This is a genomic window from Rhizobium sp. Leaf262 (genome assembly GCF_001422245.1).
Taxonomy (GTDB): Bacteria; Pseudomonadota; Alphaproteobacteria; order Rhizobiales; family Rhizobiaceae; genus Agrobacterium.
In genome coordinates this window covers 114400-172070 of the sequence record NZ_LMMM01000006.1, presented here as the reverse complement: position 1 = coordinate 172070, position 57671 = coordinate 114400, and the positions used below count along the sequence as shown (strand labels likewise).

51 protein-coding genes, 2 tRNA genes and 1 pseudogene (2 of these 54 only partly in view) are annotated in these 57671 nt (G+C 55.2%); 36 read left to right on the top strand and 18 right to left on the bottom strand.

What is annotated here, in order from left to right:
* Positions 1–1177 carry the 3' portion of a methylmalonyl-CoA mutase gene (gene scpA / locus ASF29_RS08825; protein ID WP_062450309.1) on the top strand. Its footprint begins 965 nt before the window's first position, so only the last 1177 of its 2142 coding nucleotides appear in the window; its start codon lies beyond the left edge, outside the window; its stop codon occupies positions 1175–1177.
* A 19-nt stretch (positions 1178–1196) separates the two neighbouring features.
* Here scpA and ASF29_RS08820 read toward each other — a convergent pair whose 3' ends face one another.
* Genes ASF29_RS08820 through ASF29_RS08810 form a run of 3 tightly spaced genes read right to left on the bottom strand, consistent with a single transcriptional unit; the run spans position 1197 to position 4941 of the window.
* Positions 1197–2243, bottom strand: a complete 1047-nt coding sequence (locus ASF29_RS08820) for a glutathione synthase (protein WP_062450308.1) — start codon at positions 2241–2243, stop codon at positions 1197–1199.
* Between the two features lie 11 nt (positions 2244–2254).
* The gene (locus tag ASF29_RS08815; RefSeq protein ID WP_062450307.1) at positions 2255–4126 is read right to left on the bottom strand and encodes a flavohemoglobin expression-modulating QEGLA motif protein; all 1872 of its coding nucleotides are present in this window, start codon (positions 4124–4126) and stop codon (positions 2255–2257) included.
* Positions 4123–4941: an N-formylglutamate amidohydrolase gene (locus ASF29_RS08810; protein ID WP_062450306.1), complete on the bottom strand. Its 819-nt coding sequence runs from the start codon at positions 4939–4941 to the stop codon at positions 4123–4125. The genes ASF29_RS08815 and ASF29_RS08810 overlap by 4 nt, the downstream gene beginning before the upstream one ends.
* A 206-nt stretch (positions 4942–5147) precedes the next feature.
* Here ASF29_RS08810 and ASF29_RS08805 point away from each other — a divergent pair.
* Both ASF29_RS08805 and ASF29_RS08800 read left to right on the top strand, forming a co-directional pair.
* Positions 5148–5237, top strand: a tRNA-Ser gene (locus tag ASF29_RS08805).
* A 171-nt stretch (positions 5238–5408) separates the two neighbouring features.
* On the top strand, positions 5409–6536 hold the full coding sequence (locus ASF29_RS08800; RefSeq protein WP_062450305.1) for a hypothetical protein: 1128 nt from the start codon (positions 5409–5411) through the stop codon (positions 6534–6536).
* A 531-nt stretch (positions 6537–7067) separates the two neighbouring features.
* Here the strand turns inward: ASF29_RS08800 and ASF29_RS08795 are convergent.
* Positions 7068–7583: a hypothetical protein gene (locus tag ASF29_RS08795; RefSeq protein ID WP_062450304.1), complete on the bottom strand. Its 516-nt coding sequence runs from the start codon at positions 7581–7583 to the stop codon at positions 7068–7070.
* Complete coding sequence (locus ASF29_RS08790) at positions 7580–7951, bottom strand: hypothetical protein (RefSeq protein WP_162237886.1); 372 nt, start codon at positions 7949–7951, stop codon at positions 7580–7582. The genes ASF29_RS08795 and ASF29_RS08790 overlap by 4 nt, the downstream gene beginning before the upstream one ends.
* A 186-nt stretch (positions 7952–8137) precedes the next feature.
* On the opposite strand from ASF29_RS08790, the pseudogene ASF29_RS08785 reads away from it, so the two are divergent.
* Together ASF29_RS08785 and ASF29_RS08780 are read left to right on the top strand one after the other, a co-directional pair.
* Positions 8138–9130, top strand: a pseudogene (locus ASF29_RS08785) (site-specific integrase).
* A gap of 534 nt (positions 9131–9664) precedes the next feature.
* Positions 9665–10717, top strand: coding sequence for a hypothetical protein (locus ASF29_RS08780; protein ID WP_062450302.1), 1053 nt, complete (start codon positions 9665–9667; stop codon positions 10715–10717).
* Positions 10718–10989: 272 nt separating this feature from the next.
* Here ASF29_RS08780 and ASF29_RS08775 read toward each other — a convergent pair whose 3' ends face one another.
* Positions 10990–11571: a recombinase family protein gene (locus ASF29_RS08775; RefSeq protein WP_062450301.1), complete on the bottom strand. Its 582-nt coding sequence runs from the start codon at positions 11569–11571 to the stop codon at positions 10990–10992.
* 224 nt (positions 11572–11795) lie between these two features.
* Here ASF29_RS08775 and ASF29_RS08770 point away from each other — a divergent pair, with 224 nt between their 5' ends.
* Positions 11796–12209: a hypothetical protein gene (locus ASF29_RS08770; protein WP_062450300.1), complete on the top strand. Its 414-nt coding sequence runs from the start codon at positions 11796–11798 to the stop codon at positions 12207–12209.
* 195 nt (positions 12210–12404) lie between these two features.
* On the opposite strand, the gene ASF29_RS08765 is transcribed toward ASF29_RS08770, so the two are convergent.
* A complete protein-coding gene (locus tag ASF29_RS08765) occupies positions 12405–13172 on the bottom strand; it encodes a DUF429 domain-containing protein (RefSeq protein WP_062450299.1) in 768 nt (255 codons plus the stop codon).
* Between the two features lie 296 nt (positions 13173–13468).
* Here ASF29_RS08765 and ASF29_RS08760 point away from each other — a divergent pair, with 296 nt between their 5' ends.
* The 10 genes from ASF29_RS08760 (at position 13469) to ASF29_RS08715 (ending at position 28384) form a co-directional block, all read left to right on the top strand.
* Entirely contained in the window at positions 13469–16318 is a 2850-nt protein-coding gene (locus tag ASF29_RS08760; RefSeq protein WP_156462579.1) for an SNF2-related protein, read from the top strand.
* Positions 16319–16321: 3 nt separating this feature from the next.
* Positions 16322–18076, top strand: a complete 1755-nt coding sequence (locus ASF29_RS08755) for a hypothetical protein (RefSeq protein WP_062450298.1) — start codon at positions 16322–16324, stop codon at positions 18074–18076.
* A 339-nt stretch (positions 18077–18415) separates the two neighbouring features.
* Complete coding sequence (locus tag ASF29_RS08750; protein WP_062450297.1) at positions 18416–20167, top strand: site-specific DNA-methyltransferase; 1752 nt, start codon at positions 18416–18418, stop codon at positions 20165–20167.
* Positions 20168–20170: 3 nt separating this feature from the next.
* Positions 20171–22852 (top strand): DEAD/DEAH box helicase family protein, encoded by a 2682-nt coding sequence (locus ASF29_RS08745; protein WP_062450296.1) that lies wholly within the window; start codon positions 20171–20173, stop codon positions 22850–22852.
* A 124-nt stretch (positions 22853–22976) separates the two neighbouring features.
* Positions 22977–23066 (top strand) — tRNA-Ser (locus tag ASF29_RS08740).
* 768 nt (positions 23067–23834) lie between these two features.
* Positions 23835–25004: an ABC transporter substrate-binding protein gene (locus ASF29_RS08735; protein WP_062450295.1), complete on the top strand. Its 1170-nt coding sequence runs from the start codon at positions 23835–23837 to the stop codon at positions 25002–25004.
* 50 nt (positions 25005–25054) lie between these two features.
* Complete coding sequence (locus ASF29_RS08730) at positions 25055–25912, top strand: branched-chain amino acid ABC transporter permease (RefSeq protein WP_062450294.1); 858 nt, start codon at positions 25055–25057, stop codon at positions 25910–25912.
* Positions 25909–26943 carry a branched-chain amino acid ABC transporter permease gene (locus ASF29_RS08725; protein WP_062450293.1) on the top strand — a complete coding sequence of 345 codons (1035 nt, stop codon included), beginning with the start codon at positions 25909–25911 and terminating at the stop codon, positions 26941–26943. The genes ASF29_RS08730 and ASF29_RS08725 overlap by 4 nt, the downstream gene beginning before the upstream one ends.
* Positions 26940–27686, top strand: a complete 747-nt coding sequence (locus ASF29_RS08720; protein ID WP_062450292.1) for an ABC transporter ATP-binding protein — start codon at positions 26940–26942, stop codon at positions 27684–27686. The genes ASF29_RS08725 and ASF29_RS08720 overlap by 4 nt, the downstream gene beginning before the upstream one ends.
* On the top strand, positions 27686–28384 hold the full coding sequence (locus ASF29_RS08715) for an ABC transporter ATP-binding protein (protein ID WP_062450291.1): 699 nt from the start codon (positions 27686–27688) through the stop codon (positions 28382–28384). Before ASF29_RS08720 ends, ASF29_RS08715 begins: the two co-directional genes overlap by 1 nt.
* A 186-nt stretch (positions 28385–28570) precedes the next feature.
* Here ASF29_RS08715 and ASF29_RS08710 read toward each other — a convergent pair whose 3' ends face one another.
* Together ASF29_RS08710 and ASF29_RS08705 are read right to left on the bottom strand one after the other, a co-directional pair.
* Positions 28571–29986 carry an aminomethyltransferase family protein gene (locus ASF29_RS08710; RefSeq protein ID WP_062450290.1) on the bottom strand — a complete coding sequence of 472 codons (1416 nt, stop codon included), beginning with the start codon at positions 29984–29986 and terminating at the stop codon, positions 28571–28573.
* Between the two features lie 153 nt (positions 29987–30139).
* Positions 30140–30874, bottom strand: coding sequence for a GntR family transcriptional regulator (locus ASF29_RS08705; RefSeq protein ID WP_062450289.1), 735 nt, complete (start codon positions 30872–30874; stop codon positions 30140–30142).
* A 225-nt stretch (positions 30875–31099) separates the two neighbouring features.
* Between ASF29_RS08705 and ASF29_RS08700 the strand changes: the two genes are divergently transcribed.
* The 4 genes from ASF29_RS08700 to ASF29_RS08685 are packed head-to-tail and all read left to right on the top strand — an operon-like array spanning position 31100 to position 33314.
* Positions 31100–31810 (top strand): alpha/beta hydrolase, encoded by a 711-nt coding sequence (locus tag ASF29_RS08700; protein ID WP_062450288.1) that lies wholly within the window; start codon positions 31100–31102, stop codon positions 31808–31810.
* Entirely contained in the window at positions 31803–32153 is a 351-nt protein-coding gene (locus tag ASF29_RS08695; RefSeq protein WP_062450287.1) for an extradiol ring-cleavage dioxygenase, read from the top strand. The genes ASF29_RS08700 and ASF29_RS08695 overlap by 8 nt, the downstream gene beginning before the upstream one ends.
* On the top strand, positions 32146–32988 hold the full coding sequence (locus ASF29_RS08690; RefSeq protein WP_062450286.1) for a class III extradiol dioxygenase family protein: 843 nt from the start codon (positions 32146–32148) through the stop codon (positions 32986–32988). The genes ASF29_RS08695 and ASF29_RS08690 overlap by 8 nt, the downstream gene beginning before the upstream one ends.
* Positions 32988–33314 carry a YciI family protein gene (locus ASF29_RS08685; protein ID WP_062450285.1) on the top strand — a complete coding sequence of 109 codons (327 nt, stop codon included), beginning with the start codon at positions 32988–32990 and terminating at the stop codon, positions 33312–33314. Before ASF29_RS08690 ends, ASF29_RS08685 begins: the two co-directional genes overlap by 1 nt.
* Positions 33315–33321: 7 nt before the next feature.
* On the opposite strand, the gene ASF29_RS08680 is transcribed toward ASF29_RS08685, so the two are convergent.
* Genes ASF29_RS08680 through ASF29_RS08650 form a run of 7 tightly spaced genes read right to left on the bottom strand, consistent with a single transcriptional unit; the run spans position 33322 to position 38732 of the window.
* Positions 33322–34185 carry an NAD(P)-dependent oxidoreductase gene (locus tag ASF29_RS08680; RefSeq protein ID WP_062450284.1) on the bottom strand — a complete coding sequence of 288 codons (864 nt, stop codon included), beginning with the start codon at positions 34183–34185 and terminating at the stop codon, positions 33322–33324.
* A gap of 11 nt (positions 34186–34196) precedes the next feature.
* A complete protein-coding gene (purU, locus tag ASF29_RS08675) occupies positions 34197–35042 on the bottom strand; it encodes a formyltetrahydrofolate deformylase (RefSeq protein ID WP_062450283.1) in 846 nt (281 codons plus the stop codon).
* Between the two features lie 34 nt (positions 35043–35076).
* A complete protein-coding gene (locus ASF29_RS08670; protein WP_156462578.1) occupies positions 35077–36150 on the bottom strand; it encodes a 4-oxalomesaconate tautomerase in 1074 nt (357 codons plus the stop codon).
* On the bottom strand, positions 36143–36814 hold the full coding sequence (locus ASF29_RS08665; protein WP_200925525.1) for a 4-carboxy-4-hydroxy-2-oxoadipate aldolase/oxaloacetate decarboxylase: 672 nt from the start codon (positions 36812–36814) through the stop codon (positions 36143–36145). Before ASF29_RS08665 ends, ASF29_RS08670 begins: the two co-directional genes overlap by 8 nt.
* Entirely contained in the window at positions 36814–37542 is a 729-nt protein-coding gene (locus ASF29_RS08660; RefSeq protein ID WP_062450281.1) for a PIG-L deacetylase family protein, read from the bottom strand. Before ASF29_RS08660 ends, ASF29_RS08665 begins: the two co-directional genes overlap by 1 nt.
* A gap of 3 nt (positions 37543–37545) precedes the next feature.
* Complete coding sequence (locus tag ASF29_RS08655) at positions 37546–38502, bottom strand: VOC family protein (RefSeq protein WP_062450280.1); 957 nt, start codon at positions 38500–38502, stop codon at positions 37546–37548.
* Between the two features lie 35 nt (positions 38503–38537).
* Positions 38538–38732, bottom strand: a complete 195-nt coding sequence (locus ASF29_RS08650) for a hypothetical protein (RefSeq protein ID WP_062450279.1) — start codon at positions 38730–38732, stop codon at positions 38538–38540.
* Positions 38733–38848: 116 nt separating this feature from the next.
* Between ASF29_RS08650 and ASF29_RS08645 the strand changes: the two genes are divergently transcribed.
* Positions 38849–39835, top strand: a complete 987-nt coding sequence (locus tag ASF29_RS08645) for a methylenetetrahydrofolate reductase (protein WP_244473522.1) — start codon at positions 38849–38851, stop codon at positions 39833–39835.
* A gap of 301 nt (positions 39836–40136) precedes the next feature.
* Here ASF29_RS08645 and ASF29_RS08640 read toward each other — a convergent pair whose 3' ends face one another.
* Both ASF29_RS08640 and ASF29_RS08635 read right to left on the bottom strand, forming a co-directional pair.
* Positions 40137–40511: a VOC family protein gene (locus ASF29_RS08640; RefSeq protein ID WP_062450277.1), complete on the bottom strand. Its 375-nt coding sequence runs from the start codon at positions 40509–40511 to the stop codon at positions 40137–40139.
* 212 nt (positions 40512–40723) lie between these two features.
* Positions 40724–41581, bottom strand: a complete 858-nt coding sequence (locus tag ASF29_RS08635; protein WP_062450276.1) for an enoyl-CoA hydratase/isomerase family protein — start codon at positions 41579–41581, stop codon at positions 40724–40726.
* Positions 41582–41643: 62 nt separating this feature from the next.
* Here ASF29_RS08635 and ASF29_RS08630 point away from each other — a divergent pair, with 62 nt between their 5' ends.
* From ASF29_RS08630 to ASF29_RS08560, 15 genes are all read left to right on the top strand, one after another.
* The gene (locus ASF29_RS08630) at positions 41644–42075 is read left to right on the top strand and encodes a helix-turn-helix domain-containing protein (protein WP_082453432.1); all 432 of its coding nucleotides are present in this window, start codon (positions 41644–41646) and stop codon (positions 42073–42075) included.
* Positions 42076–42230: 155 nt separating this feature from the next.
* Positions 42231–43145 carry a LysR family transcriptional regulator gene (locus tag ASF29_RS08625; RefSeq protein ID WP_062450275.1) on the top strand — a complete coding sequence of 305 codons (915 nt, stop codon included), beginning with the start codon at positions 42231–42233 and terminating at the stop codon, positions 43143–43145.
* Positions 43146–43434: 289 nt separating this feature from the next.
* Entirely contained in the window at positions 43435–45648 is a 2214-nt protein-coding gene (locus tag ASF29_RS08620) for a xanthine dehydrogenase family protein molybdopterin-binding subunit (protein WP_082453427.1), read from the top strand.
* 5 nt (positions 45649–45653) lie between these two features.
* Positions 45654–45962 (top strand): YciI-like protein, encoded by a 309-nt coding sequence (locus ASF29_RS08615; protein ID WP_062450333.1) that lies wholly within the window; start codon positions 45654–45656, stop codon positions 45960–45962.
* A gap of 8 nt (positions 45963–45970) precedes the next feature.
* Entirely contained in the window at positions 45971–46507 is a 537-nt protein-coding gene (locus tag ASF29_RS08610) for a 2Fe-2S iron-sulfur cluster-binding protein (RefSeq protein ID WP_062450273.1), read from the top strand.
* On the top strand, positions 46504–47490 hold the full coding sequence (locus ASF29_RS08605; RefSeq protein WP_062450272.1) for a xanthine dehydrogenase family protein subunit M: 987 nt from the start codon (positions 46504–46506) through the stop codon (positions 47488–47490). The genes ASF29_RS08610 and ASF29_RS08605 overlap by 4 nt, the downstream gene beginning before the upstream one ends.
* A gap of 184 nt (positions 47491–47674) precedes the next feature.
* Positions 47675–48445, top strand: a complete 771-nt coding sequence (locus tag ASF29_RS08600; protein WP_062450271.1) for an alpha/beta hydrolase — start codon at positions 47675–47677, stop codon at positions 48443–48445.
* A 101-nt stretch (positions 48446–48546) separates the two neighbouring features.
* Complete coding sequence (locus tag ASF29_RS08595) at positions 48547–49239, top strand: DJ-1/PfpI family protein (protein WP_062450270.1); 693 nt, start codon at positions 48547–48549, stop codon at positions 49237–49239.
* A gap of 87 nt (positions 49240–49326) precedes the next feature.
* Positions 49327–50250, top strand: a complete 924-nt coding sequence (locus ASF29_RS08590) for a helix-turn-helix domain-containing protein (protein ID WP_062450269.1) — start codon at positions 49327–49329, stop codon at positions 50248–50250.
* Positions 50251–50460: 210 nt separating this feature from the next.
* A complete protein-coding gene (locus ASF29_RS24885) occupies positions 50461–51405 on the top strand; it encodes a hypothetical protein (protein WP_062450268.1) in 945 nt (314 codons plus the stop codon).
* 118 nt (positions 51406–51523) lie between these two features.
* Entirely contained in the window at positions 51524–52153 is a 630-nt protein-coding gene (locus ASF29_RS08580; RefSeq protein ID WP_244473521.1) for a (2Fe-2S)-binding protein, read from the top strand.
* A gap of 2 nt (positions 52154–52155) precedes the next feature.
* Entirely contained in the window at positions 52156–53139 is a 984-nt protein-coding gene (locus ASF29_RS08575) for a xanthine dehydrogenase family protein subunit M (protein WP_062450267.1), read from the top strand.
* Between the two features lie 3 nt (positions 53140–53142).
* Complete coding sequence (locus ASF29_RS08570) at positions 53143–55320, top strand: xanthine dehydrogenase family protein molybdopterin-binding subunit (RefSeq protein WP_062450266.1); 2178 nt, start codon at positions 53143–53145, stop codon at positions 55318–55320.
* A gap of 197 nt (positions 55321–55517) precedes the next feature.
* Positions 55518–57173 (top strand): thiamine pyrophosphate-dependent enzyme, encoded by a 1656-nt coding sequence (locus tag ASF29_RS08565; RefSeq protein WP_200925524.1) that lies wholly within the window; start codon positions 55518–55520, stop codon positions 57171–57173.
* Between the two features lie 64 nt (positions 57174–57237).
* On the top strand, positions 57238–57671 hold the 5' portion of the coding sequence (locus ASF29_RS08560) for an FAD-dependent monooxygenase (RefSeq protein ID WP_062450265.1). It continues 706 nt past the right edge of the window; only the first 434 of its 1140 coding nucleotides appear in the window; the start codon lies at positions 57238–57240; its stop codon lies beyond the right edge, outside the window.

Here is a 57671-nt window from a genome sequence, read left to right as displayed (position 1 = left end):
CGTGTCATTGCAGGAGCAAGACCCTTACAACAATGTCATCCGCACGGCCTATGAGGCTTTGTCTGCCGCGCTGGGCGGCACGCAATCCCTGCACACCAATGCACTGGACGAGGCCATGGCGCTGCCAACCGACTTCTCTGCCCGCATTGCCCGCAACACCCAGTTGATCCTTCAGCACGAAACCGGCGTGACGAAAGTGGTAGACCCCCTCGCCGGGTCCTACTACGTGGAAAGCCTGACCAATGAGCTTGCTGAAAGAGCCTGGGCATTGATTGAGGACGTAGAAGCGCTGGGCGGCATGACCAAAGCCGTCGATGACGGGTTGCCCAAGCGGTTAATCGAGGAAGCGGCCACTAAGCGGCAGGCAGCGGTGGATCGCGGCGAGGAAATCATTGTTGGCGTCAACAAGTTCCGCCTCGAGAACGAAGATCCCATCGACATTCTCGATATCGACAACAGTGCGGTTCGGTTATCCCAGATCAAGCGGCTGGAAACCGTGCGCCGCCAGCGTGACCCAAGGGCCGTCGAGGCTGCCTTGACAGCATTGACGCACGTTGCACAAAAGGGTGGCGGCAATCTTCTGGAAGCCGCTATCGAGGCCGCCCGCGCCCGCGCCACCGTCGGAGAAATCTCGGATGCAATGCGCAGCGTCTTTGGAGATCACGCCGCCGTGCCGGAGGTTGTCCATGACGTCTATGGTGCCGCTTACGAGGACGACCCAGAGTATGCGACTTTGTGCACACGGCTGGGAGAGCTGTCTACCACAGTCGGCAGTCGACCAAGGATGCTGATCGCCAAGCTTGGGCAGGACGGACATGATCGTGGTGCCAAGATCATCGCATCTGCCTTCGGAGATATCGGTTTCGACGTGATTGCGGGCCCTTTGTTTCAAACCCCTGGGGAAGCAGCTGATCTTGCCGTGGAAAACAACGTCCATGTCGTTGGAATGTCATCGCTCGCGGCAGGCCACAAAACCCTCGCCCCGCAGCTGGTTGAAGCACTGAAGGCGAAGGGTGCAGAGAACATCATTGTCATTGTCGGCGGTGTCGTGCCCCGACAGGACTATCAATATCTTCTCGATCATGGGGTTGCCGCCGTATTCGGCCCTGGGACCAACGTGCTGGAAGCCGCCCGTGCAGTCATCGATTTGATGCAGGGGCGGCTTCGCAACGCATGAACCTCGGCTCTGGCGGCCCTTAAAGGGTCGCCAACAACCGGTTACTGAGCATACCGGCGGATGCCTGCTGCATGGAGACCTTCTTTTCGATTGCCTCGATCACGGTATCGGTAAAATCGACTTTCGCAAGATCACGTATGTGCGCCAGACCGCCCGGCGAAAAGACGTTCACCTCCAGTATCTTGTCACCGACGATATCCAGGCCCACGAGGAACATCCCGTCTTCAACCAGTTTGGGGCGCATCATTTCCGCAAGCGCTATGACCTCGTCGGTCACCTCCACCGCCTCAGCCGTTCCGCTGGCATGAATGTTGGAGCGCAGATCTCCCTTGGCGGGAACCCGGCGCAGCGCGGCATAGTGACCGTCCCGCATCAACGGCTCTCCATTCATCATGAAAAACCGAATATCCCCGTCCTTTGCGGCTGGCAGATACGCCTGTGCAATCAGGTAGCCTTCGACGCTAACGGCCTCGAAAATCTGGTTCAGGTTCGTTTCCTTGCTTGACCCGATTTTGAAGACGTTCTTCCCGCCAGATCCCTGCAATGGTTTGACGATCACACCCTTTGGATGAGAGTCTGCAAAAGCTCGGATTTCTTCCACGTTGCGGGAAATCAGCGTGGTGGGCCGGACGATTTCAGGGAAGCTCTGAAAGTAAAGCTTGTTTTGAGCAAGCGCCAAACCTTCCGGATCGTTCAGCACCACAACTCCCCGCTGCTCCGCCAGACGTCCGAACAGAATGCCCGAATGCACGGCCCAAGGTCGTACCGTTTGATCGAGCGATGGATCGTTGCGCAGCATAAGGGCATCGATATCCTCGATATCGATGGTTTGCCGCTCCAGTTTCTTCTCCTGAAGAACCGCGTGAAAGTTTTCGACCTTTTTGTATTTCTGACGCGGCATGACCAAGCCGTGGACGACGAGAGAATCGTCCGGCCGAAGTGTGAAATCCCCTGGCGTCAGATAGATCACCTCATGGCCACGGTTCAGCGCAGCCATTGCCAGCAGCCCCGTTGCAAAGGTCGGTTGCTCGCCTTCGATTGAATTGACGAAAAATGCAAGGCGCATATGTCCCTCCCTTATAATGTTGCCATTTCTGCTATGGATAAACCGGATCGTATTTTTTCGAGACGTTCGCTTGCTATGGCTGACGTCAGGAAAGCGGGGCGTATGCCCGGCGGATGTAGGAGCCCGCGAAGCGCAAGTTCCTGCATGACGGGGAAATGAGCCGCGGAAATCTTGCCCATCCAGAATGGATCTAGTGCACCGCCTTTTCTCAGGTGGTCAAGAATTTCGTTGAGCCCACGAAGATAGATCGCGTCCTTGGACAGCCCACCACCGCGGTAGATTCTCAGCACCATGTTGAATGCACTGGCCTCTTCAAACGCATGGTCCTGGGTCATGATGCGAAATGTCTCGACAAAGCTCGCACCATCGAGCATGGCCGCACAACCCACCACGCGCGCTGCGATGAGACGCAGACGTTCTCGTGTCATCCCACCGGCAAGATGCTCGGCCATGACTGCCAGCCCTTCCTGAACGCCTTCATAGCCAGAGAGGCCGGTGCGGAAGAGCCGCAAGCCCTGCGCTGAACCATTGAAGTAGGTCAGGAGGTGCACGCCGATTTCGTGGTGAAGAAGCGCGTCGAGGCGACGGCGTTCCATGACCGTGTGGCGCGAAACCAGAAGCTTTTCTCCAGTAACCATCAAACCCGGCGGCAGATCATCGCGAATTTCCACCCTCGCCTTGAAGCCTGAATTTTCACTGTGATAGGCATCCACCATCTCGCGCGCATTCTTTGTGACCTCATAGCAATCCACCATCGCGATCTCGCCAGTATCGCCCGGCGGTGGACAGCGCTTGAGAACATCCAGCGCGAGCTTAAGCAGCGTAGACTCTACAGAGCCGTAAAGTGCCCTGCTGAAATCGGTGAACTGTCGCCGGTGAAGATGCGCCAGCATGGTAAGTTGCAGATCGATTTCCTGCTGCTTCTCACGATACAGGTGGTAGAGCACCGGATCTTCAAGGTGATCGAATGCCACGGAATAAAGTTTTCGCTTCTGCTCTTCGACATCCACGCCCAAGGGCCGATACAGAAAATGCGGCGGATATTCGAAGCCGCTCTTCTTGAAATCCGCAAACGTCTGCCGCGCGTTGATTGGCGTGACGGAAAGAAGAAAATCAAACGAGGAAGCGATATCATCTATCGAGCGATCCGCCCTTCGCACGGCGTCAACGAACGCCTTGCGACCAAGCGCCCGATGAGACGTGACACTCAAAGCCTCGGTCTTCTTTGCAAATGACGAAAAGGCTCGCAGGCCTGCATCGAAGAGATCGGCGATCATCGTCTCGCGCAGTCCTGGATAATCCGCGCCTGATTCCGGTTGACGATAAATGGGTGCAAACCGAACGCTGATGGCTGGAAAGCCGAGTCCTCCGAACTCCAGCCTGCGAACCGGATCCGCTTCGGCAGCCGGCTTGGTGATGTGTGGTGTTCGAAAACGAATTTCCGCATCGCAAATGGCTTTGATAAAAACGCGCTTGGCGTCCAGAGTGGCTGGCTCCAGCGTCGATGAAACGGCAACCTCGTAATGCGGCAGAAACGGGGAGTCATCGGCTAGAAGAATATCGTGCTCCAGTTCTCCGACATCGAGAACCACAAAGGTCCCGAAGCGCTTTTTCATTTCTGTACCGACCGCCTGCAGGATCGGCATCGCTTCAGTCACATTGGAGGCGATGAGATAAGAGGCATGTGCCGCCGCGATGTCCCGTGCGGCAAGGTCTTTGGTGCCATTCGTCAAATGCAGGCATATGAAGGGTAGCGGTCGATCGATATGCAGACGACCGTCAGCTCCAATTTCCTGTCGAACAGCTTTTCCGCTTTTGAGGCACTCGACTACTGTCTCGAGACGGTCATGAGGCGGAGCAAGGACCGCATTGGATGCGTTCATCCCCGCACCCTCAATCTTTCCTCCAGCAACGGCTCAAGGCTCGTCACAGCGGCTCGGATATCCCGAATTATTCTATCATCCGGCTTACCCGTCCATTCATCCATGAAAATCTTCTTGAACTCGATGGCGATCGCGCAGCCCGTGTTCGGAAAATGCTCATGGATGAAACGCGTCTGCTCTCCCTTACCTTGGAAAGCGACATTCTCCCGAACGTCGAGCTTCCGTCCGCCGATCTCTGCTTGACGAAAATGATCGACAACGAGATCGACGACATCCGCCCAGAGTGACCTCTCCATCGAGAATGTCCCGATATTGATGTCCGGCGCTTCGGCCTGAAGCGACGGCTCGGCATTCGCTCCATCGCGCCTGTGATTATAGCTATGGACATCGAGCACGACGAACGCACCGTGCCGCGCCTGGATTGCACCAAGCATCTGTTTTAACATCGCGTAGTAGTCGTCATGAAAAGATAGCGACTGGCCAAGAACGGTTTCATCAGGCGTCTCTTTCCACACACGAAGCCCCCAGGCCTGTTCGGGTGCCAGATAAACCGCATTTTCTCTTTCGCGGTTGAGATCGATCTCAAATCGGGAACGGTGAACGACGATGCGGTTGGTGAGGCCAGAGATCATATCCGCCGTAAAGGGGTCTTCTTCTCGCAGACGCTCGTCATCCGAAAGCGCCATCAGCGGCAGCACGTTGTCACGCGTTTCATGTCCCTCATGGATGGCTGTGCCCACAACGGAAGAAAACCCACAATCCAAAGACCAAAACCGCCGCCCTAATGCGACACCCGTCTCTCCACTCACACCCATCTTGCCCTCACATTCGATGTCAGGGAAACAGCGTGACGCGAAATTTTGTTCCTTGCTGATTCACACCCCTAGATAAGCGCCTGGCAAAGATTTCACAAAACCATCAAAAACTTGCTCACCGGCCACCACAACACACATTTAACCCTTGCACAGATTCACATTGCTAGCTAAGAGAACGCCCGCACGACCCTAAAAATCGTGCCCGCGGAGAGGTGGCAGAGTGGTCGAATGCACCGCACTCGAAATGCGGCATACCTGCAAGGGTATCGTGGGTTCGAATCCCACCCTCTCCGCCATAGCGAGCCCTTGGGTAGTAAGGGTTTTTCTTTAGTCTGAGCCACTTTTCATTCGATCGTAGTTTCGCTGATATTAGCTTGCGGCACAGTTCCGGCACATGTTTGCTGCGTGCAGCTTGCAGACTATCGCTAAAGTCGCGATAAAGGGTGGACTCAGCTGAAGTATTGAAGATGTATGATTCTGATTTAACTCTTCCCAGCCTAGCCCTGTGGTATCAAAGAGGCGTGACCCATCCGGTCAAATCCAAGCCTCCAATCGTTGAGCTTCACGTTAACCTTTGGCGACGTGTCGGGCGGAATGATGAGGAAATCAACTATCTGGACATAGGTGTCAGGGTTGTTGAGCAGCGTGATATTGGTGCGCTGAACTTATATGTTCCATTTCGACCAGACCAATGCACATTTGAAGATCTCGCACATCTACTGCGGCGAAACGAAATAGCAAGCGCTGTGTTCAATGAGCTTTTGGAGGTTGAGCCGGCTGAGGATGGAGCCGAAACCTTCTTTATAACCCAGCGGGGCTCTCATATGTTGAGCGTTCATGAAATCGACAGCGGTCGCGATATCGAATTTGTTACGGAATTCCCAGATCAAGCGCCACCAGGGTTCGTTATAAAGATTCTCCCTGAGTTCTGTGCGAAGTTTCAATCTCCCGGGGAGCATTACATCCGATTTAGATTATCCCTAAAAAGAGGGGCCGCAGAAATATTCAGCTCTGATGTTAGTAATGAAGATGGTTGGATACTAAGCTCGACAGCAACTAGCGAGATTACCGAAATAAGAGTTAATGAAGTTAGGAGCATACCGGAATCCGTCCTTCGTCTGGCCAAGATGCACAATTGGCTTGCTCCTCAATTGTGCGCCATTCATTACTTCTTGGTTCGAGACATAAGCTTCGATCTTATAGCGTCGCATTCGAACTTCCGAAAAATTAGAAGAATGGAGCCCGTTTGGGACACTTACTTAGGGCCAAAATTCCCGCCTGGCTCTGCTCGAAACATGCTAATCTATCACTGGCGCAAGGTGGCCGAGTCCGGGGATCTCGGTGACTTTGTAACCCTGGCTAAATTCCGGCGATCAAAAACCAATCTGGCATTTTACATCGTCCTCGTCATCGCATTGGGCAGTTTGGGAAGCGGCCTTCATGCTACGGCATCTCAAGTTTTAAAGCGTGATAATTGGAAGGGCAGTTGGGTTGAGTGGCTTTTGCTGCCCTCTGGGTGGGAGGTGTTCGTTGCCACTGTTCTCCTGGGCTTGTTGGCCTGGTGGCTTTCACATGTCGCAAAAAAGCGCCCATAACCATTTATAATCCATTTCATGCGTCTATGTCAGATTGACGATCAGTGTATAGTCGCGACTCGTATCTTGGGAGACTTTATGCAATTAGCTCATTTCACATCCGCGCGCACGACCGCAGCCCAGGTGGATTCTGAGTGGATCCGTGACTTCGTTTCAAACTTTGCCGTCTACTATCCAGATATCGATAGATGGTTCACGTCAAAGGTTCAGCCGGGCCTCACGAGCGGATCGCGCAAGATCCTTATAGATGTTGCCAACGGGAAACTGAACGCCCTTTCCATCCTTAAGAAGAGCGATTCTGAAAGGAAGATTTGCACATTTTGGGTAGCCCCTGCCGCACGAGGATGTGGTGTTGGTCGACGCCTGCTGACGAACTCTATAGCCTGGCTCGAATGTGCTACTCCTCTTCTGACGGTTCCAGAAGAAGAGATTCAGGGCTTCAGTGCACTGCTTTCGAATGCAAGGTTCCGACTTACCCAGAGTATACCTGGTGCTTATCGACCCGGGTCAATTGAGTATGTATTCAATGGGTCAATTGCTGCTCGGGATAATTCCGTATTGCAGTAAAGCCTCTTCCAACAAAATTGGATTTGACGAGGGGATTATCGCAAATTGGCACTTGAGAGACTCCGCAACTTCTCTCATGTGCACCAATTCAATATCCTGGAGCTCAGCTAACTGAGCCGTGCAACTATCGTTGAGCCCTGCCCTGGTAGCTAACACAGACGGATCGGTCTGGAGGAATATGAGTGCGTGGATAGGCAGACCGGCGAAGAATTTTAGCGGAAGATAAAATAGTCCTTCTGAGCACGGGATTACCGTGTGGCCGTCCCAGATTGTTGCTGATCCAAACGACCCTCGATTCAGCCATTTGCGCAACACTACTTGATTTTCATCAAGCTCTTCAAAAGTCAGGTTGTGCGTCGGCCGACCGCAAACCTTGAGGATTGAGCTCGCTCTCAAAAGAGTAAACCCGGAATTTCTCTCAATAAATCGTTGGAGAGCTGTAGTTTTACCAGTTCCCGACGGGCCGCTCACGAAGATCATCGCTTTTCCAAAATTTTTGACAGATCGTGACACCATCGCCAAGACTGCGGTGGGGTAAATCTATATTCTGTCTTGAGTTCGATGCGCGAAAGCGCTGGTAAGTTAACTTCCAAGACCTTCAGCTTTATGGCGTTAGCGAAACTGCACCCCGCGAAATAGCTATCGAATTCCGCTTTAGTGCATCCAGTTTGCTCGCCTATGCAGTTCCAAAGCGCTTTACTTTCCATCGTGATGATTTCTTCAATTTGGCACGCGCAGACAAGCCTACAAACAGGTGAGGTAGCATAAATCAAAGCCACGTCCCCCGCAGCATGTTGGGGAGGAGGTCTACGACGCAGCTCGTAGAGCTTTTGCTTCTCAGCGATCATAGTGGCCCACCTAGGCTTAATGCTGAACATCAACATACGCGAATTTACCCTGTCCGAACCTTCTGGCATCAAATTACCCTTAGAGTGAAGGGCGCGAAAAAACCACTTGTTTTGTATTCACCAATAACCCTTGGCTCCTTCTTCCGGGCATCCTACGCATGACCTTCAACACCGTTTGGAGACAACATGGCAACGATCCGGAAACTCAGAGGACGCTGGCAAGCACAGGTTCGTCGTCGTGGCATGAAGCCCCGGTGCAAATCCTTCGATACGAAGATCGAAGCCGAAAAGTGGGCGCGTGATCTAGAAGCGCAGGTCGACCGGTTCGGTGCTGCGCCGGACACCAAGATACTGGAGAGCACAACGCTCGGCGCACTACTCGAGCGATACCAACAAGAAGTCTCGCCTCTCAAACGCGGCTCCGTCCAAGAGATGCAGCGGATCGATGTGCTTCGCCGCCATGATCTCGCTTACCGGACGATGATAGGTCTGAGCCAGCAGGATATCGCGTCATTTCGTGACGAGCGCCTTCAGACCGTAGCTCCATCTACCACTGTCCGGGAGCTCGCGATCCTAAGCCATGTGCTTGAAGTCGCGATGCGTGACTGGGGCCTGCCTCTGTAAAAGAACGTCGTGAAGCTGGTGCGTCGTCCGGTAATACGCAATGAGCGCAGCAGACGGCTAACGGGCACCGAAGAGCAACGTCTGTTAGACGCATGCGACGCTGGAAAAACACCATTTCTTCGCACGCTGCTGATTTTGGCAATCGAGACCGGGATGCGCCGTGGAGAGCTTCTTGGATTGAAGTGGACGGATTTCTCACACAATCGTCGGGTGCTGTCGCTTGCTCTCACCAAGAATGGTTCTGGTCGTGACGTGCCGCTTTCACAACGCGCATTCGAAGCGCTGATAGCTTGGGGACAGCATCCTGACATAGATCCATCTACCATCTTTCCAATGCGTGCCGGGACGCTAGAACAGGCGTGGAGAAGGATTCTGGCACGCTCGGGCGTGACTGCTTTGCGCTTTCACGATCTGCGCCACGAGGGCGTTAGCCGGCTATTCGAACGTGGTCTGAACGTGATTGAGGTCAGCGCCGTCTCCGGTCACAAAGAGCTGCGTATGTTGAAACGCTACACGCATCTCGCTGCTGATGATCTGGTCGCCCGCCTAGGATAGATCAATCTACTGTTTAATGTTGCATTGTATGTCCGGGCGCATGTCACCCGGACAGCAAGCGAAGTCCTAGAGAAAGTCGTTTCGCGTGAAGGGGATGCCTTGGGTTGCCACCACGGTTTTTATTCTCAAGCCACCTCTCCTTTTATGTGGCTGAAGTTTACGTTATGACAACTTAGAGGCCTTCTGCAAGGGGAGAACCGTCACGGGCTGGCACCAATGGTGGCGACAATAACTGTCGTTCTTCTTATGCAAAATAAGATGATCGTTAGCGCTATCTTTCCACTAAGTTGACGCGGAAATCCGGATTTCTTAGTTTTCCAGCCGATTGTGATGCTTTTACTCGTCAAAACTATTGGGCTTTGCACAGGAACGGTTTTTTCATGATCGCTGGCGCGAGGAAAAGTTTTCGCTGACCACCTGTAACTTTTTTCAATTGCCGCCGACGATTTCGCTATATGGGTTTTCAGAGCAGCCGGCCGCTCATCCTCACATCAAAATCTAAACAGCCGCCATCATTGGCGGAAAGGATGACCCATGCCTGAAACATCAAAATCCCCAGAACAGATCCGAGTCGAATCTCTCATCAAAACTATCCAGGAGCACCCCACTGAAGTCCTCGAAGCCGAGCGACCTCTGACTGCCATCAAGTGGTTTGATTACCGGTTCATGTCACCAAAGGAAGCCAACCGGCTTTTCATGAAAACCTATCAGAACATCTACCGTAGGAAATTTGCGAAGGAGGTTGATGTCGAGCGCGCTAAAAAAGTGAGCGGCGTCCACGTTCTCACTATGAAAGATGATGCCCGCGAAAGAAGCCAACTGGTCGCGGCTCGCCAACGCGCAGATGAACTTGGCATTTCTTATCCTGTCTACATTGAGGCGGCTTTCGATTTCGCACTCAAACGAAGTGACAAGCGGAAGACCTTCCCGCGTCCGAACCAGTTGCATGGTAATGATAAATCCACTCCATGGCTGACAGCGTTTATCGTTGCACGATGGAAGGAACAGTTGCCCAGCACTCTCGCTTCCGTCGACCATCCATCCTACCTTCTCGAAAACTATCGGGAAATTCCTGCACAAGACGACTTCAGGCGCTTCGTTCTGAACTATGTGAAGGAGGTGAATATGCCGCTTCACAGTGCAATTCGGACATTCACGTATGAAAGACAGCAGGTGCCTGCCGAGTTGTTTAAATCTATAACCACTGAAAGAACATTCAAGCGGGCGATGGAGATTGTCGAAAGCGACCTGAATCATATTCCCGTCGATGCGACTGTTCCTGTTCACCCGATTTCAACGCACCGCTGGCCAACATGTTTCGGGATGCACTACACACTCGATCCATCTTCATCAGAGTGTGCGTCATGCCCGCAGATGGAAGGATGTAAAATGTTGGGCGAGCTGATTCTGGAAAAAGCTTCTGCACAAGCTGGAGTGGCTGATCCCGCCGGGGATTACAAACGACGCAATGATCGGGAGCGGCAGCAGCGGTGCAGAGCCAACAAACGAAATAAAAACGATAAGCCCGGGTTCTCTACGCTCCCTCACCCTCCGGAACAGATTTTCCCGAACCGGGAATGTTTGTAAGAAAACAGAGCTGTCACGCTGCCAAATATTATTATTATTCTTTTTAAGATAATAAGTAAGAGAACTGGCAGCGTGACATTCGAAAACTGAAAACACATTCCGGGATGGAAAAACGAAATTCAAGCGAAGTGAAATCAAACCGCCTCCGGAAATCAGAGCCAATGTTTTCAATAATTTGCCCGCATCTTATACAGACTCCCCTGTGAGCGTTTATCCGACAAGACACAATTGATCATTCGGAGCGACCAAGCCAGCCAGCGACCATCTCTGAGTCAAAGAGAGCCGTCCAGACACTGAGCGTCGACTTTGAGCGTTCGAAGCAATGTGCGGGGATGGATGCCGTGCTTTTTAGCGATGGCTTCGACGGTAGCGGAGCCGCTGGCAAGAGCCTGTCGTGCATCCTGGCGCTGAGCACCGGTCATTGCAGGACGGCGACCAATCTGGCTACCGCGTGACCGAGCGGCAGCCATTCCGGCCTTCGTTCTTTCGCTGATCAGCGATCTCTCAAATTCCGCCATGCTCGCAAGAACATGCAGGAGAAGCCGACCCCCGGGTGTGCTCGTGTCCAAGCTCTCGCTCAACGACCGGAACTCGACACCGCGTTCATTGAGATTGCGGATGAGTTTCAACAGTTCGAAGAGCGACCGCCCTAAACGGTCGAGGCGCCAGACGACGATGGTATCTCCGCGACGGAGCTTTCGAAGCAAGCGTGTCAGACCGGGTCTCGTGAAATCAGCGCCGGAATATCCTTCGCCGGTAAGGACATCGGTGCATCCCGCCGCAGTCAGCGCCGACATTTGCAAATCGAGGCTCTGCTCTAAAGTGCTGACGCGGGCATATCCAAAAGTGCTCATCTCGATCTGTCGCCTGAATTTACTGGTGCATTAATCCACGCATCTTACGCACCAAGCCATTGATTAAAAGGAACCTTTTTGTGCAGCGTGGCTTTTCTGTTGACCGAATAAGCGGCTCCGAAGGATTCCAGCACGTTAACTTAGCACGCCACATCGTCGGTTCGTTATGACGGAACCCTTCCCTTTCGTGCGGTTCTTCAAGACGAAATTCACCGGGGGGCTCTATGCGGCTTTGGATACATTTTTACACCATCAAGAAGGACAAAAGCCTATTGCGACCGGTAATGATCGCTAGCCTCATGATGAGCAGCGCGCAAGCAATTGCCGGTCCATTGGACACGGCTTATGCTAACGCGATGGTGCCATACGTTGTCTTGAAGCGTGGGACGGTAGAGTGCGGGAAACCCGCCGGTGAGCATCTTGCCTATAAGGCTCGCCTTCTCAACATTCTTGGTCGCATCCCCAACATCGATCTTTTTGCTGCTGACCGAGAGATTGAGCGCGCTTTCGAACGTGAGGCGCCGAGATCAGGTTACTCAGAGTGTTCAGAAGCGCTTTTGGAACTATACAAAAATATGTCGGGCAAAAGTGCAGAAATGGCGCTTCAACACCTCTCCGAAACAGTGCGGGATCTCTGATGGAAATCAACAACGATCTGGCAGCCTTCAGACGGGCGTTTCCGTCAAGATTGGAATGCTAAGCAGTTGTCTATTGGCCAAATCACCTATGACCTTTCAGTGATAGAGACTCACTGGCGCGCGGCATATCCAGAGCGACAAGGCGACGTCCAGCTGCACCAAGCCAGCCAGCAAGCTTCCCTGAGTCAAAGAGCGCTACGCCAAAGCCAACTTGTTCTTCTCAAGCGCTTCCCGCGCCCATCCTGCCCATTGATCGTGGGGTGGCAGCCAAAACCAACCGCCTATATCGTCGCCCACGACATCAGCTTCTCCAGTTGCGGCGCATCCCGCAGTGAGTAAGCAGATCCATGCAGCCCGCTTTTCGTGGTCGCGCTCGCCAAGAACTGCGGTCACCAGCTGAGGATTATGCCAGCCTATCTTTTGAAACAGGTCTAAAAGAACGCCGCTATCGACGGCATGATCATACAGCCAATCGAATTTCTTGCGTCTACCTGCCTTCGGCAGGGCAAACCGTGCCTCTGGCAGCAGAACCCCCAAAAAGGCGTTTGGAAATGCTTCAATCATGAGGGTGTCCTGCCGGATCGCCCTCGATGCGCCTGCAATGTGTTCTGCCAGATGGAGCACTTGATTTGCAGTTTCCGCAGCAGCTCGACGCAGATCCTTGCCGTAACCATGATTGCTCAGGCCCGGCTTACATCGAGTCTGGAATGCGCCGCGAATGAACAGGCGTTCGCACAATCGGTCTAAGCTGTCATCGGAACCGACAGGGACGAGCGGCCCGTCGATGGCTATCACCGAGAATTTCGTAGACGTTGGGATGTGCTGACTACGACGTTCCCAGTCCGCGTGGGTCTTGGCTGCTCCAAACTCGCCGTTCTTGCTCCAAGCGATACCAGTGGTCGGCCTGGATTTCGAGAAGCCCACATCGATGCCGAGAAGCGCTGTATTGTTCGGGTCGATCATATGTCGTGGCCTTTTCTGAGCAAGTTCCGCCGGGTCGAACGAGTTCGCGGACCTTTCTATGTGAAGACGCGAAATGCACTGGCAGATCTCTTTAGGACCTTATAGCCCAGCCGACAGCTTCACTGAAACGTTTCTTCATGGCTGCATAGTCGTCAGCAACTAGAAACTCTTTAGTGCTTGAAACAGTGCCAAGCCCAGATAAAGTGCTTGTATAGGCTCATCGATTTAATCCTAATAGGCGAATGTATAGCGAGAATCGATCTGGAGTTACTCACCGTATGACAAGTGACGCGCCCATGTATCAACCCATTCAAGGGCACTTTTTCGCTCACTCTCTCCTGCTGGAGAGCCTGGACGAGGATTCATTCACTCGTTCCTTGAGCGCTGCCCGGGTGGATATGAACCCCCACCAGGTTGAAGCGTCGCTGTTCGCCCTCAAGTCTCCGCTCAACAAAGGCGTGCTGCTCGCCGACGAAGTCGGATTGGGAAAGACCATCGAAGCCGGCCTTGTCATGGCGCAGAAGTGGGCCGAGCAGAAACGCAAGATTCTGCTGATCGTGCCAGCGTCCCTCCGCAAGCAGTGGGAGCAGGAGCTCATTGAGAAGTTCGGCCTGAAAAGCACGATCATGGAAGCGGGCAAACACCGCGAGATGAAAAAAGCTGGTATTCGTGATCCCTTCGACAAGGCCAGCGGCGTGGTCATTTCGTCCTACGAGTTCGCTGCCCGACAGAAGGATGAGCTGCAACGGACGAAGTGGGATCTGGTTGTCTTCGATGAGGCTCATCGCCTCCGGAACGTTTACAAGAAGAACGGGTCGCAAAGAGCGAAGGATCTAAGACGTGCTCTCGCCGACCCGATCAAGGTGCTCCTCACGGCGACTCCACTACAGAACTCGCTGCTCGAGCTATTCGGGATCGTCTCGATAATCGACGAAACCCATTTTGGCGGAGAGGCCGCGTTCAAACGGCAATACATGGGTGCAGGCGCGAGCCGTGCGTCCGCGGAAGCCTTAAAAGACAGACTTAAGCCGATTTGCCATCGCACCCTCCGTCGCCAAGTCCAGGAAGCGGGCCATATTAACTTCACCAAGCGTAATGCGACCGTCTTTAACTTCGATCCACCAGACATCGAAGTGAAACTCTACGATTCAATTTCGAGCTTTCTGCAACGCAAAGGGACCGTTTCCTATGGTGACAGGGCGAACCAGCTTGTCATCCTTCAGATCCGCAAGATTCTCGGTTCTTCGACCTATGCCGTCATCAAGTATCTTGAGACTCTGATAGATCGCCTGGAGACGAAGCAAACGACCATCGACACGTCCATCACTGATGATATTGAGCTAATTGATGAGCTTGCCGAGGAAATGGCTGATCAAATAGATGAGGAAGCGCTCTCTGGCGAACCCGTCGATCCCAAGAAGCTGGCAGCTGAGATCCAAGAGTTGCGCGGTTTTCTGGCCCTGGCGCGATCGATTGGCGCAAATGCGAAGGGGGAGAAACTGGTTGACCGCCTACCGGACGTGCTGGATGCTATCGAAAGTAAGGGCGGTGCGCGTAAAGCAGTGATCTTCACAGAAAGCGTGCGGACACAGACCTATCTCTCAGAGCTCCTCTCCAGTCGAGGCTATGCCGGCGAGATCGTTCTGCTAAATGGTTCCAACAACGATCCCTCGAGTCAGCATATCTACAAGGAATGGAAAGAGCGACACGCTGGCAGTGACCGTGTCTCCGGCTCCAAGACGGCCGATATGAAGGCGGCGGTCGTCGAAGCATTTAAGAGGGACGACAAAACAATCCTGATAGCGACAGAAAGCGGTGCAGAGGGTATCAACCTTCAGTTCTGCTCCCTCGTAATCAATTTCGATCTTCCCTGGAACCCGCAGCGTGTTGAACAACGCATCGGTCGTTGTCACCGATATGGTCAAAAGATCGACGTGACAGTCGTCAATATGTTGAACCTTAAGAACCACGCCGAGAAGCGCATTCACGAATTACTGGCACTGAAGTTCAAGCTTTTCGAAGGGGTGTTCGGCTCAAGCGACGAGGTTCTCGGCTCGATCGAGCGTGGTGTCGACTTCGAGAAGCGCGTTTTAGACATCATTCAGAGGTCTCGCTCACCCGAAGAAATAGAGGCGAGCTTTGATGCCCTCAAGGAAGAGTTGCAGGACACGATCTCCGCTGAAGTTGAGGCTGCCCGGGCCAAGGTTCTGGAGCAGTTCGACACCGACGTCGTCTCCCGCCTGAACACCCGTAAAGCTAACCTTGCACATGCCCTAAACGACTTCTCTCGTCGTCTCCTGATACTGGCCCGCGCCGAGTTTCCGGATGCAGAGTTTGACGTTGAAGGATCCCATGCCTTCCGGCAGGGAGAACATGTCTACACGCCTCATTGGCAGGAGGCCGCAGAGAAGGACTGGCAATTCTTTCGGCTCACCGATGAGAACCTTGCCCTGGAGACAGCCAAACGGGCCTCGGAGCGCGATTACGGCACCGAGGCAAGCTCCTTGCGTTTCACCCCAGCGGCATTTCCATTTGATGGACAGCTCGCGGATGTCGCTGCTTTGCGGGGCAAGAGCGGCTTCCTGCGCGTTGCAAAGGCCGCCGTCCGGACCGAGCACAAGGTCAGAGAAGATCTACTTATATCCTGCATTACCAATGACGGATTGCAAGTTTCGACCGAGACCGCAAAGCGGTTGCTGATGGCTCCTGCGATCAACGATGGCGTCGTGGGGATGCCGAGTAGCCTCGATCTACTGGACAAGATCGAGGAGCAGCTCTTCTCCAGTTTCGCCGATACGGTGAAGAAGCAGAACTTCCAGTGGCTCGAGGAGGAAGAACAGCGCTTGGACAACTATGCACGAGATATAGAAGTCGAAATCGATGCCCAGATTGACGAGCTTGAGGACAACGCCAAGCAGCTTCGTCGCGATCGCCGGTCACCTGACATTTCGATGGAGGAAAAGCTGTCGCTCGGTCGCAAGATCAAGACCCTCGAGGGCGAGATTGACGATCTAAAGTTCTCTAAACATGAACGTCGCAAGCAAATCCGTAAGCAGGTCAATGACATGCTGGACGAGTTCGCAGCGGCCCTCGACCGAAGGCCGGAGTTAAAGCCTTTATTCTTAATACGCTGGTCCGTCGAGTAAGCGATGGGCAGCTGGGCGGGGTTACGATCACGAGAATTTGGGGTCTATCCAGTCGAATTGCACTTCTCGCTCGATAGCCATATCGGTCCCGCTTGGGTAGTGCCGGCGATGTTCAATCGCTCTGGCTGGCTGTCGGTTGCGGAAGTCGAGATGGAAACCGAGTTTGATCGGAGTCGCGCGGTGATCGCTGTCTGCATCAATGACGAAGGCGAGGTCCTGGGCCAGTGGGTCGTCGAAGCGTTGTTTTCGATGCAGTCCTCTTTGCCGCAGGAGGTGGTCGTCGAGCCGCCGGACGACCTAGCCGACGCATTGGATGCGCTCTACTGGGACTTTCTCGGTCGCTGCGATATCGCTCATCTCAAAACACTGGAAGAGGAAGAGCGCCGGATCAGCACAGCGATCGTGCGCTTGGAGCTGCGTCGCCGGCAGGTCTACGAGAAAGTGGAGACTTTCTTGTCCAGCCTCTACGCCCGGCGCCGGCGCGAGCGTGGCAATGATAACCTCTGCAAGTTGATCGACGCAAAGATCGCAGAAGTGGAAACAAAGCAGGCCCAGACCGAGATCTGGTATCGGGGCCGGCTGCAAGAACTTCAAGCTGGACTAGCAACGTTCGAGAGCCAAGTCCTCACAGCCCTTCAGAACCATGGTGAGATGCGTCCCCTCTACACCGTCTACTGGCAGACGCGGCATAGCAAGGTGCGGACCCTTGCCAATGCCGGATTTGATTTACGCTACGGTCTGCCGGCACCACACACTTTGAACGAGCACCTCACAGCCATTCAGGTTGACGTGGCCGCGCAACGGAAGCAGCGGGAGGAACAAAAGAGAGAGGAATTCAACGACTATTACGCTGCTCTGGAAGAGAAGACGCAAATGCATGTCTCACAGGGCGATACTGTGCGCAAAATCGCTGAGGAAATGAGCGCGCTAATTTCTAATACCACCAAACCACGGATCAAGCCGCTGGACATATTGTCAAAAGTCGACATGGCACTCGTTCGGGCAAGGCCTGGGAAACAGGCGGAGGTCGCCGAGATGTCACGACGGTGGCAGATGCTCAACGGCTCTGCTGACGGCGTCACAAAGGGATCGGGTAAGCCTCAACCGACGAGAAAGCCGAAGCCGCAGCTTATTGAGGAGGAAACTGATCCAGACTTGGCGGCAGCTATCCTCCGGCTCGCAGACAACGATTCCTCGACTATAATCAAAAAGGATGGCGCACCTGTCGAGTTGCGCGCCGCCTCTTCTGAGCAAGACGCGGTGGAAGAGCTTTTTCTTCAGGAGTTGCAGCGCGCTTTGGAAGATGACGCAAAGAAGGGACTGAAGCAAGTCGAGGCGACAGGTGGCACGGATGAAGTATGCGATGCTCCGATTGCTGTGTGGCCAGAGGAGACTGTCGCCGTGGCCGAACCTCCATCTCGGTCGGAGAGGAAGACGCTGACCCTGAGCTTGGCTGCTAACAAGCGTTCGCCCAATGTTTCTGACCCCGTGGCACTCGTCGATAGAGGGACGGCGATTATCCAGAATGGGCAGCGACAGGTGGTCGAGGGTGACACAATCCTGCTATGCTTTACAGATGGTGGCGCTGGTCGCTTTGTCCGCTACACGATTCGTGGGCTCGAAAACGATCCGACCAAGGGCGTCATTGGGACGACTGACCCACGCGCCGTATGCCTCATCGGAAAAAACATCGGTGACGCCATTGAGCTGGAGTTGCCGACGGCATGTCGCCAGGCGATCATTGTGAAAATCTGGTAGGACGATAATCGGCAACCTCTTGCCCCGGCGAAGCCAAAAGCTGCACAAGCCATGCAAGTCATCGACGCGAGGAATCGACCGGTCGAAGCAGATCATGTCTCGCTCCTATATTATTCGGAAAGGTGGATGGCGGCAGTTTCGCTATATCGCATGCCGACCGAGCGGTAGATCACGCTGTTGCCATCACAAGCGCGTGGAAAACTTGCTCCGCAAGCGAGTGAGGGGCCAGTTTGTTATGCGCGCGGGTTCCGTCTACAGGCATATACCGATAGACCGGATATGAAGCCATGGCCGGGGCCCAACCGTGCCGGCGCCATCACGCGGAAGACGGAAAGACTGATGTCTAAGAAGATCAAGCTTGAATTGACCTGGATCGGCAAGGACGAGCGGCCGAAGCTCGAGCCGCGGATCGTCATCGAGGACCCGGCCAGAAGCTATCATGCTGCCTTCCGCCGATCAGAGACGGACATCTTCGACAACATGCTGATCAAGGGTGACAACCTGCTCGCTCTTAAGGCACTCGAGAGGCAGTATGAGGGACAGGTCAAATGCATTTATATCGATCCGCCCTATAACACGGGTAGTGCTTTCACGCATTATGACGATGGGCTCGAACACTCCGTCTGGCTTAGCTTGCTGCGTGACAGGCTTGAAATCCTGCAATCGATTTTGGCGAATGACGGCTCAATCTGGATTTCAGCTGATGACAATGAGGCCCATTACCTTAAGGTGTTGTGTGACGAAGTGTTTGGTAGAAGAAATTTCGTTTCCAACGTGGTTTGGCAGAAGAAATATGCGCCATCGAACGACGCTCTGTGGCTAAGTGAAAACCATGATCACATCCTAGTCTACGCCAAAGAAAAAGAAGCCTGGAGGCCTAGGCCTCTCGCCAGAACTGTCGCCCAGGACACACTCTACAAAAATCCGGATAATGACCCTCGCGGGCCGTGGATGAGTGACAACTATACGTGTGCGAAAACAGCCGACGAGCGTCCAAACCTCTACTACGAGATTACAAACCCAAATTCAGGAGAAAAAATCTGGCCGAATCGCTCTCGTGTTTGGGCATTCGAACGATCGAAACATGAAAAAAATGTAGCAGAAAATCGCATATATTGGGGAAAATCTGGAAATAACAGCACTCCTCGACTTAAGAAATATTTGAGCGAACTTAAGAGGAGTGGAACGGTTCCACAGACGATATGGCTATATGACGAGGTTGGACATACCCAGGACGCCAAGCGTGAAGCCAAAGCTTTGATTGCAGCGGATCCGTTTCCAACGCCTAAACCCGAGAAGCTAATATCTCGTATTCTGGAGATCGCGACCAGCGCAGGCGACCTCGTGCTCGACTCCTTCGCCGGTTCCGGCACTACCGGCGCCGTCGCGCACAAAATGGGCCGTCGATGGATCATGGTCGAGCTCGGTGAGCATTGTTACACACATATTCTGCCACGCATGAAGAAAGTCATCGACGGTGATGATAATGGCGGGGTCACTGAGGCTTGCGGCTGGAAGGGCGGCGGAGGCTTCCGTTACTTCAATCTCGCGCCTTCTCTCCTGGAGCAGGACAAATACGGCAACTGGGTGATCAGCAAGGCCTACAATCCCGCCATGCTGGCAGAGGCCATGTGCAAGCACATGGGTTATACGTATGCGCCGAGTCTGCTCGCGGAGGAATACTGGAACCATGGTCTCGCGACTGAAAAATCCTTCATCTACGTCACCACGCAGCAGCTAACCCATGAGGCTTGCCGCAAGATTTCCGAGGATGTCGGGCCAGAGCGGTCGCTCGTCGTCTGCTGCAAGGCCTTTAGTGCCAATCCGGACAGTTTCGAGAACCTGATCCTGGTCAAGATCCCGTCGGCCATCCTCACGCAATGCGAATGGGGGCGTGACGATTATTCCCTGAACATCGCCAAGCTACCGCTGGCGGACGATGACGGCCACGAGGAGCTCGAGTCGGCATCGAAGGAGTTGGCAGCGCCGAAACGCAGGAAGAAGATTGCTGCCAAGGATCGGTTCGCTGATCTGAGCGGACTCGATCTCTTCGATGACCTAGGCACTGATGCTGACAAGAGCGAGGGCTGAGACATGATCCATCCGGAACGCATCCGCCGGCAGATCGCCCAGCGCCTCTCGCTCAGAAAACCGCAAGAGCAGGCCCTGAACATTCTGGCCGAGCTGCTAGAGGTTGTCCCTCTCGGCAAGGAGGAAGATCTAGCCGAAACCCTCCAGACCGTGCAGAAACAATGGCCGAGCGTCGAGGAGTTTGAGCGAGACTTCCCGTCACTCTGCTTCGCGCTCGCCACTGGCGTGGGCAAGACGCGCCTGATGGGCGCCTTCATCAGCTACCTCTACCTGACTGGCCGGTCGAAGAACTTCTTCGTGCTCGCGCCGAACACCACTATTTATGACAAGCTGGTGGCCGACTTCTCACGGCAGTCATCGCCGAAATACGTGTTTCGTGGCATTGCCGAATTTGCTCAGCGTCCGCCCATCATCGTCACCGGCGATACCTGGGAGGAAGGACGCGGCATTCGGGGCTCCGACCTTTTCGGCAATGAAGTCATTATCAACATCTTCAATGTCGATAAGATCAACAAGGATAAGGGCCGTATCCGCACGATGCGGGAATACCTTGGACAAACTTATTTTGACTATCTGGCGGAATTGCCCGACCTCGTGATGTTGATGGACGAAGCGCACCGTTATCGCGCTAATGCAGGCATGAAGGCCATCAGCGAACTGAAGCCAGTTCTCGGTCTCGAGCTAACGGCAACGCCAAAATCCGTGGGGACAAAGTCCAAGGCGTTCAGCAATGTAATCTATCAATACGGTCTGGGCGACGCCATGGCCGACGGCTACGTCAAGGAGCCAGCCGTTGCCACCCGCGTTGACTTCCGCCCCCAGGATTATTCCCAAGACGATCTGGAGATGATCATGCTCGAGGACGGAATTCACTACCACGAGGAAGTGAAGACGCAGCTCGACCTCTACGCCCGTAAAACAAGCCGTAAGCGTGTTCACCCGTTCATCCTTGTCGTGGCCCAGGACACAAGACATGCAAGCCAGATCCGGATGCGGGTCGAAGATGATAAGTTCCTGAAAGGTGCCTACAAGGGCCGCGTGATCGAGATACATTCTAACCTCAAGGGAGAAGAAAGCGACGAGGCCGTGTCACGCCTAGTGAGCCTCGAGAGTGACGACAGGACCGAGATCGTCATTCATGTCAACAAGCTCAAAGAAGGCTGGGACGTAACCAATCTGTATACGATCGTGCCGTTGCGGGCATCAGCGTCCGACATCCTGACAGAACAGACGCTCGGTCGCGGACTACGTCTTCCCTATGGCGAGCGGACGGGCAACGATTTCGTCGACACCTTGACCGTCATTGCGCATGACCGCTTCGATGAAGTTATCCGCAAGGCAAAGGAGTCGGACTCGCTGGTTCAGATGCGTGCCATCACCATCGGGCCGTCTGGCGATGTGAAGCCGGAGACCTCTTATGTCGTCGAGATACCGACCGCGATCGAAGCAATGCTGACCGGCCAACGCAAAGGTATGGATGACGACGGGCAGCCCCTCGTGTTCGACCATCCGGATGATCGTGAGGTCGCGGCAACGGCGATCGATTTCATTACCAAGAAGTATGAGCGCACGCTTGCTGGGGGCGTCCAAGATCTGACCAAGCCGGAGGTGCAGGCGGAACTCGTCGCCGACATCCGCCGAGTGCACCGCGAGCAGGTGCAGGGTCATTTGGAAGGTGTGCTCGTCGAACCAGACTTTCAAAAGATCGTCGGCATTGTCACCGCCAGCATCGCCGAGAACACGATCGAAATTCCGGAAATTGTGGTGATCCCGAGCCGCGAAGTGAACTTCTGGTTTGAGGATTTCGACCTCAGCAATTTGTCGAGCGTGCGGCATCAGCCAATTTCGGATCGTATCCGTATCCGCAATTTGCGAGACCAATCCCAAAGAGAGTTAGCCCGGTCCGTCAGCGCGCCGAAAGAGGCGCGGATCGAGAATTACATCGTCAAACATCTCATCGACATGGATCAGGTCGACTACGACAGCCAAGCGGATCTTCTATACAAGCTTGCTGGCCAGATGGTCTCACATCTGCGGAGTTATCTAGAAACAGAGGACGATGTCGAGAACGTTGCCCTCGCCCATGGCAGAACCCTGGCGCAGGTCATTTTTGAACATATGAAGGCTCACTACCGCGAGACTCCGACGGACTATCGGGCGAAGATAGTCCGCTCGTTCCGAATGCTCCGCTCCCAATCCTATGCCGTCTATTCGACTGCAAAGCGTCTGCCGATCGACCAGGCGGCCAAGCCGCTCTCAGACACCGGCAGCTACGTTTTCTATGGGACCAAAAAGAGCCCCTACCTGCAACACAAGTTCGACTCTGATGCAGAGCGCCGTTTTGCTGCTCTGATAGATCACGAGGCCGAGAAAGACGTTGAGCGGTGGTTGAAACCGGCTGCTGGCCAGTTCCAGATCGAGTATCGCGCCGGCAAGGCATACGAGCCGGACTTCGTCGTGGAAACGCTGACGGAGAAACTGATAGTCGAGGTGAAGTCTGACCGTGATATGCAGGATCCCATCGTGGTCGAGAAGGCACGCGCTGCGGTGAAATGGGTGCAATATGCGACTGACCTCGCCAAGGAGACCGACGGAAAGCCTTGGGGTTACGCCTTGGTGGCGGATAGCGACATCCGAGAGAATGCGAGCTTTGCCGGCTTGATGGCCCGGTCGAGGATGGGTTGAAGAGGCACACAGCGGCCACATTCGGCGTGCCAGCTTGACGAATACTCGCCTGTAGTGATCCCTGTCCCGCAACCCTGATTGCTAGCTAAGAGAACGCCCGCACGACCCCAAAAATCGTGCCCGCGGAGAGGTGGCAGAGTGGTCGAATGCACCGCACTCGAAATGCGGCATACCTGCAAGGGTATCGTGGGTTCAAATCCCACCCTCTCCGCCATCGACGTCTGAGACAGACAAGGCTCCTTAAGGGTTTTGTCCCTGTTTGCTTCCTATAATCAATAACTTGCTCCGATATCAGACGCACGGGCGGCACTCTGTCGACGTCCAGAGCCTATTCGACGCATACACTCTTCTGATCTTCGAGTATTGATCTTGATGATCGATTATTTGATGGACCTAGTGGTAGGTTTTTCGATTAAAAAAGACGTGACTGACAGTCGCGCATTCTCCACGGACATTCGCTGATTTATAGAAGATGACGGTTGCAGCGATGTCGGTGGCAGACATAAAGGTGCGGACGCTACTATCTTGACGGACATGAATGTGTCGCCAGTTTTCGGGACATGATTTCGATCTTGCTGCACTGACGATAAAGGGTGCCGTCTTGCGTTAACATGTGCGGCTCACCTTTAATTGTATGCACGGAAAGATTTTAAGCTTCGCCAGAACATACGGCTCTACCTCGCACTTTTGTGCTTTCGCTAACCAAGTCCAATCGCTCACCATCGTTGATCATCGTCATTGAGACGGGCCTTAGTTACGTCGCGATCCGTTGGACGAGGTATGACGGCTAAACGTGGCGGCGGCCTTTACGCATACTCGCGGACTGAGCGAGAAGCACTTGTGTCAATTATCAAAAAATGTATACATAATTGTGGGGCCTTATATGGCTGGGGTCGTTTTCACCTTGAGGAGTGGTGAAAGCTTGCTCTCCCTAGCGCCCTCCGGATGACGGAGGTTTTATTGACCAAACGGGAGGATTCTAATGATTACCAAGCGCTTATTCATTGTATCGACGATCGTTTCCATGGTTTTAGCCGTGCCGGCCCTGGCTGAAGATACGGTGAAGATCGGCCTTATCCTGCCAATGACGGGCCCATTTGCCTCGACGGGACGGCAGGTTGAAGCGGGCGCTCGTGCATACATGGCACTTCATGGCGATAAGGCAGGCGGCAAGAAGATCGAACTTGTTCTGCGCGATGACGCCGGAACGGCTGATCAGACACGTCGCATCGCGCAGGAACTCGTCGTGAACGACGGTGTCAATATCCTTGCTGGGTTTGGCCTGACGCCGCTTGCCATGTCCGTTGCGCCAGTCCTCAATCAAGCAAAAATCCCTGCGATCATCACGTCGGCAACGACCTCGGCGATCATGAAACAGTCGCCATACTTCGTGCGCACCAGCATGGCTGGCCCGCAGTCGGCGGTTCCTGTTGCAACATGGGCAGTCCAAAACAACTTGAAACGCGTCGTGACGTTGGTTTCCGACTATGGCCCCGGTATCGATATCGAAAAAGGCTTCACGGATCAGTTCAAGAAGGAAGGCGGCGAGATTGTCGAGGCGGTGCGCGTGCCATTGGCCAATCCTGACTTCGCCCCGTTCCTGCAGCGTGTGCGGGATGCAAAGCCCGACGCCGTTTTCGCCTTCGTTCCTTCGGGTGTAGGCTCATCGTTCATGAAGCAATTTGCCGATCGCGGTTTGACTGATGCAGGCATCAAGTTGATCGCAACCGGTGACGTCACGGATGACGATCTCCTTAATGGAATGGGAAAGCCCGCGCTTGGCGTCATCACAGGGCATTTTTACTCTGCCAGCCACGACAGCCCGGAAAATGCGGCCTATGTCGCGCAAGTTCGCAAGGCGAACAAAAACATGCGTCCGAACTTCATGTCTGTCGGCGGCTATGATGCCATGCATCTCGCTTACGCAGCCATAGATAAAACCGGTGGCGATACCGATGGTACCAAGCTGATCGAGGCCATGAAGGGTATGCAATGGATGAGCCCTCGCGGACCCATTACGATCGACCCGGTTACGCACGACATCGTCCAAGATATATATATGCGCGAAGTCAAAGACGTCGGCGGTGAACTCTACAACGTTGAATTTGCTACTTTCCCGAAGGTCCGTGACCCGAATACGCCAGCCCAATAAGCGTCAACGGAAGCCGTAAAAGTAATGCGGCTCGGAAATCGTGAGGGACCATGCTGACAATCCTGTTTGACGGCATTGCTTACGGCATGCTGCTGTTCGTTCTGGCCTGCGGGTTATCGATTACTCTGGGATTGATGAATTTCATCAATCTGGCTCACGGCGCATTTGCCATGGCGGGTGGCTATGTCACAGTTGTGATGATGAACCGCTATGGCATATCCTTCTACTGGTGCCTGCCCGCTGCTTTTCTCGTCACCGCTCTCATAGGGGTTGTGCTGGAACGAACCCTATATCAGCGTCTCTATGCGTCCCCACATCTGGACCAGGTCCTGTTTTCGATCGGGCTGGTCTTCATGTCGATCGCGGCAGTGGATTATCTGATGGGCGGGCAGCAGCAGTTGATCAATCTGCCGCCGGAGCTCAACGGGCGTTTTGAGTTTCTCGGCATCGGCATCGGGCGATACCGGTTGTTCATCATCGCCATTTGCGCTGTGCTTGTTGTAGCCCTGCAACTGGCGCTTACACGTACGCGCATTGGCAGCCAGTTGCGAGCCGCCGTGGACGATGGGCGCGTCGCGCGCGGCCTCGGCATCAATGTTTCCGTCATTTTTGCTTTGACCTTCGCACTTGGTTCAGGCCTCGCAGGACTTGGGGGTGCCTTAGGCACGGAACTTCTCGGGCTCGACCCGAACTTTCCTTTGCAATTCCTGATCTATTTCATGATCGTCGTCACCGTCGGCGGCACCTCATCGATCACGGGCCCCTTCCTTGCAGCAATTCTGCTGGGCGTTGCCGATGTGGCGGGCAAATATTACGTCCCGCAACTCGGTGCCTTCATCATCTACGGCGTCATGATCCTGGTTCTGATCATTAGGCCGCACGGATTGTTTTCGCGAGGAAGTCGATGAGTGGTGACGACAACACGATAACTGCGCGCGCAACCGCACAGATCAAGCGATCGAGCCGATGGCAAATTTGGGAAATTGCCCTTTGGGCTCTGGCGGTGGCGGCAATTTTTGTTCTGCCCTCAAAAATGTTGATCCTGACGGAAATTGCAATCCTTGCACTGTTTGCCATCTCGCTCGATCTGATCCTTGGTTACGCTGGGATCGTTTCACTCGGCCATGCCGCTTTCTTCGGCTTGGGCGCTTACACCGCGGGCCTCTTCGCCAAACATTACATTACGGAGCCGGTTACGGGGCTCGTTGTCGCTGGCATCGTCAGTGGTGCATTCGGACTTGCAACCAGTTTTCTGGTGTTGCGAGGCTCCGACCTGACGCGGCTGATGACCACCTTCGGCGTCGCGATGCTGCTGGGAGAAGTTGTGAACCAGGCCGCCTGGTTGACAGGCGGCGCTGACGGCTTGAGCGGGGTCACGTTCACACCAATCCTCGGTTTTTTCGAGTTCGATCTGTGGGGGCGTACGGGCTACATCTATTGTCTGGTCGTGATTATCGTCTTGACGTATGTGGCTCGCCGGATTGTGAATTCGCCGTTCGGCCTCTCGCTGAAGGCCATCAAACGCAATCCCGTCCGCGCCTCGATGCTGGGCATCTCGCCCACGCGGCGGATCGTCGTCATCTACACGATTGCGGCTGCTTATGCGGGTGTGGCAGGCGCACTTCTGACGCAGACCACGAGCTTCGTTTCTCCGGACGTTCTCGCCTTTCACCGCTCCGCCGACGTGCTTCTGGTTCTCGTTATCGGTGGCGTTGGATATCTCTATGGGGGCATTTTTGGCGCGGTGATCTTTTCGATACTTCGCGACTGGTTATCGATGATCACGCCGCAATACTGGATGTTCTGGGTTGGTCTAATCCTTATTCTGATTGTTCTCATCGGGCGCGAGCGCATCACCCGCTGGCAGATACTCCTACCCGGCTCAAGAGCCCGGATGCGGCGAACCAAGGTCGGCGATGCCACGGAGGATAGCAAATGACTCCAGCCCTCGAAACGCGCAAGCTTTTCAAACGATTCGGCGGCTTTGTCGCAACCAACGACGTATCGCTCCGCGTGTCCCAGGGCGCTCGCCATGCACTGATCGGACCAAACGGAGCCGGCAAGACCACACTGATCAATCTTTTGACGGGGGTATACGTCCCCAATAGCGGTCAAGTTCTCTTGGCTGGAGAGGACATTACCGCCCTTTCCTCGCATTCACGCGTTGGCCGCGGCATGTCGCGGACCTTCCAGATCAATCAGCTGTTTGGTGACCTCACGCCGCTTGACTCGGTCATGCTCGCGATTGCCCAGAGACAAGGCAAAGGACCATCAGCATGGCGCCCGCTGTGGGCAGAGCGGGAAATCGCTGACGAGGCGGCGGTTCTTCTTGAGCGCTTCCGGCTGATCAACGTGATGGCAATTCCCACCAACTTGCTTCCCTATGGCAAGCAACGCCTTTTGGAGATTGCGCTTGCCATTGCAACGCGACCCAAGGTTTTGCTTCTCGACGAGCCCGCCGCCGGTGTTCCCGAGGAAGAGCGGCATGAAGTCCTGGGTATTGTGCGGGAGCTTCCGGGCGATGTGACGGTTATCCTGATCGAACACGATATGGACTTGGTCTTTTCCTTTGCTGATCGCATATCCGTCCTCGCCGCCGGCGCTCTTTTCGCAGAAGGCACAGTCTCGGAGATTTCGAGGGATCCGCACGTCAAATCCATATACCTTGGGGAGGATGCCTGATGTCCCAGTTGCTGAGGATAGAGAACTTGGCTGCTGGCTATAGCGAAGCACGTGTTCTTTCCCGCGTTAGCTTCACACTGGAAGAGGGCCGCTCTCTGGCGTTGCTGGGCCGCAACGGGGCGGGCAAGACCACCCTTCTCAACACCATCATCGGGGTAACAACCCACCATTCCGGCACGATTCATCTCTTGAACCGTGACATAAGCCGCATGCGTGCAGAACATCGCGCGCCACTGGGCATCGGATGGGTGCCGCAGGAACGCAACATCTTCCGCTCACTGACGGTCGAAGAGAACCTCACTGCCAGTGCGCGTCCCGGACAGTGGAACGTAGAACGCATCTACCGCATGTTTCCCCGCCTCCAGGAACGCCGCCGAAATCTCGGCAGCCAGCTTTCAGGGGGCGAACAACAGATGCTTGCACTGGGGAGAGCACTGATGCTCAACCCCAAGCTCCTCTTGCTTGATGAACCGTTGGAGGGACTAGCACCCATCATCGTTGACGAACTCCTGTCTGCATTACGGGGTATCGTCGTCGATGAAGGAATGTCGGCAATCATCGTCGAGCAGAAGGCGCGCAAGGTGCTGCCCCTGACCGACGACGTGATCGTCCTTGAGCGGGGTGGGATCATCTACGCCGACAGTTCAGCCACACTTCTGGCATCGCCCGATACGCTGGATGCACATCTGAGCCTTTGAGCATGACATTGCCGGTTTGGGCGATTTGCGGGCAGTTGCACATTCAATTTGCTGGCGGGTTTTCGCGCCGTTAAGCTGTTACCGCTATTCTGGCTGACGAACGAAAAAGCGACGCCGTGACGTATCATCACGGCGTCGCTTTTCGATTTGATTGCCCTGCCTCCTGTATACAGGATCGCTCCCGGATCAGTCCTTCTTGCTTCGCCAGCTATCGGCGTAGTTTTCACGGGCCTCTCGGGCATAGGGCGTCGGCGATACGCGAACGCGGATTTCTGCCTGCTTATGCGGACGCTCGGTGGAGGTCTTGTGCGAACCGCCGTCAGGCTCACCCCAGATCAGGGTCAAAACATCCCCTTCTTTCACCTCGGCGTCAACGATACCGAGCGAGAGCATGCAGCGTTCATTGTAGGAATAACCGTTGAACATCGACATGCCGACTTGTTTTCCATCATGCATGATCATGTCAGCGCTTGTGGACGCGTAATTGGGCTGCGGAAAATCGATCCACTTGTAGTGATCCTCACCGGGACGGAATGCCGAGGCGATGACATTCACGACGTCCTCAGCATTCCACTCGAAGGTCACCTTCTTGCGATTTTTCTGGCCTCTAAGTTTCTCCAGGGCAGCCTTGCCGATGAAGTCTTCCTTTTTCCAACCGATATAGAAATCGTATCCCAGGTCGAAAGGCGTGACATAATAGTCTTCAATGTTGTCGGAGACGAAGCTGCCGCCGATTGCGCCCGTTGCCTCATAGCTGTCAGCGCCCAGCCATTCCCGATAGGCCGCCAGCATTCCATCACCGGTGTAGATCCCCGGCAGCGGAGACGGAATCCAGCCTGATTCAAGTGTGTTGGTGGAATAGGCGCGGGCACCGCAACGGACTAGGTCGACACCTGCCGCGGCAGCGGCTTCGAAGATGCAGGACTGGATATAACTCTTGTCCTCGTAAGGTCCCCATATTTCCAGACCAGGCGCGCCCGACATGCCGTGACGCAGCGCCTGCACCTTCTTCGATCCGATATTGATCCAGTCGACGTGGAAGAAGTTGATCTCTGGGAGAGGCCCTCGGTTCATCTTCTCAAATATCTTCGGAGCCTCGGGTCCCTGGATTTGATAACGGTAGTGGGTACGCAAGACACGTTCGCCCTCGGGACGTGAAGGAGAGCGCGGATCGTGCTTGATGCGAACATTCCACTTGCCATAGGCGGCGCAGAACATCAGCCAATTGGAGGTCGGTGCGCGACCGACAAGGATGAACTTGTCTTCGCGCTCACGAAAGATGATGTGGTCGCCGATGACGTGACCATTGGGAGTGACCGGTACGAAGTGCTTGGCTCGACTGAGGCTGAAATTCGCGAATGAATTGATGCCGTGATAGGACAGGAATTTTTCGGCATCCGGTCCTTCGACGATGAGTTCATCCATATGATGCGACTGATCGAAAAGCACTGCGGAGTGACGCCATGCGGCCTGCTCTGTCCGCCAGTTGCTGAACTCTGGCGCAACCACGGGGTATACATACATACCCACACGAGAGTTGCGCAATCTTCCAACTACATCAGGATTTTCCTTCAAAATGTCGCTTAGACTGGTGTTCGCCATGATACTTCCTCCCTTGGATATCTCTGCCATGTATACATTGATGCCGTGTCAGGAGGAAGAATGCAAGCCGATTTCTTTTCCTGATTTCGGATTGCAGGTCGGTCATAAGGACGCAAAAGGCGTAATATCGTTGTTGATCCGGCTTTGGAGCGCCTACCGATGGATCAGAGCAAGACCTGGTAGCTGCTGCAACAGTTCTGGCTTCTGATTGAAAATGTATTCAAGATTGTGCCTTGCGGTGCGGGCGTGTTCCCGCGCAATTGCCTCGGCGCGCGCACCTTCACGTGCGGCAATCGCATTGACGATTTGCCGATGCTGCTCCTGCGCCAGCCACAGCGAACGGAGAAAGGCGGCTATATCGGTCTTGTTCGGGATAAAGGCGGAAGGGGAAGCGAAAGGCAACGCGCTTGCGCGCTCAACTTCCCGCAAAATGACGTTGCTCCCGCAAAGACCGGCCAGTTCATGATGGAAAGCTTCATTGAGGTCTGAATAGACATCAAAGTCCACGTCATCCCGGGAAGCTCCAAAGCAATCATCCAGCCGCGCGACGATGTCATTGATGCGCGCGAGACCATCGGGCGCCACTCCCCTCTCGGCCGCCAGCCGTGCCGCCGTGCCTTCCATAACGCCACGCAGTTCGATTGAATCGACCACGTCAGCATAGCCAAACCGGCGAACGGTAAATCCGCCATTGGGCAGTCGATCCAGCAACCCCTCCTCAACCAGTCGCGACAGCGCCTCGCGTACCGGCGTGCGCGAAATGTCGAGCTTCTCTGCCATTGCCACCTCGAAAAGGCGCATGCCACCGGGAAATTCACCGCTGATAATCTTTTCGCGTAACTCGATGACCGCCCGGCGACCATGGGTTTCGACTTCGCTGTTCTTCATGATTCCCTCCAGTTCAGCAGCCACATACTCTCTTACAGACCCCAATCGAAGCCCAGATGAATTTCTCTTCTAATCGCACGGCATTCGTGTATCCACAAGCGCCATAAAAACTCGCGTGATACGAGGGTAATTCCATCAATCATCGTGCCAAATGACCATATATGTATACATTTTCATTGACAGATCGACACATCAGATGTTTCCTCGGGTCGGGAGGACTTGATATTGACGACGCTTTTGCTGATCCCCGGACTGGTTTCCGACACGATGGTCTGGAGCCCCCTGGCACAGGCCGCGACGCAACACATGCCGGTAAAGAATGCTGATGTCACACGGGACAGGTCGATCACTGACATGGCTCGACGCCTTCTTGCAGAGGTGAAGGGAGATCTGATCGCGGTCGGCCACTCTATGGGCGGACGTATCGCCATGGAAATGGCGCATCTCGCACCCGAGCGCGTTCGCGGACTTGTGCTTGCGAATACCGGGCATCATCCCAAGCGGGACGGAGAGGATGACAAGCGCCGACAGATGGTCGAGCTCGCAAACAGCGACATCGATGAGTTTGCCATGCAATGGCTCCCCATGATGCTCGATCCAAGTCGGGTAGATGACCTTGCCCTGGTTTCGAAACTGAAGGAAATGGTCAAGCGGGTCGGCGCACAAGTGCACCAGCGCCAGATACACGCGCTTCTAACCCGGCCCGATGCGGGTGCTTACATGGCCGAAATAGAATGCCCTGTCCTGCTCGTTGCAGCCCGCCAGGACGCCTGGAGCCCTATTGCCCAGCATCAGGAGATTGCTGGCGCGGTTGCAGATACAGAACTCGTCATCATTGAACATGCCGGCCATTTCGCGCCCGTGGAAAGGCCAGAGGACGTCACTGCTGCAATCGAGGATTGGCTCGACCGCAGATTTGGAGGACTGAATGCCTGACGACCGAACGATACCCGAGACGCCGCTTTTCGACCGCGCAGGCTCGATCAAAGGCTACAAGATGAACAAGATGGCGATGGCGCTTGGCCAGCCTGACAACCGCGAAGCATTCAAGACAGATGAGATCGCCTTTCTCGACCGCTTCGGCCTGACTGAGGAGGAGAAGACTGCTGTTTTGGCGCGCGACTGGCACGAGATGGTACGGTTGGGCGGCAATCTTTTCTTCATCCTGAAAATCGCCGCGGTTGATCCAACGCCAATCACACAGATCGGTGCGGCCCAGGCGAGCATGTCGCATGACGATTTCCTCTATGAGAGACTGGGAAAGAAACGCAATGGCTGAAATCATCGGTGGCATCGGAACAAGTCATGTTCCCTCAATCGGCGCAGCACTCGACAAGGGTCTGCGGGACACGCCGGACTGGAAACCGTTTTTTGACGGCTACGAGGTTGGCAAACAGTGGATGCGCGACGCGAAACCTGACATTGCCGTGGTCGTGTTCAACGATCACGGCAATACCTTCTTTCTCGACCGTGTCCCGACCTTCGCCGTCGGAGTTGCCGAAACCTACAATCCAGTTGACGAAGGATGGGGGCCGCGGGCAATCCCGTCCTTCAAGGGCGCCGTCGACTTCTCTTGGCACTTCGTCGACAAATTGGTCGAGCGGCATTTCGATCCTCTGGTTTGTCGGGAAATCGATGTCGACCACGGCCTGCAGGTCCCGATGGAACTGTTCTTTGGTCGTCCGGAGGACTGGCCGGTCAAAATCGTACCGATATGGGTTAATACCATCCAGTATCCGATCCCTACGCCGCAGCGCTGCTGGGAAATGGGTAGGGTATTGCGGGAAGCGATCGAAAGCTGGCAAGGCGACGAACGGGTTGTCATTCTCGGTACCGGCGGATTATCCCATCAGCTTCAGGGTGCGCGCGCAGGCTTCATAAATCAACCTGCAGACCGTGCGTGGCTGGACGGCATTGCCAAAAATCCCGAACACTATCGCACCATGACGCGCGAGAATTACGTCGAGGAATTCGGCTCTGAAGGCGCGGAACTCATCATGTGGCTCGTTATGCGCGCCGCTCTGGATCAAAACGTCAATCTGGTCCACAAACACTATCACGCTCCCGCCTCGATGACGGGTGCGGGCATGGTGGTACTGGAAAACGCAGCATAATGGCGAAATTTTTCCTTATGCGCTGCGTACACCACCCCGGACAAGAGGCGATCCGCGATACTCACCGCCCACATCACCGCGCGTGGGTGCAGACGGGCGGCGAAGGCCTCGTATCGGTACTCATCGGATCGGCCCTGCTGGACGACAGCGGGGTATCAATCGGCAACTTCGGTATTCTCGAAGCCGCAAGTCGCGATGATGCCCAGAATTTTGCTGAAGGCGATCCATTCAATCGGGCCGGCGTGGTGGCCTCAATCGAGCTTACGCTTCTTCCTGACAGTTTTCAGGCAGAGCGCATCACGGATCCGATGACCCCACGGCGCTAGCTTATGCTCACTCGTCGGCTTTTAGCCGCAGAGCGAGAACCCGTGATATGGTTCGGTCCAAATCCATAGCGGGGCCGGGGCCGCAAGCACCCATGCACTCTTGTACCGCGGCGATTTCACCAGCCAACGCGCCGCGCAGACCAAGCGCATTGAGTGTCGTGGCACATTCACGCATCTCGGCGGCGCGGCGACCTCCATGTCGTGTGGTGCGCTCAAACTGATACTCGGCAAATTGCGGCCAGCCCAAGCCCGGATAGGAGGCGGAAAGGGACGAGAGTATTTCCTCGTAACATCCGGAAGCCCTTGCGGCGAGCAAAGCCTCCACGGCAATCGCCTCCAGACCTTTGACAAACAGTGAGCGTACCATCTTGATAGCGGTCGCCGCTCCCGGTTCCTTGCCGGCAATCTCGGCACAAAAGCCGAGAGCGCTCAACTCCGGCAGCAAACGATCCGCCAGTTGTCCGGCAAGAAGAACCGGGGTCTGATGCTTTTTGGGGTGCACCGGAGCCATTACGGCCATATCCAGATAGCCGGCACCCGCCGCTTCCACCGCAGCCGCCGTCTCCTTCTTTCGGCCGGGCGAAACGGAATTAATGTCAATTAGCACCTGACCCTGCCGAAGGTTCGGCAGGAGCGGCTCCACGGCAATCAGGCTTTGGTCGGCCGTGACCGCACTGAAAATCCAATCCGCCTCTCCCAATCCCGAAATGCTCTGGGCGATTTCGGCCCCATTCGCCTGCATGGCTGCGCGCATCTCGTCGTTGTCATGGGCAAGTTGGATATCATAGGTAATGAAGGTCAGATCGTGTCGGGTGAGACCTTCGTGGAAAGCCCGTGCCGCTTCGCCGTATCCGAGAAAACCGATCTTCATGGCACCCTCCCTTATTGAAACACGACTGTTTTGCGCTTGTTGACCAAAACACGATCTTCCAGGTGCCACGTGACCGCCCGGGCCAGAACCCGGCGTTCTATGTCGCGACCCTTTCGCACCAGGCTCTCAGGCGTATCGGCATGGGTCACGGACTCCACGTCTTGACAGATGATCGGACCTTCATCCAGATCACCAGTCACGTAGTGCGCCGTGGCTCCGATCATCTTCACACCACGCTCATGTGCCTGATGATAGGGCTTTGCACCTTTGAATCCGGGCAGAAAGCTGTGGTGAATGTTTATGCAGCGCCCGGAAAGATAGGCCGAGAATTCATCCGATAGCACCTGCATGTAGCGCGCAAGCACGACAAGCTCTGCCCCGCTCACCTCGATGATGTCGCGGATTTTCTCTTCCTGTTGCCGCTTGGTCTCCTTACTGATTGCGAGGTGATGATAGGGAATACCGTCCATCAGAGTCAGGTTCAGCGCCTCGCGTGGATGGTTGCCGACAATTCCGACCACGTCGATATGCAGCTCTCCGATCCGCATCCGATAAAGCAGGTCACCAAGGCAATGATCGAATTTTGAGACCAACAGCAGAACCTTGCGCCTTTTGCCTGCCTCTCGCAGTGTCAGTTCAAGGCCCAGTTTTTCGATGTCATCAGAGATTCCGGCACGAAAATCGGCCACTGCGGTCTCCATGCCAAAGGCGACGCGCATAAAGAACATGCCGGTTTCCGGATCGTCGAACTGCTGCGCTTCGGTGATATCTCCGCCATACCGGGCGATCCTTGCTGCAACTGCAGCCACGATTCCACTGCGATTGTTGCAGCGCAGTGTCAGAATATAATTGGCCATAGATCCTCCTTGTGAGGCTTGGTGCGCGGGCGCGTCACACGAATATGAAACCATCGAAAAGCTTCCGGGCAGTGCGCAGCACGGCGGCATTCGCTACCGTGCCGTCCTTCAACGTGGCGATGACGCTCATCTCGCCGGTCGGGTGCTCGATCGACAGCAGTTTTTCATTCCCATCTGGAACGATCGCCAGGTTTGCAGCAGGCCCTTCGGGCAAAAGGCAGGCCGTGGCAACGCTGACAGCGCCGAGAACGCCGATGGCATCATGGCATTTGTGCGGGATGAAGGTCCGCGTCGAGATAGCGCCGCCAGCATTCGCAGCAGAAACCATGGTCATTTTGGGCACCGATTTCTTGACGACGTCACCGAGGTTCATCATCGGCCCAGCCTTTAAGCGAATTGCCTCGAGTTTCTCGCGCAAAACCGAATTGCCTTCGAGTTCTTCCGGCGTTTCGGTGCCGACGATTCCAAACGCGCTGGCGAGCATGATGACGCAGGGCATACCGTTGTCGATCAACGTGCACTCGACATCTTCGATAAGGTCTTGAGCGTTGCCGGTTGGAAGCAAGGCACCACAACTCGACCCCGCCGTATCTGCAAAGGTAATAGGCACCGGTGCGGATGTGCCAGGGACACCATCGATGCGAGCTTCTCCCGAGTAGTTCACACGTCCGTCTGGTGTTTCCACTTTCGCCGTTGCGATCTGCCCGGTGTTTTCCATGAAGATGCGGACTTCCGTTTGCCCACTGCTGGCCTTAACAAGGCCGCGCTCAATGGCAAACTGACCCACTCCAGCGAGGATATTGCCGCAGTTCTGTCCGTCGCTTACGATGGGTTCATTGATAAAGATTTGCAGAAAGAGATAGTCGATATCCACACCCGGTCGCTCGGAGCGCTTTACGATCGCAACTTTCGATGTGAGCGGATCGGCTCCACCCATGCCGTCGATCTGCCGCGGATCAGGGGACCCAAGCGCTCGCAGCAGAAAACCATCGCGATCTTCAGGAAGATCATCGGCCAGAAAATACCCGCCCTTGGATGTGCCTCCGCGCATCCATATGCAGCGCACTCCGTTCGCTCCTGACGCAACGTCACGGCTTTCGTCAGACATATTTCAGGCCCTTTTCCGCAAGCCGCTCGCGCATCTTGTAGATGTCGAGGCCGAGTTCGCCGGCGGCCATTCTGACGCGCTTGGCTTCTTCCCCTGCCACCCGCTCTTCGGCTTTCTTGGCAACAGATTCCGCCTCGTCACGACGAACAACGCAAACGCCGTCGTCATCGGCAACGATTACGTCACCGGGATAGATCAGCGCACCGGCACAAACCACCGGAACATTCACCGAGCCCAGTGTCTCCTTGACCGTTCCCTGAGCAAAGACGGCTTTTGACCAAACCGGGAAATTCATCGCCTTCAGGTCTAAGATGTCGCGTACACCGGCGTCGATGATCAGACCCCGGCAACCACGGGCTTGAGCGGACGTCGCCAGCAGATCGCCGAAATATCCATCCTCACAGGGACTTGTCGGGGCCAGCACAAAAATATCGCCACTCTTCAACTGCTCGATTGCCACGTGCAGCATCCAGTTATCGCCTGGAGGTGCGGAGATGGTGATTGCACTAGCCGCCAGACGCGCACCAGAGAAGATCGGCCGCATATAGCTGGCCAGCAATCCCTTTCGTCCCTGCGCTTCATGCACGGTGGCCACGCCAGACGTTGCCAGCCGGTCGATCACCGACTGCTCGGCGCGATCAATGTTCTGAACCACCACGCCCATCAGAGTTCATCCACGGTTCTTGGAAAGATCGCCTCAAAGCCTTCAGCGTGTGTTGACTGACGGCCACCGGACTGACCGCCGGAGTTGCGCATGAAGTGGTTCCCGCGGTTCTCTGCAACATTCTTGTAATAGTGCCAGAGATGCTCTTGCCCTTCCATGCACTGGATTGCGGCCCACTTCTTTTCCCAGACGCTGGAAATATCCAGGAAGATGTTTGGCTTCCAGTCCATCTGCTCGGTCTGATGCGGTTCAAACAGATAGAGTTGCGGTGCTCCGAGCACCTTCTCACCGGGGTTATGGCCCCATGCCTGAGCGATCATTCGGGCTTCAAGCGCGATCTGCATCGCGTACATGTGATCGGTGTTGTAAGGGTCCCACTTTGAATGGCTGAGCATGAAGTCTGGCTGGACCTGCCTGATGACATCGACCAGTCGATATTTCGCGTCACGATCGACTTCCAGCGGATAATCGCCGAGATCGAAGAATTGGATGTCGTGAACGTTCAGTTGCTTTGCCGCGTTCTCTGCCTCGATCCGCCGCGCTGTCTTGACCTTATCCAGCGTCATATCCGGTTTTTTCCAAAGCTTTGCGCTTTCTCCCCGCTCACCATAGGAAAGGCAGACAACCGTGACCTCGTAGCCCTTTTCTTGGTGGAGCGCGATCGCTCCGCCGCAACGCCAGACGAAATCTGCTGAGTGTGCGCTGATTACCAAGGCGGTTTTTGCCATGACCTAGTCCTTCCTGCCCACAGGGGGCGTGCCATGTGTGTGAAATGTCTCGATTGTTTTCAAACCCCAGGCCTGGCCCTTCTTGCGCTCAGTCTCCGTCCACGTGACGATTGGCCAATCGGGTCTGAGGATCAGCCGGGCGCCGGCATTGGCAAGTTCCACCCGGTTGCCAGCGGGCTCCCAGACATAGAGGAAGAAGGTGCCCTGGATTGCATGCTTATGCGGCCCGGTTTCGATGTGGACGCCGTTTTCGAGGAAGATGTCGGCGGCGCGTAAAATGTCTTCGCGCTGGTCGACCGCATAGGTGATGTGGTGAAACCGGCCTTTTTCGCCAGTATGATCTTCCGCATAGGCGATATCGTAGCTCTTGTTGTTGACGGTAAACCAGCAGGCACCCAGCCGACCGTTGTCCAACTGGACCTGCTCGGTTACTCGACTGCCAAGCGCGCCCGTCATGAAGTCGCGGACTGCCGACACATCCGCCGCCAGAAGATTAAGGTGATCAATTCGCCGCGGACAAGCTCCCCGACCGTGGTAACGCTGGGAGATGTTTTTCAGCGCAGGACGTTCTTCCAGCGGCGCTTGATAGATGCGGGTTTCATAATAAAGCTCGAAGATATGCCCGTCGGGATCCGCGAAACGATAGGCAGGGCCATGGCCTTCATCACCATCCACCCAGCCAATGCCGCATCCCATCATCTCGATTGCCTTTACTCGCCTCTCAAGCGCTTGAGGCGAAGCAGCACGATACGCAACGTGTCCTATACCTGTCGTGTGATGGCGCACCAGCTTGAGCGAATGAAACTCATAGTCGTCGAAAGCGCGGAGATAGGCACAGCCATCTTCAATCAGACTTGGCGTCAGGCCATAGATGCGCGTGAAAAAATCCAAGCTCTCGTCGAACTTGTCGGTATAAAGTTCGACATGACCGAGATGGGCGACATCATAACAAGCTTCCATCGTGCGGCTCCCCCTGCCCTCTCCCGTCCCGGCTTTCAGATTTCCTCGATATCGCCGGGCAGCATAACCTTCCGGCGGCCTGCGACGGACATTCCCAACTGCGCCAACGCTTGAGATTGCAAAGCACGGCTGTCCTCCTCCCATCCGCGCGAGTCGATCACGACCTTGAGGATCAAGGCTTTTCGCCGCGACGACTGCCAGCCATCGGGCGAGGTGACCTTTTCCTCCAAAAAGGCGAGATCAAGCCAAGCGGCTCATCAATGTATGCATTTATGTTATATAGCGAAGGCGAAAGCAATAATTATCCCAATAAATATCGCTATTTTCTGCTAATCCTTTAACTGGCTTGATCAGCGATCCATTCTTAATGTATACATTAACTGACATCAAGGAGGTCGACCGGATGATGCAACTGCCCAATTCCGTCCATTCGCATCTGAGGGAACCGAAAGGTTCCGTATCGACCTTGATGGAGCAGTGGTCGATCGAAGTGACGCCACGCACGGCGGCAAAGATCGACGACTTTCGGGCCATCCTTCCCAAAGGCACGCGTGTTTACATCGCGCACATTGGCGGCACGCCGATTGAGGATATGGTCATGACCGCGCGCCGCATTCACGAGCAGGGGTTTCCTGTCATGCCACATTTTCCGGCACGCAGCATTCCAAACGCTGCAACGCTGGAGGACTGGATTTTCCGCTATCGTGAAGAGGCAGATGTCAAACAGGCACTGCTTCTGGGCGGAAACAACGCAAAGCCGGATGGAGCATTCGAAAGCGCAATCCAGTTGATGGAAACAGGTTTGTTTGACCGTCACGGCTTTAACCGCCTGCACATTGCGGGCCACCCGGAAGGCAGCCGTGACATAGACAAGCAAGGCGGTACGACCAACGTCGATAGCGCACTTGCCTCGAAGCAGGATTTTGCATCCAGAACTGATGCAGAAATGGCTATCGTGACGCAGTTCGCATTTGAAGCGAGCGCTGTGACAAACTGGGCCGAGCGCATTCGCGACATGGGCGTCACCATACCTGTGCATGTGGGAATTGCTGGCCCTGCGAAGCTGAAGACTCTTATTCAGTACGCGGCAACCTGTGGCGTCGGCGCCTCGCTCCAGGTGCTGAAGAAGCGAGCCTTCGATGTAACCCGCCTTCTTATGCCGTATGAGCCAACGGATGTCGTGAGAGATCTTCTGGAATACAAATCAAAGAACCCAGACAGCCTGCTGGAGCAGCTACATGTTTTCCCGTTGGGCGGCATCCCGGCGGCGGTCGAGTGGATGAAACAACATTCTGCTGAGAACGAGCGCCAGCGCGCTGGTTCATTACGATAGATCCAGTCGGTGACGATCCTCTTACCGATCGACCTGGCAGATGAAGGCTCTATGAAGACACGTAACGTTACTCAAATTTCTTCCATGCTCACGCTGAGGAGCTTTTGAATAAGTATCCCAATCGAAGCTTTTTCAAGTTTCATCGGTTGTGTGGCCCGATGGCGTAGATGGTGCCGGAACAACGGCAGCATCCCAACTCATGAGATGGCTTTCGATAGATAAACACAGGCCGTCGCCACAGAGCCGGAGATTTGCGCAGAACCGACGCCACTATTTGGCCCGGCATGCCGTGCCAACCGGGTTACTTCGTCGGCAGGGTCCGGACCGTGAGTTTGTTGCCATCCGGGTCGCGAAGATACGCTACAAACGAACCATTGGTACGTTCCGTGGGAGGGCTTTCTATCGCCGTACCACCGTGTCTGGTACCCGCCTCATGCCATGCCAGAACGTGATCCGGGGTCGAGGCGACGATACCAATCGTTCCGCCGTTCGCTGCGGTCGCTGGATTGCCATCGATCGGGGTCGTAATCATCAGACGGCCACCCTCGTGGATATAGATCAAACGGCCTCTCGCATCTATTTCGCCAGGCTTTCCACCCAAGGCTACAAAAGTCGCGTCATAAAATGACTTGGCTCTCTCCAAGTCGTTACTGCCGATCATGACGTGCGTGAACATGCTTCTTCTCCTGAAGGTATCGATAGTCCGTCGCTCACATGCCTTGTTGAGAGTGTCGTTATTATGATGCAGATCACGACCACGTCCGCGCATTTTACAGAGTCGTAGCTTCTTGTCTGCTCCCATACGAAAACGCCAAGGGCTTTCCTCACAATGAAAGAATTTCTCCACATCGAAGCGGGTTTGAGCGCCGTGACCGGATCTGCTATATTTCAATTCTCACTCAGGGCATTATTCGCAAAGCTAGAGCCGTCGAGACCTCTGAGCAACGCCTCCAGATTTAGCTCCCCGTCACGTGTTTGGGCCCCGGATGCGAGGCCTCCCCGAATGAGCGTTGCAGCCGCAGGCTTTGCGAACAGACCTGCCCAGGCCTCGTGCTCCCGAAGGAAGCCGACACCAAGATCAGGCCCAGGGATTGCCAACTTTGCAGCAGCAATCACACCTTCAGGCAAGGCCGCGAGATTGTGGGCCAACCGACTGATAAAGCTGTCTAGCTGCTCCAAAGGAATGGCTCGGTTTATCCAGCCATACCGCTCTGCGGTTTCGGCATCAATCAAATCCGCTCCAAGAATAATTTCAAGCGCGCGCGCCCTTGTCATTCGGCTTGCCAGGTACTGCGTACCGCCGCCGCCTGGAATGATACCCATGAGCGCCTCGCATTGCGCGAGACCCGCCTTGCCTTCCGCCGCAAAGACCATATCGGCGGCAGTAACGAATTCCGCGCCGCCGCCCCGCGCTATTCCTGCGAGCTTTACGATGGTGACCTGAGGCTGTTCCCGGATCAACTCACCAAGCGCCTGAAATGGGTTCAGTCCTTCGGGTGCTTCGCGAGCAATATCGTCGAATGCATGCGGCTCATCGATGAGTGTCATATCGACATGCGCAATGAAGAAATCAGGATTGGCGCTGTCGAACACCAGCACGAGAATGTCGGAGCGATCGCGCATCGTCAAAAGGACATGGCGCAGTTCTTTCATCAACGCGACATCAAGAACGTTCACCGGCGGATTGTGAATCGTGATCGTTGCCACACCTTTTTCAGAGAACACATTGAGGCGTTCTAACTTCATTTTTCCATCCCTGGCTGTACTGAAAATGAGCCCGCTCAGCGGACTTGCCTGCTCGATACAAGATGGTATTCGTTATATTAGTCGTCAATTACGCACTTGAAACATACCAAGGATGCTGGAGAATACCGATTAGCGACGTAGAGATTGTTTATCGAGCGGACTGTCCAAGCCGCGTGATTCTTGATCAAATTGCTGATAAATGGTCGATGATGGTGTTGGAGGTTTTAAACGAGCCGAAACGCTTCAACGCCATCAAGCGGCAGTTGGACGGCGTCACACAAAGGGTTTTGACACAGACGTTACGCAAGCTGGAACGCAATGGCATGATCACGCGTCGGGTTTTGCCCGGACGCGTGCTTGGGGTAGAATATGCTCTGAGCCCGCTTGGTCAGTCACTGAAAGAGCCCTTTTCGACGCTCTTTCAGTGGACTTTGGCCAACATCGACACCATAGAAGACTGCCAGCGGAAGTTTGACACGCAGCATTCTTACTGACCAAAAGTCGCAGGCGGTCGGACATTTACGGTTCGCGCTTTAGCAAATCGGCTAGGAAAAAAATCTACAGCGTCTGAAACTTAAATGAGCATGTGCGCCTGATCGTTACCGCTTATTTTCTTCCCGAACCATGACCCTGCAAACGGAGGACGCCCTTGATATTCGACGGCAGAATAATCGCGGGCATTACTGTGTTCGTCGCTGTTGCCAAAACAGGCAGCTATGCGAAGGCAGGCGAACAGCTTGGCTTGTCGAGGTCGGGGATTGGAAAAGCGATCGGTCGGCTCGAAGACCGAACCGGCATGCGGCTGTTCGACCGCAACTCACGCGCGATCAAACTGACCGATCAGGGACGGACTTTTCTGGATGAGACAACTCCATTGCTAGAGGCACTGGGACGGACTGCAAGACCCGCGTCGGCAACGAATGTCAGGGGGCGATTGCGCGTATCGACAGACGGCGCGTTGGGTCCTTATCTCTTGATCCCGATCCTGCCTGATTTTCTCGCGGACAACCCTCAGGTAAAGGTCGATTTGTTTGTACGAGACCGGATCGACAATCTACTTTCAGAAGGTGTCGATGCCGCAATCCGGTTCGGAGAGCCCAAATCCAACGATCTCGACAAGCAGCTTCTGCTGACAAGCCGCGTGGTCACCTGCGCAAGTTCGGCCTATATCGAGCGGTTCGGCAGACCGTCTGCTCCTGGTGACATTCTGGGCAATCATCGCTGTATTCGTATGATCGACGCGACAACCGGCAAGCCGTACGCATGGGACTTTGTCAATGCGACAGGGGAACGGCAGTCGATTGCCCCAGATTGTGGCCTAACCCTGAATGATGCGCCGTCACTTGTCGCGGCGGCTCTGAATGGTTACGGCATCGTTCGCCTGCTCGACTTCGTTGCGAAAGATCTCATTCTCAAAGGGGAATTGGTCGAGGTGATGCCGGAGTGGAACCATTTTTACTGGCCGGCTTTCATCTACACGTCTGTCGATGAATACAAATCTCCGGCAGTCGAGGCCTTCAAGCAGTTTGCGCTGTCGCGCTTAAAGCAGCCAGCCGCTAACTGAGCCGAACCAGCACCAAGCACATCTGATTTCGCTGCCACAGGGCGCGACCACCCCTATTGGCCTAGACTTGCCATGCCACTTGCTAAGGCGAGGCGGTGCGAACACGCGACGCACCAAGCGTCCCATGTTTGGTGCGTCGATACTGGCCGTCCGCAATCTTTCTCGCCTTTTCTGTCCGCGTTGTAGCGACAAATTGGCGCGAAACATTCCGGGCCGTTGAGCTATTTCTATCCCCGCACGGCAAGACCTTCGATCCGCATGCCGACGGAGCGAACTACGGAGTTATTGGATGGGATCAATCTTTTCGCACGCACCGTTACCCGAGAGTTCAGCAGCACCGCACTTCTCGTCATCGGTACGTACTGATGCGCCTTTCAAAGTGATCGGTGCGGCAAAATATACCGCAGACCACAAGGTGGACAATCTCACCCATGCCGTCCTCGTATGTAGCCCGATCGCCCGCGGACGCGTCGTGTCAATTGATCTCGACACTGCAATGCAATGCCAGGGTGTCCTGGGTGTTGTCTCACATCTGAACGCAGCGGAATTGCGCGGTGATGCTGCGCCCACTTGGCCAACGACGCCTGAAGAAATACTGCGCCGGCCAGATCATGGCGCAACCCTTACGCTGGCGGATTCGACCATTCGCTATGCAGGCCAGCCAGTCGCAGCCGTTATCGCAGACTCGCTTGAAAACGCAGCCTATGCCGCACACGCGCTCAAGATCGAATATTTTGAAGATCATCTCCAGGTGGGGTTGGAGGCGCATACGCACGAAGCACGCGAACCGCAGACCGGACAAATTCCAGGCGGTGAACCGGCAACGTCCCAGCGCGGCAACGTGGATGAAGCACTCAAAGCCGCATCTGTCATCGTAAGCGAGACTTATAGATCACCCGCCGCCCATCATAATCCGATAGAAGCGCCCGCAACGCTTGCCATGTGGGAAGATGGAAAACTGATCGTCTATGACGCCAATCAGGGTCCTCACATCATCGCCGCTGCCCTCGCAAGCGCATTCGGCCTGGAAAAAGAAAAAGTGCGGGTTGTTTCAAAATTTGTAGGCGGCGCCTTCGGCTGCAAGCTTCAGCTTTGGCCTCACGGATATATCGCGGCGCTCGCATCGCGCCTCGTAGAGCGACCCGTGAAATTGGTTCTGACCCGACCGCAGATGTTCACGGGGGTTGGGCACCGTCCGGAACTGGTTCAGCACGTCGCATTAGGGGCCGATGAAAAAGGCCAGCTTCTGGCCATAAAACATGAGGCTTTCGTTCAAAGCGGAATGATCGATGAATATGTCGAAGGCTGTGTCGGCAGGACGCGTACCCGCTACGGCTGTCCCAATGTTTCCGTCACGACGAAATTGGTACACCTGAATTTCCCCGCTGGCACCTCCATGCGTGCACCGGGAAAAAGTACCGGGTCGTTCGCACTTGAAACCGCTATGGACGAGCTTGCTGTCAGACTGCAGATCGACCCTGTCGATCTTCGCCTGCGAAACTTCGCGTCCGAAGACCCGGATTCAGGCAAACCCTGGTCAAGCACGGCATTGAAGCAGTGCTACGAGGTCGGAGCATCGCGGTTTGGTTGGCGAGCAGGCGCAGAACGTCGCGGTGGACGTGAGGGGCGGCTTCTCATTGGCCATGGCATGGCATCCGGAAGTTATCCGCGATACGCGTCTGCCGCGACCGCGCGGGTCGTGCTTTATCCCTCCGGGCGTGCCGTCATCGCGACCGGACTTTCGGAGATTGGCACGGGAAATACGACGGTGATGCCGCGGATTGTATCGGAGGCATTGGGGATACCAGCCGAAAACGTGGAACTACAGTTCGGGGATACCGACCTGCCCTTCGCCCCGCAAGCCGGTGGGTCACGGATTGTCGCAAGCGTTGGACGAGCAATTCTGCTGGCGTGTGAAGACCTGAAGGCAAAGCTACGGTCTCTCACATCATCCTCGCCGGATGTCGGTAACGACCAACTTCTGGCGGCTCTGTCGAAAACCGGCACCGGATCCATCGAGGGATTTGGCAGTTTTTCACCTGATGGCGCTTTACCGGTGAGCGTCGAAAGCAATGCGGCACATTTTTGCGAGGTGGTTGTCGATCCGGATTTCGGCTCCATTCGGGTCCGACGTTTTGTCAGCGCAATTGATGTCGGTCAGGTCCTCAGCCCGGTAACGGCGAAATCCCAGATCATAGGGGCGGCCACGATGGGGATCGGCCAAGCACTTTGGGAAGCGACACATATCGACGACCGATTCGGCCGATACATCAACACTGACCTTGGCGAATATCTTGTTCCTGTGAACGCCGACATTCCCGACATCGATGTCGCATTTGTCGGGCTCCCCGATCCCGGCACCGGCGTTCTGGGCGCAAAAAGCGCCGGTGAGATCGGGATCGTCGGCGTTGCCGCTGCCATCGCAAATGCCGTTTACGACGCAACCGGCTGCCGGGCGCGCGCCCTTCCTATTCAGTTCGATACGCTCAACGACGAGGGATGATCAATATGAAGCATTATATTCTCTTTATGGAATTCGGTGAGAGCTATGAAGCACGCAGACCCGAGTTTCGGAACGCTCATCTTGAAAAGGCCTGGGCCGCTGTCGACAGGGGCGAACTCATTCTTGCGGGTGCTCTCACGGATCCGCTCGATACCGGCGTTATCCTTTTCAAGGCAGACAGCATCGAAGTCGTTGAGAAATTCGCCAAGGAAGACCCCTACATCAACAATGGACTGGTACGCAGCTGGCGCATCCGGGAATGGGCGACAGTTGTCGGACCCGAAGCATCGTCCATCATTCGGCCTGATGAGTGAGGTTCCGCATGAACCAGGGTTTAAAGGCTGCGACGCATAAGATGGATGTAAGTCTTACCGTGAATGGTGTCGACGTTCTTCTACACGTCGATCCTCGAATGACGTTGCTGGACGCACTGCGAGATATTGTTGGTCTGACCGGGACAAAGAAGGGTTGCGATCAGGGGCAGTGCGGAGCCTGCACGGTACTTGTCGGAGGCCGACGCATAAACAGTTGTCTATCCTTCGTCGTGATGCATGAGGGCGATCATATTACGACGATCGAGGGACTGGGCTCTTTGGATGACCTGCACCCGATGCAGGCGGCATTCGTGAAGCACGATGGTCTTCAATGCGGCTATTGCACACCCGGTCAAATCTGTTCGGCGGTTGGGGCACTCAAAGAACTGCAGCGAGGCGTGCCGAGCCATGTCACGCAGGACATCAACAGTCCTGATGGCTCTGACGAGGAAATCCGTGAGCGTATGAGCGGCAACATCTGTCGATGCGCCGCCTACCCCAACATCGTCGCCGCGATCCGGGAAGTTTTGGAGACGGAACCATGAAATATTTCACCTATGAGCGGGTGTCGAATCCTGCTCAAGCGGTCGAGGCGTTCGCGCGAACACCCGGAGCACGATATATTGCGGGAGGCACAAATCTCATCGATTTGATGAAGCGCAATATAGAAGCGCCTCCACATCTGATCGATGTAAACCGCATCGGTCTTGAACGTATAGAGGACACGGAAGAAGGCGGATTGCGGATTGGCGCTCTTGTTCGCAATACCGATGTCGCCGCCGACGAGCGCGTCCGCACCGGCTATCCCGTTCTGGCGCGCGCTCTGGTATCGGGCGCATCGGGCCAATTGCGAAACAAGGCAACTGTTGGCGGAAATCTGCTTCAACGCACACGATGCATGTATTTCTATTCCGCCGATCTCCCTTGCAACAAGCGGCAGCCAGGGTCCGGATGCGCCGCGCTGGAAGGACTTTCGCGTAATCTTGCCGTCATTGGTGGGAGCGATTCCTGTATTGCGACCCATCCTTCCGATATGGCAGTCGCTCTCAGAGCACTGGATGCGGTTGTCGAGACGTTGAACCCCGACGGTAACGCAAGGGAAATACCCATTGCGGAGCTGCATGTTCTTCCGGGGCAGACACCTCACATTGAGACCGGATTGCGGCCAGGTGAACTGATCACCGCCGTGAAGCTTCCGAAGCCTGTTGGAGGAACTCAGCGTTATCTCAAGCTTCGAGATCGGGCGTCATACGCATTCGCAAATGTGTCGATCGCATTGGTTGCGCATTTCGAAGGATCGAAGCTCACGGCGAGCCGTGTCGCTTTCGGAGGCGTTGCACCCAAACCGTGGCGCGTTGAAATGGCAGAAAACGATATCTCAGCAAGAACGAACCCAGCCGATCATATCGCCGATATCGCGTTTAACGGGGCCATGCCGACGAAACACAACGCATTCAAGTTGCCGCTCGCACGTCGCGCTCTCTCAGTTCTTTTCATAGAAATGCAGCCTCGTCCTGACGAGGTTTAAAAAGGCGTCACTGAACACCGCATCTCGCGGCGCCTGTAGGAATGCTTACACCAGCTGAAACCATACCGGCAGTTGTTGTATGATGAATATGCCTCGATAAAACAGGTATCGCCGTATGCGAATACTGTCCGCCTTCACGTTCACTTTTTCATGACTCTATGATTCCAAAAACGTAGGAGAGACTATGTATAAGATTGCTTTGGCTTGGATCGCCGCTGCCCTTGTATTTTCTGCACCCGTTCAGGCAGCAGACACCGACAAACCGACCATTGTTCTCGTTCACGGCGCTTTCGCCGATGGCGGCAGTTGGAATGGTGTCATCAAGTCTTTGACGAAAGACGGTTTTCGCACAGTGGCCGTCGCCAACCCCTTGCGCGGTGTGAAATCTGACGCCGGATACCTTTCCTCGATTATCGACAGCATCAAAACGCCTGTGGTGCTGGTCGGCCATTCCTACGGCGGCTCGGTCATTTCCGTAGCGGCCGTAGGTCATACAAATGTAAAATCTCTCGTATTTGTTTCTGCCTTTGCACCCGACACCGGTGAGTCAGCCGCAACACTTTCCGGCAAGTACCCCGGGAGTTCGCTGGCATCGGCTCTGGCCGAGCCTGTTGGATTGGCCGGGGGAGGATCGGATCTTTATATCGATCAGAAGAAGTTTCATCAGCAGTTCGCACATGACGTTTCCCGCAACGAAGCGGCGCTGATGGCCGCAACGCAGCGACCTGTAACGAAAGCCGCTCTTGACGAGCCATCAGGCGAGCCTGCCTGGAAAACACTTCCCTCATGGTTCATCTATGGTAGTGGCGACAAGAACATTCCACCAGCGAGCATGAAGTTCATGGCTGATCGCGCCGGCTCCAAACAGACGGTTGTCATCCCCGACGCATCCCACGTTGTGATGGTTTCTCATCCGAAAGCGGTTGCAGACCTGATCAAAAAAGCTGCGAAGTAACAATTGCATCGAGACGCGCGAGGCAATTCGTGTGTCCCGATAGTTCTAAGAACCAGCGTCGTACGCATGCACGAAGCGCGAATTGTTGGAAGGTTCTTTACATGACCACAAAAAACGCACTCTCGGTTGGATTTCTTCTTTTCCCGCAATTGACCCAGCTCGACCTTACCGGACCTTACGAGGTCTTTGCGCGAGCTCCAGATGTGACCGTTCATCTCATTTGGAAAAATCGTGAACCCGTCCTGTCGGACTCGAATTTGGCGATTGTACCCACCACGACATTTGCCGAATGCCCACCCATCGACATCATATGCGTGCCCGGTGGACCGGGCCAGGTCGATCTGATGGAAGACCAGGAAACATTGGCTTTCCTGAAGCGCGTTGCGAACACCGCAAAACTCGTAACGTCCGTCTGCACAGGCTCACTGGTCCTTGGCGCTGCCGGGCTGTTGAAAGGCTATCGTGCAACATCGCACTGGTCTTCGATTGATCAGCTATCGCTGCTGGGTGCGGAGCCTGTGCACGAGCGCGTCGTATGGGACAGAAACCGCGTCACTGGCGCCGGGGTTACGTCAGGCATTGATTTCGCCTTGACCGTCGTCGCGGATCTTTATGGCAGCGATATTGCACAGGGGATTCAGCTCGCGCTCGAGTATGATCCAAAGCCGCCATTCAAGACAGGATCGCCTGCCGAGGCACCCGAAGCTTTGGTAGAGGCCGCCAGAAGCGCCATGGTGGCGCCGCTTGCCAGAAGACGCGCTGTCACAGAACGGGCAGCAAAAGGCCTGCTTTGAGCAGGTGAGCGAAAACCCGAAAAGCCAGCGAGTGCTTTGTAAAGCAAACACCCGGAATTTGGCACATCTGCGAAAGAGTTGAATCTGATGGAAACCCGGCAGCAACGCTTCGATCCAGAGAGTTTGCTCTCATCCGAGTCCCAGCCATGTACCCTGATGCAGTCCAGCAGAACGCTGGATTGGTCCGATCTTTTGCTCGATATCCAGCGAGGGTATGGGCAGTCGAGCATCTTCGAGACACACAGCACCGGCGACATCTCGCTGGTGGTCAAGCTTAAAGGTTGCTCGTCCGTGAAGGTTCTGACGCATGGACGATGGCAGCATGCATTTTACGAGGTCGGATGCGGCGGTCTCACGGCCAGACACCAGACCAATCGGCTACAATTTGAGGTTCAAAAAAGTGATCCTTTCGCGGAAACGGCTCATCTCTATCTCGCTCAAATCGTCCTTGACGAGGTTGCAGAAGATTATCGTCGCATCGGTGCTCGCGACATCGATAGACACCTGAATGCATTGGTGTTCTCCGACGAAACGATTTTCCACACGACATTGGCACTCACACGCGCCCTTACCGCTGGTGCGCCAAGTCTTTATGCCGAACAAACCGTCAGTTTTCTGAGTGCCCATCTGCTTTCGCAGCATGCCGCGTGGTGGAACCCTGACAATGATGGCCGTACGAGCCACCAGCTTACGGACCGTCGTCTAAGACGGGCAGTGGAATACATGTCCGTCTCATTGGACTTGCCACTAACGCTTCACGACATCGCGGCCGAGGCGGGTCTGAGTAAACATCACTTCCTGCGTGAGTTCCGCGCGGTGACAGGTTCGACACCGTTCAAATACTTGCAAAAATTGCGACTGGAGACGGCGCGACGGCTACTGCGGACGTCGCAGCTTCCTGTCGCCGAAATCGGTTATCGATGCGGGTTCACGCGTGCCAGCAATTTCTCAACGGTCTTCACCAATCATTTTGGAGCGACCCCGACCGTCTACAGATCGACTGCAGGATAGACCGTGAGAAGCGCCTCTCCGGTGCGCGGCAAACACCGACCGGATTGTAAGTTTGCGCAATCCAACAACCTTAAACCCACAGCAGTTGGGGACTTTCGTCATATTGCTAATTGATTTCGCAGGATCGGCAAATGGCAGAAACAGACTGGAAGACCAGACGGTCGCAGATAATGATGGGCAGTTCGCAGTCATATTCTTTGGAGCTCGATGATGGCCCGTGCACAACACCAGCTAAAGCCCGATGAAGACGCTTCGCAAAATGCTCTTCAGGGAATAGCGGACAGTTTCATTGAATGGCCACGGGCGCCTACTCTTCGGTGTCCGGATGCGTGTGGACTTGAATTCGAGCATGTTTGGTTTCCGTCTGAGGACGGACTTCCGCTTCAAGGCTGGTTCATTCCCGCCTCAGGATCCAGAAAGATCATTATCGCCAACCATCCACGTTGGCTAGATCGCTCTGATATACCGCCTCATTTGATACCCTTGTTCGGCAGCCGGACGGCTAAAGGCCCTGAGAGCGATTTCATTGCAGACTATAAAATTCTGCACGATGCCGGATACAATATCCTTGCCTACGATCTGCGAAATTTCGGGCCAGTCGGGGCAGTCAATGGCAGCGTCTTTTCTGGTGGCCGCCATGAATCGCGAGACGTGATCGGAGCGCTACGTTATGTCCGCAGCCGCCGCGATTTGCGTCATATGTCGATGGGACTGTTCAGTCGCTGTATCGGTGCAAACGCGACACTCTTTGCTATGACGCGCAGACCAGATGTGTTTGTCGACGTTCGTTTTATGGTTTGCGCTCAGCCATTTTTCATCGAGGCGGTGCTGGACCGGGCGTTCGAGAGGCTAGGCATTCCGCATTGCTGTTTCGATGATCTTGATAACCGGGTCTTTCTGAATACCGGTTTTAAAATTGCGCAATTCAGCCCAGTCCCGTGGGCGAAAAGCGTGGCTATTCCCGCATTACTCTATCAGGCAACGGGCGATTGCAGCAGCAACCCGGACGACATTCAGACTGCTTACGACGCCATACCCTGCCCTCAAAAAAAGCTGGTCCGCATCGACGGCAAGAACGGCTCTTCGGACGGATACGCCTACTTCCAGAGACAGCCAAACGAGATTCTGTCGTGGTGTGAGGAACACATGACCTGACGTCACCTGAGGAGATCGTCACCAGATGCCCACTCGTAGTTCCGGGTCGGATCTGAAGATACGACGATCGCAAGCAATTATTCGCTGAGTTCGTCAAGACACATCAGGAGAAGCAATCGTGCCACAGAATATAGAAGCAGACGGAAATCAGGAGTTTGGTTTCACCCGCAGGGAAGTTGTGATCGGGGCGGTTGGCTTCGGCGTTTCCGAATTCACATGGGGATCGATTTCTACAGCGGCGGCGCAACAACCGACCACTGGAACAATCGATTATCTTGATCGGGTGCCGGTTTCAATGAGGGTCAACGGTCAGGAGGTGGCCGAAACACTCGATCCCCGGACCTCGTTGCTGGATTTTCTGCGCGAAACAAGAGGTCTCTTTGGCACAAAGAAAGGCTGCGACCATGGCCAATGCGGGGCCTGTACGGTTCACGTCGATGGCGCACGCGTCGCATCTTGCCTCACACCAGTCGTGCAATGCGAGAAACGCTTGGTTGAGACAATCGAAAGCATCGCACGCGAAGGCCAATTGCATGCGATGCAGCAGGCTTTCATCGATCATGACGCCATGCAGTGCGGCTATTGTACACCGGGTCAGATCATGGCTGCGATAGCATGTGTGCGGGAGGGCCATGCCGGATCTCGCGCGGAAATCAAGGAATTCATGAGCGGCAATCTCTGTCGATGCGGTGCGTATGAAAACATCGTCAGCGCAATCGAAGATGCCCGCACGAAGATGGAGAGCTGAACATGCATCCTTTCTCCTATTTTCGGGCCAGCGGTGCTGATGATGTCAATAAGGCGCTTCGCGATGGGGGAACACGCATCCTCGCAGGCGGCACCACCCTCTACGATTTGATGAAATTGGATGTCGAAAATCCTGCGAAGGTTGTCGATATCAGCGGACTTGCCCCCCAGCCGATCCGCGTCGAAAACGACACGCTGATACTGGATTCACTGCTCCGTATGAGCCAGGCCGCCGAGAACGAGACGCTTCGTCTGCGGTCCCCTGCCCTGCGAGAAGCACTCATGTTGGCAGCCTCGCAGCAGCTGCGGAATATGGCAACCCTCGGCGGCAATCTGCTCCAAAGAACCCGCTGTAGCTACTTTCGCCATGGTGAACCTTATGCGTGCAACAAGCGCCAGCCGGCATCTGGTTGCGCGGCGCTTGAGGGTCTGAATAGAAACCACGCGCTTTTCGGCGGATCGATTGCATGTATAGCCGTTTATCCCGGTGACTTCGCAACGGCACTGGCCGCTTTCGACGCGAGGGTCGAAATTACAGGTCCCTCTGGCGTAAGGGAGCTGGATCTTGTCGATCTTCACCGGGAGCCTGGCGAAACTCCCCATATGGAGACCCATCTGCGCCCGGACGAGTTCATCAAAGCGATACATGTACCGCTGACGAAAGCCGCCCGCTCCTCCACTTACGTCAAAATCCGTGATCGCGAGTCCTATGCCTTCGCCCTCGTTTCGGCAGCGGTAGGCATAGAAATGGAGGAAGAGATTGTTCGGGATGTGCGCATCGCGCTGGGAGGCGTGGCTACCCGACCATGGCGATCGGCAGCCGCAGAACAAGCACTCATCGGTCGTCCCTTGAATGACGATACAGCACATGCAGCCGGTCGTGCAGCATTCGTCGGCGCCTCAACCACCCGCCACAACGCCTTCAAGACCGAGCTTGGGGCACGGGTCGTTGCCGATGCCCTCATGATTGCAAAAACGAGGATCTGAAACATGGCAGACACGCAGTTTCCCAATATCGTTCGCGTCGATGCACATGCCAAAGTCATGGGCGCTCCGATCTACGCTGCCGACATGCGAAGCGAGGGGCAGTTGCATGCCGTCTTCGCAGTTGCAACTGTTGCAAAGGGTAAGATCTCCGAGATCGACGTTTCAGCGGCCCGTGCTCTGGCACGTGTAAAGATGGTGGTCACGCACAAGGATGTTCAGGACCTGAAGCCCGCTGGTTTTCTCCTGGGTGGTGGCTATGCCTTCCAGAGCCTCAATCCCTTGGCGAGCGAAGTGATCGCGCATCGTGGCCAGCCGATCGCCATGGTGGTAGCCGAAACGCTGGAGGTTGCTCTGCATGCACGCACTCTGATCCGCGTCGTGTACGAGAAGGAGCCTTTCGCCTCGTCGATCTCAAGCAGTGGAACAAACACCATTGCGCAGGCAGAGTCTCCACTGCCGCAACAGCTCTTTGCCGATACTGTCGCCGGAGATGCCGTGACCGCCCTGGCAAGCGCTGTTGAAGTTGTCGATGCGAGCTTCTACAGCCCCCCTCAACATCAAAATCCCATAGAGCTGGTTGCAACTGTTGCGACCTGGGAAGATGACAAGCTCATCATTCATGAAGGCACGCAAAATGCTGGCGCGATAAAATTCGGCGTAGCGCAAAGCCTCGGGATTCCTCCGGAGAACGTAACGGTCATTTCTCCACATGCCGGCGGAGGATTTGGACAGAAGAACTCCATGCAGATGCAGACGACCCTTGTGGCATGGGCCGCACGGGAGCTCGGCGCATCGGTCAAAATGGTGGTTCCCCGTGACCAGCTTTTTACCAATGCGAGCTTCCGTCCTGAATCACGTCACAGAGTTCGGCTCGGTGCGGATAAGGATGGCCGCATTACCTCGGCTCTCTACGATGTCGATGCCCAAAGCTCACGGCATGACCTTTTCCCGTTGGACTATACGAGCGCAGCGGCACGGCTCTACGGGATACCGAATTTCAAGGGCTTCCAGAGGATCGTGCAGACGGATGTGCAAACGCCGGGATATATGCGGGCACCATATGAGCACTTCGCATCCTTTGCTCTCGACACAGCCGTCGATGAGATGGCGGCGCGGTTCGAACGTGATCCGGTGGAATACAGGCTATCGCTGGATACGGACAAAGATCCGGTTTCCGGCCTGCCTCTCTCCTCACGTTTCCTCAACGAATGCCTTACGCGTGGAGCGCAACGGTTCGGATGGTCATCGCGCAACCCGAAGCCAGGCTCCATGATAGCGGAAAACGGTGATCTGATCGGCATGGGTGTGGGGTGCGGGTGTTATAAGGCCGCCACCGCGGCTGCGGTGGCAACACTGAAAATGTCGCGGGATGGTGATGTCACGGTCTCGGTCGGTGTGCACGAGATGGGCCAGGGCATTCGAACCGCCTTGGCAAATGCAGTTGCCCGGAAACTTGGCATCGATCCTGCCAAGGTGGATGCCGTCATTGGCGACACGCGTGGCGCGCCCCAGCATCTGACCGCAGGTTCGTGGGGAACGGCGACGGCAGTTCCAGCGGCTGAGCAAGCAGCCGAAAAGCTTCTTGTGGAACTCGGACCCAATCCGCAATCGGCCATCGCAAAACAGGGCTTGGACAGCTATGAAGTCCGCATCGAAAGGCGCGCACCGGGGCAGCCCGCACAACTCGCCGAAGCGCTTCACTCCGGACGTCCTGCACCATGGGGGCCGATCTATGGTGAGTTCATAAGCTATAGTTACATCGCCCATTTCGTTGAAGTTCGCGTCGAGCCGACAACGCGGCGGATCCGCGTTGCGCGTGTCGTAAGCGTGGCTGATTGCGGTCGCGTGATAAGCCCGCGTACGGCCGAGAGCCAGGTCAAAGGGGGCGTTGTCTGGGGCATCGGAGCGGCGTTACGGGAAGCAACTGAAGTTGATCCGCGTTATGGCGGTTTCCTGAACACCGATATCGCCGAATACATCGTTCCCGTGAACGCTGACATCGGTCGCACGGAAGTCGAGTTCATTGACCGCCCAGATCCCCTTATCAACAGCACTGGTATCAAAGGTCTCGGCGAGGTCGTCATGACAGGCGTGGCTGCGGCGATTGCCAATGCGGTCTGGCATGCAACAGGACGTCGGCTCCGCACATTACCGATCAGAGTGGAAGACGTCCTTGCATAGCGGCGTCTGTGAAAGCATGGCCTGCCATATGGGATAACTGATCAAAAACCCTCCAGGGCGCACGATGCTCTTTCATTGGATGCGCCCAATACCCGAAAATCTATCGCCAAGAAAATTTGGTGACAACAGGTCAGAGCATGGACGCCAGCCCACAGGCCGACGCCATGCTGCTGAAGCAAGACTATCCAGGAGTGAATATGACTACAGGTGCAGAGCGCCTTCTGCAGGTGCTTTCAGACTCAGGCGTCAAATATATATTTGGTAACCCTGGAACGACAGAAATGCCCATCATGCATGCCCTTCGGCAGTTTCCCGAGATGACATATGTTCTTGGGCTTCAAGAAACGGCGGTCGTTGCCATGGCGGACGGATACGCCAAATCGAGTGGTAGTGCAGCATTCGTCAATCTTCATACGGCGGGTGGCCTCGGGCATGCCATGGGCGCTCTTCTTCATTCTCAAATCGCCAAGACGCCTATGGTCGTCACGGTTGGCCAGCAGGATACCAGACACAGCTTCAGCGATCCCCTTCTCTATGGCAACGCGGTCGGGATGGCGGCTCCCGTCGTGAAATGGGCACGGGAAGTGCTCCATCCGCATCAAATTGCGCCTCTTCTCCGGCGAGGGCTGGAAGCGACAATAACGCCGCCTCTTGGCCCCGTATTTCTGTCTCTACCTATTGACGTGCTGACGGGAGAGACGACTGATCTCGTAGAAAAGCCTTCCACCGTAAACCGAACCGCGGCTGCCGGTGGCTTGAAAGATCTGGCTCTTGCTTTGATGGAGATACAGCCGGAACGCCTGGGGATTATTGCGACAGACGAAGTGAATGCCGGTGACGCGATCGCGGAACTTGTCAACGTCGTCGATCTTCTTGGCGCGCGAGTCTATGGCCCGTCATGGCCAGGTGGAATGTCATTTCCTGCCTCACACCCCCTATGGAAAGGCAACCTTCCAACGACGGCTTTGGAAATGCGCTCCGTGCTCTCCGACCTGGACGCCGTTTTTGTTATCGGCGACAATCCGTTCATATCCTATCTCTACAGCGATGGTCCGGCCCTGCCGCAGGGCTGCCGTCTCTATCAGATCACCCATGATGGAAACGAGGCGGGTCGCACGTACCCGACGGAACTTGCATGTGTCGGTAACCTGAAAACATCGCTGCACGCTCTCGGTCTTCTGCTTGTCGATGCAAGCGGCCATCATGAGCAAGCCCGTGCAGCCCACCGATCGCTTGCTTCGGCCGAGAGAGAAGTGCGATTGTCTTGTCTGGAGGCACAGCTTGAAGAGCAAAAGCAACGAACACCGATCACTCCCTTCGTGGCCGCTGGCGAGGTATTAAACGCGCTGAACACAGACGTGATCGTCGTCGATGAAGCGCCAGCGACCATGCTGCACGTGAGATCGTTTCTCGAAAAAATCGATGTGCGCCGATACTTGTTCATGCGAAGTGCCATTCTCGGATGGGGTCTTCCAGCCGCCGTGGGAGCGGCTCTGGGATCGCCCGGCTCGCCTGTCGTTGCCCTCCTGGGAGACGGTTCGGCTCTCTATGCGCCACAGGCTCTGTGGACTGCAGCCAGACTGGGCGTGCCCGTCACATTCGTCATTATGAACAACGCGGAATACAATATTCTCAAACGATACTCTGTCGCTCAAGGCTATGAGACAGGAGGAAATTCCACGATTGCAGGCATGGAGCTTGATAAGCCATACATAGACTTTCAAGCGCTTGCGACGGCTTTCGGCATCACTGCCCGCCGGGTGTATCCAGCAGATGAAATTCACTCAGCAATCCAAGAGGGCGTGTCATCGGGTCGACCGAACCTGATTGAAATCGTGATTTCGACATCTTGATCGAACCTCATTACCAACCTTCAACCAGTGTTCGAACCGGACTGACGATAAAAAGATCGATACCATGATGAAAAATGAAAATGACGCGCCGGATCCGTTTGACGTAATCGTCGTCGGTGCTGGCATTGCCGGGCTCGCACTGACCCGTGAACTGTATCGGCGCGATATCAAAGTCGTAGCGCTTGAACGCCGTATGGATCTGGTCGACTCCGGACTAGCCATTAATCTTCCCGGCAACGCTATCGCTGCGCTCAACAGGCTTGGTCTCGGGAATGACCTGAAGCAGGTTGGAAATCCCATTACGCGTCGCGAGTATCGATCTTCCGGCGCACGCCTGCTCTTCAAAGTAGACGAAGTCGACTTCTGGGGATCTGATAATGCCCCACGCTGCATGCGACGGTCGGACCTAGCCGCGCTGTTGATGAAAGACGTTCCGGCATATCTGACCCGTTATCAAAGCGCCGTTACATCGGCGACTGCCTCCGGCAATGCCGCGAC

What these genes read in the sequence shown, in the direction of transcription:
- ASF29_RS08820 (WP_062450308.1), bottom strand. Translation starts at nt 2,243, where the DNA reads ATGCGCCTTGCATTTTTCGTCAATTCAATCGAAGGCGAGCAACCGACC.
- ASF29_RS08815 (WP_062450307.1), bottom strand. Translation starts at nt 4,126, where the DNA reads ATGAACGCATCCAATGCGGTCCTTGCTCCGCCTCATGACCGTCTCGAG.
- ASF29_RS08810 (WP_062450306.1), bottom strand. Translation starts at nt 4,941, where the DNA reads ATGGGTGTGAGTGGAGAGACGGGTGTCGCATTAGGGCGGCGGTTTTGG.
- ASF29_RS08800 (WP_062450305.1), top strand. Translation starts at nt 5,409, where the DNA reads ATGTATGATTCTGATTTAACTCTTCCCAGCCTAGCCCTGTGGTATCAA.
- ASF29_RS08795 (WP_062450304.1), bottom strand. Translation starts at nt 7,583, where the DNA reads ATGATCTTCGTGAGCGGCCCGTCGGGAACTGGTAAAACTACAGCTCTC.
- ASF29_RS08790 (WP_162237886.1), bottom strand. Translation starts at nt 7,951, where the DNA reads ATGATCGCTGAGAAGCAAAAGCTCTACGAGCTGCGTCGTAGACCTCCT.
- ASF29_RS08780 (WP_062450302.1), top strand. Translation starts at nt 9,665, where the DNA reads ATGCCTGAAACATCAAAATCCCCAGAACAGATCCGAGTCGAATCTCTC.
- ASF29_RS08775 (WP_062450301.1), bottom strand. Translation starts at nt 11,571, where the DNA reads ATGAGCACTTTTGGATATGCCCGCGTCAGCACTTTAGAGCAGAGCCTC.
- ASF29_RS08770 (WP_062450300.1), top strand. Translation starts at nt 11,796, where the DNA reads ATGCGGCTTTGGATACATTTTTACACCATCAAGAAGGACAAAAGCCTA.
- ASF29_RS08765 (WP_062450299.1), bottom strand. Translation starts at nt 13,172, where the DNA reads ATGATCGACCCGAACAATACAGCGCTTCTCGGCATCGATGTGGGCTTC.
- ASF29_RS08760 (WP_156462579.1), top strand. Translation starts at nt 13,469, where the DNA reads ATGTATCAACCCATTCAAGGGCACTTTTTCGCTCACTCTCTCCTGCTG.
- ASF29_RS08755 (WP_062450298.1), top strand. Translation starts at nt 16,322, where the DNA reads ATGGGCAGCTGGGCGGGGTTACGATCACGAGAATTTGGGGTCTATCCA.
- ASF29_RS08750 (WP_062450297.1), top strand. Translation starts at nt 18,416, where the DNA reads ATGTCTAAGAAGATCAAGCTTGAATTGACCTGGATCGGCAAGGACGAG.
- ASF29_RS08745 (WP_062450296.1), top strand. Translation starts at nt 20,171, where the DNA reads ATGATCCATCCGGAACGCATCCGCCGGCAGATCGCCCAGCGCCTCTCG.
- ASF29_RS08735 (WP_062450295.1), top strand. Translation starts at nt 23,835, where the DNA reads ATGATTACCAAGCGCTTATTCATTGTATCGACGATCGTTTCCATGGTT.
- ASF29_RS08730 (WP_062450294.1), top strand. Translation starts at nt 25,055, where the DNA reads ATGCTGACAATCCTGTTTGACGGCATTGCTTACGGCATGCTGCTGTTC.
- ASF29_RS08725 (WP_062450293.1), top strand. Translation starts at nt 25,909, where the DNA reads ATGAGTGGTGACGACAACACGATAACTGCGCGCGCAACCGCACAGATC.
- ASF29_RS08720 (WP_062450292.1), top strand. Translation starts at nt 26,940, where the DNA reads ATGACTCCAGCCCTCGAAACGCGCAAGCTTTTCAAACGATTCGGCGGC.
- ASF29_RS08715 (WP_062450291.1), top strand. Translation starts at nt 27,686, where the DNA reads ATGTCCCAGTTGCTGAGGATAGAGAACTTGGCTGCTGGCTATAGCGAA.
- ASF29_RS08710 (WP_062450290.1), bottom strand. Translation starts at nt 29,986, where the DNA reads ATGGCGAACACCAGTCTAAGCGACATTTTGAAGGAAAATCCTGATGTA.
- ASF29_RS08705 (WP_062450289.1), bottom strand. Translation starts at nt 30,874, where the DNA reads ATGAAGAACAGCGAAGTCGAAACCCATGGTCGCCGGGCGGTCATCGAG.
- ASF29_RS08695 (WP_062450287.1), top strand. Translation starts at nt 31,803, where the DNA reads ATGCCTGACGACCGAACGATACCCGAGACGCCGCTTTTCGACCGCGCA.
- ASF29_RS08690 (WP_062450286.1), top strand. Translation starts at nt 32,146, where the DNA reads ATGGCTGAAATCATCGGTGGCATCGGAACAAGTCATGTTCCCTCAATC.
- ASF29_RS08685 (WP_062450285.1), top strand. Translation starts at nt 32,988, where the DNA reads ATGGCGAAATTTTTCCTTATGCGCTGCGTACACCACCCCGGACAAGAG.
- ASF29_RS08680 (WP_062450284.1), bottom strand. Translation starts at nt 34,185, where the DNA reads ATGAAGATCGGTTTTCTCGGATACGGCGAAGCGGCACGGGCTTTCCAC.
- purU (WP_062450283.1), bottom strand. Translation starts at nt 35,042, where the DNA reads ATGGCCAATTATATTCTGACACTGCGCTGCAACAATCGCAGTGGAATC.
- ASF29_RS08670 (WP_156462578.1), bottom strand. Translation starts at nt 36,150, where the DNA reads ATGTCTGACGAAAGCCGTGACGTTGCGTCAGGAGCGAACGGAGTGCGC.
- ASF29_RS08665 (WP_200925525.1), bottom strand. Translation starts at nt 36,814, where the DNA reads ATGGGCGTGGTGGTTCAGAACATTGATCGCGCCGAGCAGTCGGTGATC.
- ASF29_RS08660 (WP_062450281.1), bottom strand. Translation starts at nt 37,542, where the DNA reads ATGGCAAAAACCGCCTTGGTAATCAGCGCACACTCAGCAGATTTCGTC.
- ASF29_RS08655 (WP_062450280.1), bottom strand. Translation starts at nt 38,502, where the DNA reads ATGGAAGCTTGTTATGATGTCGCCCATCTCGGTCATGTCGAACTTTAT.
- ASF29_RS08640 (WP_062450277.1), bottom strand. Translation starts at nt 40,511, where the DNA reads ATGTTCACGCACGTCATGATCGGCAGTAACGACTTGGAGAGAGCCAAG.
- ASF29_RS08635 (WP_062450276.1), bottom strand. Translation starts at nt 41,581, where the DNA reads ATGAAGTTAGAACGCCTCAATGTGTTCTCTGAAAAAGGTGTGGCAACG.
- ASF29_RS08630 (WP_082453432.1), top strand. Translation starts at nt 41,644, where the DNA reads ATGGTATTCGTTATATTAGTCGTCAATTACGCACTTGAAACATACCAA.
- ASF29_RS08620 (WP_082453427.1), top strand. Translation starts at nt 43,435, where the DNA reads ATGGGATCAATCTTTTCGCACGCACCGTTACCCGAGAGTTCAGCAGCA.
- ASF29_RS08615 (WP_062450333.1), top strand. Translation starts at nt 45,654, where the DNA reads ATGAAGCATTATATTCTCTTTATGGAATTCGGTGAGAGCTATGAAGCA.
- ASF29_RS08610 (WP_062450273.1), top strand. Translation starts at nt 45,971, where the DNA reads ATGAACCAGGGTTTAAAGGCTGCGACGCATAAGATGGATGTAAGTCTT.
- ASF29_RS08605 (WP_062450272.1), top strand. Translation starts at nt 46,504, where the DNA reads ATGAAATATTTCACCTATGAGCGGGTGTCGAATCCTGCTCAAGCGGTC.
- ASF29_RS08600 (WP_062450271.1), top strand. Translation starts at nt 47,675, where the DNA reads ATGTATAAGATTGCTTTGGCTTGGATCGCCGCTGCCCTTGTATTTTCT.
- ASF29_RS08595 (WP_062450270.1), top strand. Translation starts at nt 48,547, where the DNA reads ATGACCACAAAAAACGCACTCTCGGTTGGATTTCTTCTTTTCCCGCAA.
- ASF29_RS08590 (WP_062450269.1), top strand. Translation starts at nt 49,327, where the DNA reads ATGGAAACCCGGCAGCAACGCTTCGATCCAGAGAGTTTGCTCTCATCC.
- ASF29_RS24885 (WP_062450268.1), top strand. Translation starts at nt 50,461, where the DNA reads ATGGCCCGTGCACAACACCAGCTAAAGCCCGATGAAGACGCTTCGCAA.
- ASF29_RS08575 (WP_062450267.1), top strand. Translation starts at nt 52,156, where the DNA reads ATGCATCCTTTCTCCTATTTTCGGGCCAGCGGTGCTGATGATGTCAAT.
- ASF29_RS08570 (WP_062450266.1), top strand. Translation starts at nt 53,143, where the DNA reads ATGGCAGACACGCAGTTTCCCAATATCGTTCGCGTCGATGCACATGCC.
- ASF29_RS08565 (WP_200925524.1), top strand. Translation starts at nt 55,518, where the DNA reads ATGACTACAGGTGCAGAGCGCCTTCTGCAGGTGCTTTCAGACTCAGGC.